This is a genomic window from Pseudomonas rhizozeae (assembly GCF_031583775.1).
Lineage (GTDB): Bacteria > Pseudomonadota > Gammaproteobacteria > Pseudomonadales > Pseudomonadaceae > Aquipseudomonas.
Map to the genome: position 1 here is coordinate 57,672 of NZ_JAVLSB010000029.1, position 49,842 is coordinate 107,513.

The following is a 49,842-nucleotide window of genomic DNA, read 5'->3' on the forward strand; positions in this document are numbered from 1 at the left end:
GACCCAACTGTTGAAACCAAACGCAGTGCCGGTTGCGGTGACAGTCAGAGGATAAATCCTTTCAAACCGCAATCTGTCTTCAAATTTTCGAATTTCAGATCGTACGTCTTCATCTGGCACGATCGGCGCTGGCTTTCCTAAAGAATTAACAAAATTTCGAAAGCTTAGGCTAACCGCCTGCAACAACGAAGTCTTGCCACTTCCATTGATCCCCACCACCAGGTTAAACCCCGGCTGAAAGTCAAAAGTGGCGTTTTCGTAGCAACGAAAATTCTGAATCTGGAGACGGTCCAGGCGCATTCTGGCTTCCCTTTACCAAGACTGACGATGCCGTCAGTGTACCTTGGCTCGCGATTACCGCTAGGGCGCAGTGGCTAAACCTGCGCCGAGCCACGCAACGGCGGCAACTTCGCCAATCGCAACGCCACCAGCAGTGCAATCACCAACAAGCTGCCGATGAACAGGCCGATGCCGTTCCAGCCGCCCAGGTGCCAGAACACGCCGCCGGCGGTGCCGGCGATGCTGGAGCCGGCGTAGTAGCTGAACAGGTAAAGCGACGAGGCCTGGCCCTTGGCTTTGAGGGCGCGGCGGCCGATCCAACTGCTGGCCACCGAGTGCGCGCCGAAGAAGCCGAAAGTAAAGATCAGCATGCCGATGATCACCACCGGCAGCGGCGTGACCATGGTCAGCGCCAGGCCCGCGAGCATCAGTACGATGGTCGCCCAGAGCACCTTGCGGCGGCCAAGTTTGTCGGCCAGGGCGCCGATTTTCGCCGAGCTGTAGATCCCCGACAGGTACACCACCGACAGCAACCCGACGAATGCCTGGTCCAGCAAGTACGGCGCGGCCAGCAGGCGATAGCCGATGTAGTTGAACATCGTCACGAACGCGCCCATCAGCACGAAAGCTTCGAGGAACAACAGCGGCAGACCGGCGTCGCGAAAGTGCATGGTGAAGCCGTCCAGCAGGCTGCGCGGGTGCAGCGAGCGGGCGCGGAAGTTGCGTGATTCGGGGAGGATTTTCCAAAACACCGCCGCAGCGATCAGCGCCAAGCCACCGATCACCAACATCGCTGTGTGCCAGTTCACGAAGTCGATCAGCACGCCGACGATCAGCCGTCCGCTCATGCCGCCGATGGCGTTGCCGCCGATGTACAAACCCATGGCCAGGCCGATGTGTTGTGGATGGATCTCTTCGCTCAAGTAAGTCATGGCGACTGCCGCCAGGCCGCTCAGCGACAGCCCGACCAGCGCGCGCATCACCAGCACCCCTTGCCAGCTCGGCATCATCGCACTGGCGATGGTGCACAACGCCGCAGCGAACAGCGCCGCAACCATCACCGGTTTACGCCCGATACGATCGGAGATCGGCCCGGTAATCAAAAGGCCAATGGCAAGCATGCCGGTGGCCACCGAAAGGATCAGGCTGCTCTGTGCCGCGTTGATCGAAAACTCCTGGGAAAACAACGGCATCATCGGTTGCACGCAATACAGCAGCGCGAACGTGGCAAAACCGCCGCAGAACAGCGCCAGTACCGTGCGCATGAACGCCGGGGTGCCTTTCTCGATGTAGATCTCTTTCAATTCGGCCACCGCGTCGTCCAGCGCGGCGGGCGGAACTTCATGGGCGAGTGGCGCAGCAGCAGATTTCACTTCAGACCTCGGAAAGAGTGTGGCCGGTCGGGCAATGAAAAAAGCATATAGCTGGCTAATGATTCAATCCAATATATTATTCGACCTGTTTGATAGGTTTGACGACTCAATGAGGTTTTCATGGAATTACGCCACCTGCGCTACTTCATCGCCGTTGCCGAAGAACTGCATTTCGGCCGCGCCGCACAGGTGTTGGGCATCTCCCAGCCGCCGCTGAGCCAGCAGATTCAGGCGCTGGAGCAAGAGGTCGGCGCGCGGCTGTTCGAGCGCACCAATCGTCGGGTTGAACTCAGCGAGGCCGGCCGATTATTCCTCGAGGAAGCGCGGCTGGTGCTGGCGCAGGTCGATAAAGCGGCGGATGTCGCCCGGCGTGCACAACTCGGAGAATTGGGCGAGCTGAAAATCGGCTTCACTTCTTCGGCGCCGTTCAACTCGACCATCCCCCAGGCCATCTTCGCTTTTCGCCAGCGCTTCCCGGCCGTGCACCTCAACTTGCGGGAAATGAGCAGCACGCAAGTCGCTGACGCCTTGGTCGATCAGTCAATCGAAGTCGGCATCATGCGGCCGCTCGGTTTACCCGATTCGCTCAGCGTGGTGGAACTGATGCGCGAGCCGCTGGTGGCGGTGCTCAGCTCGAAACATCCACTGGCCGGCGGCAGCGAAGAGGGCCTGTTCCTCTCGGCATTGGCCTTGGAACCGTTCGTGTTCTTCCCGCGCAGCTATGGCAGCGGCCTCTACGCGCAACTGCTCAGCCTGTCTCGCGACGCCGGCTTCAGCCCGCACTTCGCCCAGGAGGCCGGCGAAGCCATGACCATCATCGGCCTGGTCGCCGCCGGCCTCGGCGTCTCGGTGTTGCCTGCGTCGTACCAGCGGATGCGCATCGACGGCGTAGTCTACCGCCCACTGCTCGACCCGGCGGCGGTGTCGGCCGTGTGGCTGGTGCAGCGCAAGGATCAAGGGTCGCCGATGGCCAGGGCGTTTGTGGAGTTGTTGACGCGCAAAATCGTTGCGTGAACCAGCGGTAAAAAAACAGTGCTGGCATCTGGCGTTTTCCTGATGGCGGCCGACAACCTGTCGCTGGAATCAATTTTTATGGAGAGACAGGATGTTCAAGCAGTTCACCCTCACCGCTTTGCTCGCAGTGACCGCCCTGACCGCAGGCTGCGCGTCGGTAGACATGGCCAGTGACACCCAGGATGCACAGGCCAAAACCTTCCAGGTCAGCCCAGATAAGGCGCACATCTACGTGTACCGCAACGAGTCCATGGGCGCCGGGGTAAAAATGCCGGTCGCGCTTAACGGCAAACCGGTTGGCGCCACCGTCGCCAAATCGTACCTGATGCTGTCCGTCCCGGCGGGCGAGCAGACATTGGTGTCCTCGGCCGAAAACGATTCGGAACTGAAACTCTCCGCGCAAGCCGGCAAAAACTACTTCGTTTGGCAGGAAGTGAAAATGGGCTTCATCAAAGCCCGCAACAGCCTGCAAGTGGTTGACGACCAAACCGGTCGTGCTGGCGTGGCCGAGAGCAAACTGATTCAGGCTCAGTAAGCGCCCCGTTGGCCCCTGCGTTCGGCGCGGGGGCCACTTCAGTCATTGCACTCGCACCAAATCCCCCCGCAACGCCACCCGCGCCACAAACACCCCGGCCCGACACTCGTAAGTATTCAAATCCTTGCGCACATGCTGGTCGTAATAACTGGTGATATTCGTCACCGCATTCGCGCCCACACGCTTGGCCCTGGCTTGCAGTTCGATCAGCACCGACTGCAGCACCCATTCACAGGCATCGTTATCGCTTTTGTTGGACGCGTTGGTGCCCAAGTCACTGACCACGTGCGGCTGGATCAATCGCTGCGTGCCACCTGCCTGATTCCCCACCAGATAAAACTTCACACTGCCATCCAGCCGCCCTGCGCGAATCGCGTCCGACACGACTTTTTCAAATGGCATGTACATGAGATTGGTCGCTTGACTGGTGCCAGGCAGCAGACTGAACAGAAGAGCGGCGAGCAGGGCTTTGATGGGCATGGTGTCTCCTTGACGGGAATGAGGGCCGATGAGCGCTACCCCACGCTTGCAGTTCACGCAGACTTCACGGAGCAGGCCGCACGGAGGAGTGTAGATGCTGATTTGAAGGCCCTGTGACTACGAGAGCAAGTAGCCACTGGTTGTCTGAGACGTGCTTTCAGGCAATACCGCACCCGTTCCCGCAAGGGGCTTGTGAGACTCTGAGGATCCTGGGCAACCAGCCATCGCCGAGCCAGGCAGGTGAGGGCGATGACAAGCCGACCTGTTTGTGAAAGGGCGCCGAATGGCGCCCTTTGTCGTTTTCGGGATTCTGAAATGCTGTGGCATTGGTTTACCGCTGATGCATTACAGCCCGCACTATCAAGTTGTGAACTGCGACTCCCCGGTCAGTCTTCGCACCAACTCAACGCCTTGCGGCCAACTCCCATAGCCTGTCTGCCCATTGATGTGCCCTGCTTTCTGCAGCCAGACCAGTTCACTGCCCCACGCCTTCGCGAACGCTTCGGCCCGCGCCGGGGTGACGTATGGATCGTCGTTGCTCGCGACCACGATGGAGGGAAAGGGCAGACGTTCGGTGGACATCGGGGTGAAGCCTTGGGTGCCTGGAGGGTAGCTTGCGGCTTCGGTGTCGCTCGGCGCCACTAGCAAGGCGCCGCGGACTTGTCGCGAGTTCGAATAGTGCTGTGCCCATCGTGTGATCAGGGTGCACGCCAGGCTATGGGCGACCAATACGACCTCGGATTCATCTGCGGCAATGACGTCATTCAGACGCTCAACCCAATCCGCCGCGATGGGCGTTTCCCAATCCTGCTGTTCCACTCGGAGCAGTCCGGAGAACTGCCGCTCCCAGTGGGACTGCCAATGGGTTTCACCGGAGTTGTACAGGCCCGGCAAGATCAACACTCTGACGGTCATCATCCTTCTCCCTGAATACCCCGAAAAAATCGTTTCAACTCACCGCCACCGCCGAAAAACCAACGACGTATTAACCCCGCCAAACGCAAAGTTGTTGTTCATCACGTACTCATTGCTCATCTGCCGGAATTCGCCGCGCAGGTAGTCGAGTTCGCCGCAATTGGGGTCGATGTGGTCGAGGTTGAAAGTGTGGACGTACAGGTCGCGGTTCATCATTTCGATACTGAACCATGACTCCAGCGCACCGCAGGCACCGAGGGTGTGGCCGAGGAAGCTTTTCTGTGAGCTGATCGGCATGCGGCTGCCGAACAGGCTGCTGGTGGCCAGGGTTTCGGCGATGTCGCCCTGTTCGGTGGCGGTGCCGTGGCCGTTGACGTAGCCGATGGCGGAGGGTTCGAGGCCGGCGTCTTCGAGGGCCAGTTCCATGGCGCGGCGCATGGTGGTTTGTTCGGGGCGAGTGGTGTGCTGGCCGTCGGCGTTGCTGCCGAAGCCGACGATTTCGGCGTGGATGTGCGCGCCACGGGCGAGGGCGTGCTCGAGCTCTTCGAGCACCAGCATGCCGCCGCCTTCACCGATCACCAGGCCGTCGCGGCCGCTGTCGTAGGGGCGCGGGCTGGTTTGCGGGGCGTCGTTTTTCAGGCTGGTGGCGTACAGCGCGTCGAACACCATGGCTTCGGTGGGGCACAGTTCTTCGGCGCCGCCGGCGAGCATCAACGGCAAGCGGCCGAATTTGATGGCTTCATAGGCGTAGCCAATGCCCTGGCTGCCGCTGGTGCAGGCGCTGGACGTGGGGATCAGGCGCCCGGTGAGGCCAAAGAAAATGCTGATATTGGCGGCGGTGGTGTGCGGCATCATCCGCACGTAGGAGTTGGCGTTGAGGCCTTCGGCCACGGAGTTCAGCAGCATGTTGCCGAACGCCTTGATCTCGTCGGTGCTGCCGGTGGACGAGCCACACGCCACGCCCATGCGTCCGTCCTTGATCGATTCATCGCCCAGCAGCCCGGCGTCGGCCAGCGCTTGCTCGGCGGCCCCCACCGCCAGTCGCGAGACCCGGCCCATGCTGCGCAGTTGTTTGCGGGTCCAGTGCGCCGGCACTTTAAAGTCGTCGATGGGCCCGGCCAGGCGCGTGTTGAGTTCGGTGAAGCGATCCCACTCGTCCATCCGGCGGATGCCGCTGTGGTTGGCGGCGAAGTGCCCGGCGATGGTCGCCCAGTCGCTGCCCAGTGAGGTGATGCCGGCCATGCCGGTGACGACCACGCGTTTCATCAGCACAGGCCTCCGTTGACGGCCAATACCTGGCGAGTGATGTACGACGCTTCGGCGGACATCAGGAAATTCACCGCGCCAGCCACTTCTTCAGGAGTGCCCATGCGCTGGGCCGGGATCATTTTCATCAGCTCTTCCACCGGCACGTTGTCGTCGAGCATGGCCGTGTCGATCAGCCCTGGCGCGACGCAGTTGACGGTGATTTTGCGCTTGCCCAGCTCGATCGCCAAGGCTTTCGCGGCGCCGATCAAACCGGCCTTGGAGGCGCTGTAGTTGACCTGGCCACGGTTGCCAATCAACCCCGACACCGAGGTAATGCACACGATACGCCCCGGCGCCCGACGGCGGATCATCGGCATCATCACCGGGTGCAGCACGTTGTAGAAACCGTCGAGGTTGGTGCGCAACACCTGGTCCCAGTCGTCTTCGCTGAGGGCCGGGAATGCGCCGTCGCGGGTCAGGCCGGCGTTGAGCACCACGCCGTAGTAGGAACCGTGGGCTTCGACATCGGCCTCCAGAATGGCGCGGCAACTGGCGCGGTCGGAAACGTCGAATTGCAGCACCCGCGCGCGGCGGCCGAGGGCTTCGACTTCGGCTTGCACCGCGTCGGCCTCGGCGCGGCCACTGCGGCAGTGCAGCACCAGGTCATGCCCGGCCTGGGCCAGGCGCAAGGCGATGGCGCGGCCGATGCCACGGCTGGAACCGGTGACCAATACAGATTCAGTCATCACTCGACTCCTGGGGTTTCATGAAGGTATTGCGCCGCTTGCGGCGGGCGGTACACGTTGAGGCGGGCGCTGGCGTGGATGCCGGGGCCGTGGATGTGGCATTCGAATACGCCCATGCCGTTGTCGTCTTCCAGCGAGCGCATGCCGTGGATGGTCAGTTCACTGCCTACGGGAAAGTGCTCGACGTTGCATTCGAACTTGCGGGTCCCCAGCAGAAAACCCATTGCCACGGCATCACCGCGCTGGCGCGCATGGCAGCCAGCGTAGGCGGCGACACTCTGCGCCATCAGCTCAATGCCCACCCAGGCCGGCAGGCTGCCGTCGGCGCGGCTGAACACGCCGTTGGGCTGCACCGTCAGGCGGGTGTGGATGTGATCGTCATCGAAGCTCAAGACGTGATCGATCAGGATCATGTCGCCCGCGTGGGGCAGCAACTCGGCGAGCGGCCAGGCAATCATGGGGCGTCTCCGATAATCAGGCTGACGTTATTGCCACCGAAGGCAAAGGAATTGCTCATCAGGTGGCGCGGTGCAATGGACGTCAGGCGGTCGCTCGGGGTCACCCATTGTAGAGGCGGCAGTTGCGGATCAGCCTGGCCGTCCCAGATGTGCGGGGGCAAGGCGTCAGAGTGATTCTCAGCGCTGAGGCTCAGCCAGCAGAATGCTGCTTCCAGAGCACCGGCCGCGCCGAGGGTGTGGCCGGTGAGCGATTTGGTCGAGGAGCACGGCACGCCGGCGGGGAACAATGCCGCGACCGCCAGGCTTTCCATGGCGTCGTTGTGCTGGGTCGCGGTGCCATGCAGGTTCAGGTAAGCGATCTGTTCGGCGTGCAACCCGGCGCGGTTCAAGGCTTTGGCCATCGCTTGGCGAGCGCCACGGCCGCTCGGTTCCGGCGCAGAAATATGGTGTGCATCGGAACTGGCGCCGCCACCGAGCAGGGCAATCGGCCGCTCGCCGTGGGCCTGGCGGCTCATCACAAACAGCACTGCGGCTTCGCCGATATTGATCCCGTCGCGGTTGACCGAAAATGGATTGCAGCGCTGTTCGGATAACGCTTCGAGCGCCGAAAAACCGTTCAGCGTCAGTTTGCACAGGCTGTCGACGCCGCCGCACAGCACCGCATCGCACAGCCCCAGATCAAGCAGGCGCTGCGCGCTCATCAAGGCGCGGGCGCTGGAGGTGCACGCGGTGGAAATCACGTAGGCCGGGCCGCTCAGGCGCAGCCAATCGGCGAGGAAATTCGCCGGGGCGCCGAGTTCCTGTTGCTTGTAGTCGTAGCCCTCGGGAAAGTGCCCTTGGCGGTGGTAATGGGCAATCGCCAGGCTGGCCTCGTCGATGCCCGAGGTGCTGGTGCCGAGGACGACGCCGACGCGATCTCGGCCATAGGTGGCGATCACCTGATCGATGTCCTCGCGGATTTGCAACGCTGCGTCCAGCAGCAATTGATTGTTGCGGCTGCGATGGCTGGCCAAGTTATCGCCGATGGTCGGCAGTTCACCGGCCACCGCCGCCACGGGCAGCACGCGCTCGGGCACCCAACCGGCTTCAGCACGCAGGCCTGAAGCATCGCCGGCAAATAATCCGGCGGCCACTTGCTGTTTGTTGCGGCCCAGGGCGCAGGTCACGCCTAGGGCGTTCAGGTAAGCGGTCATGGCGCGCTCCCGCTTAACGGTGTGATGTGGTAAGTCGGGCCTTGTGGCAATTGCAGTTCAAAGTTCAGCGGTGCGACGTAGCGAATGATCCAGCGTCCTGGCAGCGTGCGTTGCGGTCCCTGCTGTTGCGCGTCCGGATAGTTAGCGCGCAATTCATCCTGTGACGTCAGGCCAAACAGCAACGCGGCGAACAACTCTCGCGCTTCGGGATTGGGCGGCAGCAAGCCGTCGGCCTGCCACTGCCGGGCGACCAGTTTCTGCCGGGCCTGGGGAATGCCCAGCAGGTCCATCATCGACCAGCGAAGGTCGGCGCCTTCGCGCTGCATCACCAGCACCCAATCCTGCCGTTGCTCGGCCTGCACACGCACCACATGCAGTTGCAACGGCAGCGCCAGGCTCGGCGTGTGTTCGGGCAATGGCGCCTGACTGGTGCAGGCGCTGAGCAACAGCAGGCAACCGAGCAGCAACGCACCGCGCATCACAGACCACCCTCTAACGGTTTGCGCGCCACCACGTTGACCAGGGTTTCCTCGCGCTGGCCGAAGGGTTTTGGCTGGCGCAAACCGCAGCGTTCGAGCAAGCCGAAATCCTTGGCGCGGCTCCACCACAAGTAAGGGTAGGACACATTCTGCGTGGTGAACTCGAAACCCTGGCCGCGCAGTAGGTCGAGATACTGCGCCGCGCTCTTTTGAACGTGCATCGGGTGGCGGAACAACCAGCGAATGACCCAGGTGTCGATGTAAGCCTCGGTGGATTCAGCAAAGAGCAGATAGCCGCCCGGTTTCAGCACGCGATAAAACTCCGCAAGTGCTTTCTCTTGTTCAACCAAGTGATGGAAGGTCTGGTGGCAGAACAGCAGATCGACGCTGGCGTCCGGCACCTGGATGCTCGCGCAATCGCTGCCGATCAGCTCGACGTGCATGCTTTGGCGTGCGGCTTCTTCAGCGCTGAGGTTCAAGCTGTGGGGATCGGCATCGAGGCCGATCAACCGCTGCGGCGCGAACACCTGGCGCAGGTATTGAAAGGATTTGCCCTGGCCGCAGCCGGCATCCAGCAGCACCGGGTTGAGCGGCAACGGCTCGCTGAACAGGCTGCGCAAATCGTTGATCGCCACCCGCAGCACATGGTGCTGCCAGGTGTGGCTGCGCAGGAACCAGAAGCCAAAACGGGTTTCTTCGACGTAGTTGTCGCTCAGGTAACTCATCCTTGATCTCCGGCGCAGATTTCCGACAGCACCCGCAGCCGCCGCTTGGCTTCGCTGACAAACGGGTTGCGCGGGTCCCAGGCATAACCGGCGAGGATCGAACTAATCATGCGGCGAATATCCGGCGAGCTGTCGGCATGGAAAATCACATCCTGGAACGTGCCGGCGTACCAGCCCTCGACGTAGGCGCGAAAGGTGTCGACACCGCGTTTGAGTGGCGCCGCGAATTCGTCCTGCCAGTCCACGGCCTCGCCGTTGAGTTGGCGGCTCAACAACCCGGCGGCCATGCTCGCCGAGCGCATGGCGATGGTCACGCCGGAGGAGAACACCGGGTCGAGAAATTCCGCCGCGTTGCCGAGCAGGGCGAAGCCCGGACCGTGCAAGGTTTTGACGTTGGCCGAGTAGCCGCCAATAGTCCGCGCCGGGGTGTCCCACACCGCATCTTTCAACACGCCGCTGAGGCTCGGGGTTTCAGCGATAAAGCCGCGCAGGCAATCGTCGAGATTGCCCAGGCGCCCGGCGAAATGGGTCTGGTCGGCGACCACCCCCACCGAGCAGCGCCCGTTGCTGAACGGGATGGTCCAGAACCAGATATCGCGGTGCTCGGGGTGGGTAGTGACGAGGATTTTCTGCCGGTCGAAGCCCGGGTGAACGATACGGTCCTCGACGTGGGTGAATACCGCTTGGCGCACCGGGAAATTCGACGGTGCTTCCAGGTCCAGCAGACGCGGCAGCACGCGGCCGTAGCCGCTGGCGTCGAGCACGAAATCCGCTTCGACCCGATACTGGCTGCCGTCTTCACGCTGTGCGGTGAGCTGCGGCAAGGCGCGCTCGAAGTCCGCGCTGACAATCGCCTCGCCATAACGGATCTCTACCCCTTGCAGCGCCGCTTGATCGGCCAGCAATTTGTCGAAATCGGCGCGCTGCACCTGGAAAGTGGTCGGCTTGCCCTGGCTGAAGGTATCGCCGAAATCGAAAGCGCTGTAGCGCTCGCCCCAGGCAAACGCGGCACCGTTTTTCATCTGGAAACCGGCGGCGTTCACCGCCTCGAGCATGCCGGCTTCTTCGACGAAATCCAGGCAATGGGCGAGCAGGCTTTCACCGATGGAAAACCGTGGGAAATGCTGACGCTCGATGATCAGCACATCGTGGCCCTGGCGTTTTAGCAGCGCGGCGGCGATGGCTCCCGATGGGCCGGCGCCAATGACGACGACCTGACGACGTTCCATTTCAACTGTTGGCACGAGGCCTCCTTGCCGGGACGGCGATGGTCGTGGGCGAACGATGAAACCCGGCCAGCGCCGGCAGCAGCGTCGCGATAAGGCCCATCAGCATCAGCGCGAAATACAGCGCCGGGGTGATGAGCTGTAGTTGCAGCAGCAGATTGAGGAAGACAATTTCGCTCAAGCCGCGAATATTCAACAGCAGGCTTTCTTTCCAACGGCTGGCGCCGATAAACGACGCGCCGGCCCAGCCAAGGCCTAGCCAATTGCCCAGCAGTTTGCTGAGGATTGGCAGCAGCAACAGCGCGGCCATTTGCAGCGCGCCGAGGCTGACCAGCGCGGCGTGAACATCGATCTGCACAATGCCGAATGTCAGCAACAGCGGGATTGCCACGTAACTCTGCAAGCCGTTCATCCAGCGTGCGGGCAACGGCAATACCAGCGGCACTTTGAGCAGCGCCATCCACAGCAGATAGCCAATGCCGAAAATCAGCGCATTGAGCTTGAAGTGCTCGGCCAGCACCAGCAAGGCAAAGAACAGCACGCTGTGCAGCAACGGCTGACGCAAGCGCAGCGCTCGCAACAACAAGGGCACGCAGGCAGCGGCCAACGGCAGCAACAGGCTGCTCAGGTGCAGGCTGCCCTGAGCGAGGCCGAACAGGCTCCAGCAGGTCAGGTCGATCAGGATCGCCGTTTGCACCAGACGTCGGGTGGCGTCGGTCGGGTAGCCGATGTGGCGCAGGTACAGGTACAGCACCGGGATGGCGGTGATGGCGAACACCAGACCAATGGCCAGCGAGCTGATCCAGGGTTGCGTCGGCAGCAGCCAGATCGCAGTGGCCAGGCCGGCGGCAAACGGAATGGCGAAGCTTGGCAGAGCGATCTTCACACTCTGACGGTCGAGGCGCAGGTCGATCACGTCACTGAGGATGTGCCCCAGCACCAGGGCAAACCCCAGGCTGTAGAGGTTTTTCAGCCATGCCGGGGCAATCAGTTGCGCGCCGCTCAAGTGCCACTGCGGCTCGATCCAGAAATACATCAGCAGCGGCAGGCAGAAGGTCGCCAGCAGCAATTGGCTGACGATCGGGATCAGCCCCAGGCGTTGGCCGAGTCGCGTGGCCACGGCGAACAGCGCCAGGGCCATGAGCCAGAACAGGAGGACCATCATGCCGTGGGCTCCGCAGTTTTATGATGTCGGGCCTGGCGCCCGGCCCACGGGGCGAGGATAAAGCTGAAGGCCAGGCCGAGGCTTACCGACAGGCCGAAATTGCTCACCGCCGGCGTGCTCGACACCGCCAACAACCCGAACGACAGCCAGGTGGTCAGCGCCGCCAGCAAGGTGCCAAGCAGGCTCACCGCCGCGCCACCGATCTGCTCGCGCATGAGGATCGCGTAATCGACACTGATCGCCGTCACGAGCAGCAGGCCGAACAGGCTGAACAGGGTCAGCGGTTGCCCCAGCCAGCCGAGGCTCGCCAGGCTGCACAGCGCCGCCAGCAACGGCAGGGCCACCACTCGCAAGGCGCCGCCGAAACCGAATGGCAGGATCAGCACCAGTACAATCAGCACGCAGGAGGCGAGTTTCAGCTCCGCCGCGCTGATTTGCGTGGCGGCGAACACTTTGTTCAACTCACCGAGGCGGTCCACCAGATCCACACCGGGCAAATCCAGTGCTTGCACCCGCAGCAGCGACGGGTTGTTCAGGCCTTGCAGGCTGATCATTGCGGCGACTCCGCCATCCTCGGTGCGGCCCAGCCACAGTGGCCGGTAAGGTTCGGCCAAGGGCCCGACGAGGGCGGCGTCGATATCTTGGGTCGGCAGCGCTTGCAACTGTGCCACTTCTTTTTGCAACGCCGCCACGGGTACGCCGAGGTCCAGCAACGGCTGCCAGAACGCCGGCAGTTTGCCCACGGCTTCGCGCAATCGTTGCTGTTCGGCCGGCGCGCTGACCAGTTGATTGAGCGAGAGATAACCTTGCAGCCGCTCGAGGTTGACCAACTGATCGAGGCGTTCGTTGAGTGCGTTTTGCCGTTCGAGCAATTGCTGCTGATCAGCGCCGCGAATCAGGAAGAACTGACTGGTGGGCTGATAGCCGGTGATCCGCGCGATGGTTTGCGCGTCCTCGGTCAACTGCGCCGGTGCGCCGATCCATTGGCGGAGGTCATTCTTGCTTTGCAGTTGCAGCAGACCGCCGACGCAAAAGGCGATCAGCAGCGCGAACAGTGCCGGGGTGCTGATGCGTTGCAGCAGGGTCGCACGCAGGTCGAGCAGCCATTGCGCCAGACTCAGCGGCCATTGCGCCGGGCGCAGGTCGGCGCCCTTGAGCAGCGCCGGCAACAGGCACACCGCCGACAGGTACGCGCCGAGCAAACCGGCGGCGGAGAACACGGCAATCTGCGTCAGTGCCGGAAACGGCGTCCAGGCCAGCGCCAGGTAGCCGATGCAACTGGTGGCCAGGCTCAGCGTCAGCCCCGGCAACGTCAGGCGCAACGCCGGCCAACTGTGCCAGGGTTTCAGGTTCCAGCTCTTGGACAGGTAGTGCAGCGGGTAGTCCACCGCCACGCCGATCAGGCTCGAACCGAGCACCAGGGTCATCACGTGCATGTGGCCAAACAGCGCCACGCATGCCACCGCACCAAACAGCATGCCCACCAGCACCGGGACAAATGCCAGCAACACGCGCCAGCGCCGGAACGCCAGCAACAGCAGCAACAGAATGCCGACCGTGGCACCGCCGCCGACCCAGGTGATTTCGCGGGTGGCCTGGCGCTGACCGTCAGCGGCGTACAGCAAACCGCTGGCGGCCAGCAGTTGCACGCCGTGGGGGCTGGCCTGTTCGCGGCTGTGTTGCAGCAGGTCGGCGACTTGCAGCGGCAGGTTCATGTCGAAGGCATTGCCGTGGGTGCGCGCGCGTAGCAGCACCCAACTCTTGCCGTCGGCATCGGCAATCAGCGCGCCGCTGCCGATGTCCAGTTGTACCGCGCCGTGTTGTGGCTGGCTGTTCTGGATGCGCCCGGTGAGGCCCAGCCAATCATCCTGGCTCGGCACCAGGCTGAAACCGGTGAACGGATCGAACAGGGCTTGCACCCGTTGCTGGATGAACGCTTGCGGCTGCTCGATCAGTTGCTGCCGATCATCCGCCGAGAGCATCGCCAGGCGACCGTTGAGCAATTGCGTGCGCAGTGCCGGCAGGTCGGCTTGCAGGTTCCACTGCACCTTGTCGAACAGGCCGCTGGCCTGCCACTGCTCGCCCAGGGTCTCGGCCATGGCGATCGCTTGCTGGCGATCGGCGTGGCCGACCAGCACCAGCATTTCCCGGTTCAGCGGTTCCTGCATGCGTTGCTCGGCGCGCAGTTCCAGTGCGTCCGGCGCGGTGCCCGGCACCAGTTCCATGAGGTTGGCCGACAACGGCGCACCGTCGCGCCACTGCCAACCGGCGAGCGCCAGCACCGCCAGCAGCAGGATCAGAAACAGCCGGGGCAGCGCGCGTTCACTCGGCAAAGTCATGTTGCTCCGCTTCGCTCAAGGGTTGCGAGCTGATGCTGTCCTGCATGCGTAACACGGTGCTGTCGCCCTGGGTTTCCAGTAGTTCGATGCGCTGCACCAGTTCACCGCCGTCGATGTTGATCCGGTTGAACACTTGCTTGAGCAACAGCGAGCGCGGGGTCAGGGTCAGTTGCCACTTTTGTGCATCCCCGCTCAGCGCCAGTTCGAAGTCCCGTTGCAGGCCACTGCTGTCGCCTTGCAGCACAGCGAGGAACAAGCGGTTCTGCTCGGCCCCGGCACTCTTGCTCGGCAACAGTTGCCAGCCTTGGCCCTCGCGCCGGGCGATGCCTTGGGCGGTGATTCGATAGTCCTGTTGCACCGGAGTCTTGAGCAACCACAGCAAACCATGGTTTTTCGCCAGGACGAAGGTGCCTTGACTGGTCAGCGGTTGTGGAAGGGCACGCAGGTGTTTTTCCTGCACGAAGCGGCCGTGGATCACCTCAGGTTTGGTCAGTTGCGCGCTGAGTTGCGACAAGTCGAATGCCTGCGCCAGCGATGACAGTCCCAACAGGGTCAATACCGCCAGATACTTGATCGCTGAAATTGGGCAGCAAACTCGCTCGCCACGACAAAACACACTCATGCCAGGCTCCTTTCAACAGCCTCGGTGAAGACCTTGGGGGAGGCCAGTTGCATTTCGCGGCTCGCCATCTCGACCGCGACCTGTACCGAGCTGGCGCGGGTCAGGCGTTCGCCGCTGGCCAGGTCGCTGATCAGGTAATTGATCTTCAACCGGTTTTCCCACTCCACCAGACTGGCGCGCACGTTGAGTGTCTGACCGAACACCGCGGCGCGGACATAGCGCAATTGCAGGTCGATCACCGGCCAGGCGTAACCCGACTCGCGCATCGCGGTGTAGTTGTGGCCGATTTGGTCGAGCAAGGCACAGCGCGCCACTTCGAGGTATTTCACGTAATGGCCGTGCCACACCACGTCCATCGAGTCGACGTCGAAAAACGGTACCACCACTTGCGTATCACAATGCAGCACGCCCTGACTACGCATGCAGCCTCCAGTGTTGATCGGCGATCCGTTGCAGGCACAGGCGCAGTTCGCCTTCGAGTGCGCGGTCTTCGATGACCGGCGGGAAGTCGCTCGCCAAAGCCTCGTGCATGGCCGCCAGCGCCGGTGGCAATGGCCGTGCGTCGTCAGCCTGACCGCGCAGCCACACCCCTTGATTGGCCGCGAGCAGGGTCGCGGCGGCGACTTGTTCGGTGAGTTCCAGCACGCGGATCGCGTCGCGGGCGGCGATGGTGCCCATGCTGACTTTGTCTTGGTTGTGGCACTCGGTGGAGCGTGAGAACACGCTGGCCGGCATGGTGTTTTTCAGCGCTTCGGCGGTCCAGGCGCTGGCGCCGATTTGTACCGCTTTGAAACCGTGGTTGAGCATTGCACGCTCGGCGCTGGCGCCGGACAGGTTGCTCGGTAAACCGTGGTTGTAACGCACATCCACCAACAGGGCGAGTTGCCGGTCGAGAAGGTCAGCGACATTGGCCACCAAGGTCTTGAGGCTGTCCATGGCGAAGGCGATATGCCCGCCGTAGAAATGCCCGCCGTGCAGCACGCGCTCGGCTTCGGCGTCGATGATCGGGTTGTCGTTGGCGCTGTTGAGTTCGGTTTCGATGAACGACCGCAGCCAGTTCAGGCTGTCGGCCAACACGCCGAGCACATGCGGGGCGCAGCGCAGGGAATAGCGGTCTTGCAGGCGATGCAGCGGCGCGGTTGGCGCGTCGATCGCCAGGTCCTGACGCAACCAGGCGGCGACTTGCATCTGCCCAGGATGCGGCTTGGTGGCGAACAAGCGTTCATCGAAGTGTTCCGGATTACCCTGCAGCGCCACGACATTGAGCGCGGTGATGCGCGTGGCCAGTTGCAGCAGGTAATCGGCGCGGGAGAATGCCAGGCAGGCAAGGCCCGTCATCACCGCAGTGCCATTCATCAACGCCAGCGCTTCCTTGGGCCGCAGCACCAAGGGCTGCCAGTCGAGTTCGCGGTGCACATCGGCGGCGTCGCGGCGCTCGCCACGGAACATCACTTCACGTTCGCCGGAAAGCGTTGCGGCCACATAAGACAGCGGCGTCAGGTCACCGCTGGCGCCTACCGAGCCTTCTTCCGGAATCAGCGGCAGCACGTCGTGTTCGAGGAAACCGTGCAAGCGCTCGAGCAATTCCACGCGCACCCCGGAGACGCCATGGCACAACGACTGCAATCGCGCCGCCAACACCGCGCGGGTAGCCTGAGCATCGAGGTGTTTGCCCAGGCCGCAGCCGTGGAACGTATAGAGATGACGCGGCAGTGCCTCGACGTGTTCCAGCGGCACCGCAACCACGCAGGAATCGCCGTAACCGGTAGTCACGCCGTAGATCACGCCTTCCTTGTCCAGCAGCGAATCGAGGAACTGCGCGCCCTTGGCAATGCGCCGACGAAAATCGGCATCATCCTGCAACTGCGTCGGCGCCTGGCGGCTGGCCAGGGCGCGGACGTCTTCGATGCGCAAAGGGAGTTCGCCGAAGGTTACCGGCTCATGCGTTGGCGTCATCATCGGTCTTCCAGAAAGGGTAAAAGTTGAACCATTGTTGGGGCGCTTCCAGGCAATAGTGGCCCAGGCGTTCGGCGTAGCGGGTGGCCCACTGATGAATGACCTGCTCGCGGTCGCTGCGTTTCCAGGTCACGGCCTCAGCGAACGGCTCCAGAGTCAGTCGATAATCGCCATCGGGCTTCTTCAGGCACAGCAACAGATTGACCGGACATTTCAGCAGCCCGGCCAGCAACCACGGGCCTTGCGGGAAGGGCGCCGGGTGGCCGAGAAAGTCCACGGTGACGCTGCGCCCGCCATGCAACGGCACGCGATCGCCGGCAATTGCCAGCCATTCGCCACGCTCCAGGCGTTCGTGCAATTGCAGCATGATCAGCGGGTCGAGTTCGCTGACCTGAATCAGACGCAGGTTGGTCGCCCCGGCTTCACCGAGCAAGCGGTTGAACTGCTCGGCGTGCTTGGTGTGCACCAGCACGTTCATGGTGACTTTTTCGCCGATCTCGGCCAGCGCGCGGCAGACCTCGAGGTTGCCCAGGTGCGCACCCACCAGCAGTTGCCCGCGCGTGCCGCGCAACTGATTGCGCAGCAGTGCCGGGTCGATAATTTCGATGTGTTCGATGCTCAGTTTGCCGTTCCACACATCGAGCTTGTCGAGCATCGAGTCGGCGAACGCCATGAACTGGCCGAACACCCGCCAATGGCTGGGCCGCAGCTGCGGACGTCCGCTCCAGTCGGCGAGGCGTTGCTGGTATTGCCAGGCACTGTGGCGGGCGCCGCGACCGAACAGGAAAAAGTACAGCACGATGCCGTACAGCAGTGGGCTCAACAGCCGCCGCCCGAGCACCTTGGCGCCGAACGCAGTGAGCTTCATCAACCAGAAACTGCCGCGCTCCTGATGATCCGCCCAATGCTGTTTGTCGGAGGACTGGCTCATGCGCGCCACCGTCGCCAGAGGATCACCGGCAGCCGCAGCAGCATGCCGAAGAACAGTCGGGTGTGCATGCTGGAAATCAGCAGGTTGTCGTGCAGCATGCGGAAGTGCGACACGCCGTCGGTGGGGTAATGCACTTTGGTCGGACGCCAGCGCATCGGCTGGTTGCGCCACGCTAGGCGCACCAGGATGTCGGAGTCGAAATCCATGCGTTTACCGATGTTCGCCGAGTTGATCAGCGCCAGGGTCGGCGCCAAGGGGTAGACCCGGAAGCCGCACATGGAATCGCGAATCTGCAGCGACAGGGTGTTGATCCACACCATCACATGGGTCAGGTAACGCGCATACAAGCGGCCCTTCGGCACGCTGGCGTCGTATTGCGGATAACCGCAGATCAGCGCCTCGGGATGTCGCCGCGATTCTTCGAGAAAGGTCTGCAGGTCGGCGAGGTCGTGCTGGCCGTCGGCGTCCACTTGCAGCGCGTGACTGAAGCCCAGTCGCGCCGCTTCGCGCAGACCGGTCATTACCGCGCCGCCCTTGCCTTGATTGACCGCCAGTTTGACCAGCGACACCTGATCCTGCTCCGCCAATTGCGTGAGCAGCGTGGCGCAGGCCGGGCAACTGGCGTCGTCCACCAACAATACTGGCAAACCTTCGGCGCGCACCGCCGCGACCACTGCGGCGACGGCGTGTTCGTGGTTGTAGACCGGAATCACCACGCACGGTTTATGCATTGGCGACCTCGAATCCTTTCAGGCAATCGCGCCCCCTGTGGCGAGGGAGCTTGCTCCCGCTGGGCTGCGCAGCGGCCCCAATTGTGAGCGCTGCGCGCTCAAGCGGGAGCAAGCTCCCTCGCCACAAAAGCAAAGGCAAAGGCAAAGGCAAAAGCCACAAAGGGGATTGAAGCCGCCGACAGAGGTTACGCATCGGCCGGCTCCAACAGGATGCGGCCGCTGGAGCAAGTAGCGCTGTCGTTGCGGTAGGCGAAGTACAACTTGCCGCGGTCCGGATCGAAGCGCAGGTGCAACTGGATTTCATCGCCGGGGCGCACCAGTTGCTGGAACTTCAGCACTTCCATGCCGGCGAATTTGCCTGGCAGGTCGAGCAGTTGCTGGCCGAGGCTCAGGGCCCAATCCACTTGCACCACGCCCGGCAGCACCGGGGCATCGGGGAAGTGGCCGCTGAAATAGACAAGGTCCGGCGGCACCGCCAGTTGCAGGCTCCATTCGCCATTGTCGGCCAGTCGCTCCAACACTTGCGGCCCGTGCGGACGCGGCGCCAGCAGCAGCGCATCGACCTCGGCCTGGGGCAGTTTACCTTGGGCGTTCAACGGCATCTGCCGCAGCAGCCGCCAGCGCCGGGGCAGGGCCAGGGCTTCGCAATGACCGCTCAAGTGCTGGCGCAGGGCCTCGGTGAGGTAGCGCCGGCCTTGGTTGCGCAAGGCATGCAGACCGGCGTCGCTCAGAACCAGTAGCGCGCCGAGCGAAGCGCGGTTTTCCTGGACTACCCCGAGCCGTGCTTCGGCCACCCAATCGTGGCTCTCGAGTGCCTGTTCGAGCATCGGCAGGGAGATGCGTTTCTCTTCCAGTTTGACGATCCGGTCGAGCCGCCCTAGCAGTTCGAAGCGGCCGTCGGCGGCGATGCGCGCAGCGTCGGCGCTGTGTTCGACATGACCGGCGGGCAGGTAGGGCGAAGCAATCAACAAAGCGCCGTCGCTGTCCTGGCTCAGTTGCACGTCGGCGAAGGGCTGCCACAGGGTCGGGCCCTGGCGCCAGGCGATGCCGCCAGTTTCGGAACTGCCGAAAATCTCCGTCGGCCATTGCTGCAAGCGCTCGGACAGGCGCTGCGCAGCGTCGGCCGGCAACGCACCGCCGGAGGAAAACACCCGGCGCACGGCGCTCAGGGCTGGCCAGTCGAGGTTATCGCCCATGCGCTTGAGCAGCGCCGGGCTGGCGACCCAGGCGAAGCTCGGGTGTTCGCGGCTGGCCCGTTGCAAGTCTTCCGGGAAGGCCAGTTGCCGACGGCTGAAACCGCGCCCGGCGCACAGCGGCCACAGCACCCGGAACAACAAACCGTAGATGTGTTGGGTCGAGACGCTGCCAATCAGCCAGGCCGGGCCCAGTTCGGCGCCCCACAACTGCTCAAGGGCCTGTACTTCATTGGCCAGTTGCCGCAGGGTTTTGTCGATGCGCTTGGGCTCGCCGCTGGAGCCCGATGTGCACAGGCTCAGCGCGCAGCAATCGAGGTCGAGCACCGCTGCGGGCAGCGCGGGGTGTCGGGTCGGTGCCAGATCGGCAGCGTCGGTCAACCACAGGTCGACGTCCGCCGACCAGCGCTGCCGGGTCTGGGCTTGCAAATCGGCCGGCAGCAACACGCTGACGCCTGCGCGCCAGGCGCCGAGCAACGCGACGGCGAGGTCGGCGGCATCGTCGAAGTGCGCGGCGACGCGGTGCACACCCTCGGCTTGCAGGCGCGCCGCCAGGCCCAGGGCTCGCTGGCTCAGTTCGGCGTGGTACAGCGCCGGTTCGGCGGTGACTGCGCGCTGCGGGTGTGGCTTGAGCAGCAGTTGCTCAAGGTTTATCCAATTCATGGGTGGCCTCGTACCCGTTGTCGTATCAGCCATTCAATGGCGAACATCAGGCCGATCAATCCATAGGAGATCAGGCCGGTGTACAACATCCACCAACTCAGCGGCGCCCATAGGGTCAGGGCTGCGGCGAGCAGGCCGTTACAGAGAAAAAACAGGCTCCAGGCGATCGTCACCTGACGGGTGTAGCGAATCGCTTTGGCGGGCAGGTGCGGCTCGCGCAACCGCGCCAGGCGCTCGACCATCGGCGGGCCGTATTTCAGGCTGACCCCGAACAGCACCAGCATGAACGCGCTGATTAGCACTGGGTACCAGCGCAGCAACAACGGGCTGTCGAACCACGCCAGCAACAGGCAGAAAACGATGGCCACCGCGGCCATCCACAGACTGCCCGGCCGCCGTTGGCCGGTCAGCGCCCGCGCCAGCCACAAGCTGCCGAGCAGCAGCCCGAACTGCCACGGTGCAAAGTGCTCCATGCCGAAATACACCGCGAAAGGGTACAGCAAGCCGGCCAGCAGCAAGCCCAGGCCGATCAGTTTGCTCATGCGGCCGGTTGGACCAGGCGATACACGGCCTCGACCACGTCATTGACGGTGCGCACCGACTTGAATTCTTCGGCGGCGATTTTCTTGCCGGTCTGGCGCTTGATGTGATCGATCAGGTCGACCGCGTCAATGCTGTCGATTTCCAGGTCCTGATACAGGTTGGAATCCAGGCAAATGCGCGCCGGATCCAGTTCGAACAGTTCGACCAAGGCCTCACGCAGGGTGTTGAAAATGTCGTCACGAGTTTGCATGGTCCGGTCTCAAGCTGCCTGTTTTGCAATGACGAACGCCGCGAGGCTCGCCACGTTGCTGAAGTGATTGCGGGTGTCCTTGGCGTCGGCGTCGATCTTGATGCCGTACTTTTTCTGGATCGCCAGGCCCAGTTCCAGGGCGTCCACCGAGTCCAGGCCCAGGCCTTCGCCGAACAATGTCTGCTCATCGCCTATGTCAGTGACGCTGATGTCCTCGAGGCCCAGGGCGTCGATGATCAGCTGTTTTATCTCACGATGCAGATCGCTCATCTTCGGCGAGCTCCTTAATAAAAAAGTGGTGCAAATAGTCGTTGAGCTTGCGCGAGGCCTGAGGTGCGGGTCCCAGTGCAGCGAAGGCCTGTGGGTCTATATCGGCACCGACGCGGAAACTGAAGTGTACGCGGCGGTTCGGGATGCGATACCAGGGCTCGGCTTTGGTCAGCGTGGTCGGGCTGACCTTGATGATGACCGGGGTGAGGATTCTCGCACCCCGCAGGGCGATTGCCGCGCCGCCCCGATGAAAGGCCGGTGCCTGGCCGGGCCGGGTGCGCGTGCCTTCCGGGAACAGAATCAGGCTTTGGCCGTCCTGCAAGGCGTGCGCGGCAGCGTCGAGCATGTCCATGCTGCCGTCGTTGCTGATGTAATCGGTGGAGCGCAGGGGGCCGCGGGTGAACGGGTTTTCGAACAGGCTTTGCTTGACCACGCAGTTGGCGTCGCGCACCAGGCCGATCAAAAACACCACATCGATCAGCGACGGGTGGTTGGCGATGATCATCTGCCCGGGGCGACCGAGTTTGTCCGCGCCTTCGATGCTGTAGGTCAGCACGCCGGTGCGCGCCATGAAACGGATAAAAAACCAAAACAGCCGACCGACCATGCGTCGCGCCCGTTGCCGGTGGACGCGGGCGTCGCCGGGCAGGCAACCGAGCAACGGGAACACCACCAGGCGCAGGCACAGGCCGCCGAGGCCGAACAGGGCAAAGCTGCTCGCCGTGGCCAGCAGGCGCCAGTAGTAGGCGTCTTGGTGTTTTTCGCTCATGGGCTGCGTTGCCAGGTCCATACACGATTCTTCCAGGCATGTTGGCAGGTGGTCTGCCGGGTCAGCAGGGTACGCAACAGGTTCAGGGCATGGGGCCAGTCGGTGGCGGGCAATTTGGCCGGCGCATGGCCGAGGGTCAGTTGCCAGTCATGGCCGGCGGTCAGCAACAGCCCCACGGCATACGGAAACGGCACGTCGTCGACCCAGGGTGAATAGACCGCCGGTGGTTGTTCTTCGGTCACCACCAGCAATACCGCTGGCGCGCCTTCTTTGAGGAGAGCGGCCGCTTCGAGCATGCCGTGTTCGAGGCCATCACCGGCTGCGGCCAGGGCGGTCATTTCGCTGGTCTCGCCGCGCAGGATCGACCACAAGCCAATCACCGCGTTGTGCACCGAGAGGCTGAACTGCGTCGGTGACAACGGTTGTTCCGCCGCCAGATCCGTGAGGATGTCGAAGGTACGCGGGGTTTCGCCATGCCGGGAGACAAACACCAGCGGTAGCTCCTGCAGGCCGTCAGCCAGTGGCCAGGCCACGCTGAAAGCCATGCGGGCCAGTCGGCTGAGACGCCGGCGCTGCATCGCGGGCAGGAAAGATACGTCCGGGGCGCCATCGCTGCGGTCGACGATGACCGGTTGTCGGCTCCACGTCTGCCAATCGTCCACGCTTTCGAGCCCAGGGGCCCATGCGCGCCATTGGGCGATGTTGAATGTGATCACAGAATCATCCCGCCCCTGCGGGCTTCCTTGACACGGCCAATCGCCGCAAACCAGCGGCCCACCTTACATAGCGCGATGCGCCGAGTGGCGCGCATTATCCCGGTGCAACTGGCTTGTAGCAAATATTGGTTACATTTTGTTCAACAAAATGGACTGGTCGGTCCATGCGGTAGCTATCGTTTGGCCATTATCCACAAATCACCGTGCGTGTCTGTCGGGCCTTTCATCAGTCCGTGCAGGTCATCGGCATTGCGGCTGAAGAAATCGCCGCTGAGTCTGTAGTCCTCTTCCCGGCACGGTAGCTAAGCGGCACCTCCCGCTACTACACTCGGTCATTCTTTGATACACGGAGGTTTTGACATGCGGCGCGTGGTATTCAATCAGAAAGGCGGCGTAGGCAAATCCAGTATTGCCTGCAATCTGGCGGCGGTCAGCGCCAGCGAGGGTTATCGCACCTTATTGGTAGATCTGGATGCCCAGGCCAACTCGACGCAGTACCTCACGGGCCTGACCGGGGACGATATTCCCATGGGCATCGCCGAGTTCTTCAAGCAAACCCTGTCGTCCGGGCCGTTTTCGAAGAAAAACCAGGTTGATATCTACGAAACGCCATTCGACAACTTGCATGTCATCACGGCCACCGCCGAGCTGGCCGATCTGCAGCCCAAGCTCGAAGCCAAACACAAGATCAACAAGTTGCGTAAATTGCTGGATGAATTGTCCGAAGACTACGATCGGATCTACCTGGATACCCCGCCGGCGCTGAATTTCTACGCGGTTTCGGCGCTGATTGCCGCTGATCGCGTGTTGATTCCTTTCGACTGCGACAGCTTCTCCCGTCAAGCGCTTTACGGTCTGCTGGCGGAAATTGAGGAGTTGAAGGAGGACCACAACGAAGGCCTTGAGGTTGAGGGCATCGTGGTCAACCAGTTCCAGGCCCGGGCCAGCCTGCCGCAGCAGATCCTCGACGAATTGATCGCCGAAGGCTTGCCGGTGCTGCCGGTTTACCTCGCCAGCTCAGTGCGGATGCGCGAATCACACCAGTCGAACATGCCGCTTATCCACCTCGACCCCCGGCACAAGCTGACCCAGCAATTCGTTGAGCTGCATACGCTGCTGGATAAGTAACCGAACAAAACAGGGTGGGAGCGAGCCTGCTCGCGTAGTCGTCAGCTCTGCCGCTACGAATGGCGACTGATACACCGCTTTCGCGAGCAGGCTCGCTCCCACACTGGGCCGACTGCGCATTAAACCCCTTCGCTGCGCAGCCATTCCGTCAATTGTGTTAATGACATTGCCCCGGCTTGCCGCGCCACTTCCCGGCCGTTCTTGAACAGGATCAGGCTGGGAATCGAACGAACCACCAGTTGTGCCGACAACTGCTGGTTCGCCTCGCTGTCGAGCTTGGCCAAGCGGCACTTGCCCGCCAGTTGCTTCGCCGCCTGCTCGAACACCGGCGCAAACGACTTGCACGGCCCGCACCAGTCCGCCCACACGTCCACCAGCAGCGGCAGATCGCCCTTGATCTGGCTGGCGTAATCGCCCTGTTTCAACTCGAACGGTTTACTCAACAGCACGTCTGCCTTACAGCGCCCGCACTTGGGCTCGTCGCCCAGGCGTTCAGCGGGGATGCGGTTGAGGCCGTTGCAGTGGGGGCAGGGGATCAGGAGTGGGTTGGTCATGGACGTGTTCCGCAAAAATGGACAGGTGATGACGCTGACTCTGGAGTCTGGCATCGCAATTATCAAGTGTCTGATAAGCATGAAATCTCAGTGGCAAGATGTCTCAAATGCTCACATTTTCGAGCCGTCCCGTAGGCGGACCTTGACTACGCTGCTAGCAGTTTCATTTTTCTCTACGAGGACTTCAGATTGCTGTCATCCGCGTGCTACTTTTGTTGCACTTGTCGAGTCGTCGACATTGATCATCTGCTGGATCGGAGTTATCCCATGTCCGTTACCTCCAAAATCCGCCGCCAAGGTGGAGCTGCCATCATCACGCTGCCGCCGACTTTGCTCAAGTTGTTGCACCTGGAAGTCGGGGCTCAGTTAGAGCTTGATGTTGTGGACGGTCAGCTCATCGCTCGGCCCGTCGTTCCGTCCACCCGAAAGCGCTATAGCCTCGCGGAACTGCTGGAGGGCGCTGAGGAAATAGAAGCACTGAATGCCGAGACCGCTTGGGCTCGAGAGGGTGACCCTGTCGGCCGGGAGTTGGGTTAATGGTTCGTCGGCAAGCGCCTCAGAGGGGCGATGTTTTCTGGATTGACCCAAATCCAGTGTCAGGAAGGGAGATGATGAACCGCCATCGCTACGTGGTTATCACGCCCAGGGCAATCAATGCTTTGGGCGTTTGTATGGCGGTACCGATCACCAGCGGTGGCAACTTCAGTCGAAATTCAGGCTTGGCGGTGGTGATCTCCGGTCATGAAACGAGTGGCGTCGCGGTGTGCAATCAAGTTCGAAGCTTCGATATTGAACAGCGTGTCCACGACGGATCAGCCAAATTCATTGAGCGCCTCGACGATGTGACGATGACCGACATCGTAGCCAGGGTCGTGAGCGTGATTGATCCATCGGACTGATACGCCTCAAGACGAACAACTAATCTCCAAATGCTTGCCCCACTCCGGTGGCCGTTCGGCGTAACTGGCCATGCCTGGCTGTTCCTCGAAAGGGTTGCTCAGCACGGCGTGCAGGCGCCGGACTTCGGAGTAGTCGCCGCTTTCCGCCGCATCGATGGCTTTTTGTGCCAGGTAGTTGCGCAGAATGTAGAGCGGGTTGACGGCGTGCATGCGGGTGCGGCGCTGGTCTTGGTCGAGGTCGCCTTCGCGGGCGACGCGGGCCAGGTACAGCGCGGCCCAGGCGTCGAAACCCTTGATGTCGACGAAGTCGTCCCGCAGTTGCGCGACGGCCTGGTCCGGGGCCTGGTCGCCGAGGCGGCGGAAGAACAGCGTGTAGTCGACGCCGCTGTTTTGCATCAGTTGCAGCAGCTGTTCCACGAGTTTCTGGTCATCGTCTTCGGCGCTGGTCAGGCCGAGGCGGCGGCGCATCAGGTCGAGGTAGTGCGCCTGAAACAGGGGCAGGTAGAGGCCCAGCGTTTCTTGCAGATCTTCGACGCTGATGTAGGGCGTCAAAGCCTGGGCGAGGGCGCTGAGGTTCCACTGGCCGATTGGCACCTGGTTGCTGAACGAGTAGCGGCCCTGGTCGTCGGAGTGGTTGCAGATGAAGTTAGCGTCGAAATCATCGAGAAAGGCGAACGGCCCGAAGTCGAAGGTGATGCCGAGGATCGACATGTTGTCGGTGTTCATCACCCCGTGGCAAAACCCGTAGGCCTGCCATTTGGCGATCAGTTCGGCGTTGCGCTCGACGATCTGGCGGAACATCGCCAGGTACGGCTGCGGCTGTTCGCGGCATTCGGGGAAGTGCATGGCCAGCACGTGCTCGGCCAGCGCCTGGTGCTGTTCCGGTTTCTTGGTGTAGTAGAAATATTCGAAATGGCCAAAGCGCACGTGGCTGGGGGCCAGGCGCAGGACCATCGCCGCGCGCTCCTGTTTCTCGCGCCATACCGTCGTGCTTGAGCCGATCACGCACAAGGCGCGTGTGCTGGGGATGTGCAGCGCATGCAGGGCTTCGGAGGCGAGAAATTCACGAATCGACGAACGCAGCACCGCGCGGCCATCGCCCATGCGCGAGAACGGCGTTTGCCCGGCGCCCTTGAGGTGCAGGTCCCAGTGGTCGCCGGCCTGGTTGTAGACCTCGCCGAGCAACAGCCCGCGTCCGTCACCGAGCTGCGGGTTGTAGGAACCGAACTGATGCCCGGAATAGACCATCGCCCGCGGCACTGCGTCGGCCCACAGCTTGTGGCCGCTGAACAGCTCGGCAAACTCGGGGCTGTCGGCCACCGCCGGGTCGAGGTCGAGCAACGCCATGGCGGCGAGGCTGGCGACCACCAGCCGCGGGTCGTCGATCGGTTCAGGCAGGATATGCGCGGAAAACGCGTCGCCGAGGCGGGCGAAGCGGTTGTCGAAGGTCAGTTCGTCGAGGGCTTTCAAGGGCCATTCTCCAGCAGAATGTCCGAGCATTCTGCTGGGGATAGACCCGTTAGTCGAGCTTGGCCGGTGGTTGCTCCGGCGGCGGCTCTTGCACGGGCTTGCCATCGACCAGCGGGGCGATGGTTTTGTGCTCGGGATCGATCGGCACCATTTTGTATTCCTGGCCCTGCAGGTTCTTCAGGTAAACCTCCATCTGCCGGAATGAAATGTTGATGTGCTGCTTCTTGAATTCACGGTTGATGAAGCGGTTGACCTCGTCCAGCACCGGGTTGCGGTCGCCGAGGTCGCGCACGTGCATGCGCAGTTCGTGGTCGAGGGTGCTTTCGCCGAAATTCAGGAAATACACATGCGGCTCCGGCTCCTTGAGCACCCGCGGATTTTCCCGGGCGGCCTTGAGCAGCAGTTCTTTCACCAGGTCGAGGTCAGAGCCGTAATCGACGCCGAGCTTAAGGGTCACTCGGGTGATGGTGTCGGTCAGCGACCAGTTGATCAGTTGCCCGGTGATGAAGGTCTTGTTCGGGACAATGATGTCCTTTCGATCGAAGTCGGTAATGGTGGTGGCGCGGATGCGGATTTTGCTCACCGTACCTGACAGGTTGCCGATGGTGATGGTGTCGCCAATCCGCACCGGGCGCTCGAACAGGATCATGATCCCGGAGATGAAGTTGGCAAAGATCTCCTGCATGCCGAAGCCCAGGCCGACCGAGAGCGCCGCCACCAGCCACTGCAACTTGTCCCAACTCACGCCAAGGGTCGACAGGGTCGAGACAAACCCGACCCCGGCAATCACGTACGACAGCAGGGTGGTGGTGGCGTAGGCGCTGCCCTGGGCCAGGTTGAGCTTGGACAACACGAAGACTTCCAGCAAACCCGGCAGGTTGCGCGCCAGGGCGAACGTGATGCCGATGATGATCAGCGCGCCGAGCATGTCGCCGATGCTGATCGGCACCATGCTCATGTTGGCGCCGGTGCCGCTGGTGTATTCGTAGAGGGTGATGTTGTCGAGGTACGAGAATACCGAAATCAAGTCTGACCAGACCCAGTACAACGCGGCGATAAACCCACCCAGCAGCGCCAGGCGAATCAGTCGCAGGGATTGCTCGTTGACCTTTTCGATGTCGAGGGTCGGCTCCTCGATTACCGCTTCGCCCTCGCCGGCCTCTTTCGCCGCCTGACGTTTGGCCAGGGCGCGCTGGTAGGCCAAGCGTCGCGCCGCGACCGACAGGCCGCGGACGAAGGTGGCCTCGATCACCAGCCAGAACATCAGCAGGTACAGGGTGTTGATCAAGCGGTCGCTGAGTTTCAACGCGGTGTAGTAATAGCCGAAGCACACCGCGACAAACAACGCGATGGGCAGGGCAGTGAACGCCACGCCGACCACTTTGCGGAACAGCGAGGCGTTTTGGTGGGTCGGGCTGGTCAGCATCAAGCGGCTGAGCAACCAGGCCATCAACGCGTAGCAGATCAACACCACCGGCATGCCCAGCACATCGTCAGCCAGTGCCGCCGGTTGCAATTCAGCCACCGCCACCACGGCCACCAGCGCCAGCACCACCAGGCCCAGGCGACGGACCCAGCCCTGGAGGAATTCCACCTGGGGTTTTTCCCAGCGGAAGTGCAACTCGGCCACGCCACCCGGCGCGAGAATCCGATACGCGGTATAGAACACCAGCCAGGCCTGGGCCATCTGCAGCAGCGCCGCACCCATGTTGGTGTTTTGCCCGCGGGCGTCGATCTGCAAAGCGTAGCCGCACAGGGCCAGGCCCAGAGACAGCGGCATGGCCAGCAGAATGTTGATCAGGATCGCCTGCGGCGTGTGCCACTGGCTGTCGCGTTTGAAATGGCCGATGTCCTGGTGAACATTGTTCAGCCGCGCGTAGAGGTTTTTACGCCGCCACAGCAGCGCGCCGATCAGCAACAGCAAAGGCAGGAACAGCAGCGGACGCTGGGTCAGGCCGTCGGTCAGCTCACTCAGGCTCGACGCCCAAGGCAGCGTCGTGACTTGCCGTTCCAGGCGATCCGGCACGCCGCGCATCCATTCCAGGTCGAGGGGCTTGTTGCTGGGAATCCAGAACATCTGCTCGTCGAGAGTCGAGCGCAGGTTTTGCGCGGTGCTCAGCAGTTGCTTCTGGTTCAGTTGCAGGGTAATGGATTCGTTGAGCACCGCGCTCAGTTCGCGGTTCAGCCGCTCCAGCAGGTCGGCGCGGGTCAGCGCCAGTTCCAGCAGGCTCTTGCGCAACTGCGGGGTGACCTGCTCCGGCGGCTGGGTCGCCAACAGGTTATCGACGTAAGTGCCGGGGTTGCTGAGCAATTCGCGCTGCTGGCTGACCTCGAACTGGTAAAGGCGAATATCGGCGATCTGATCGGCCAGGTCGCGGTCGACCTTCAGGCGCGGCAAGGCCTGCTTCTGCTTGTAGAGGATTTTCGACAGCAGCAGGCTGCCCTTGAGCACGTTGATCTGTTCATCGAGCGCTGCATCGCTTTGGGTCACGCTGTCCAGTTGCTGCTTGGTTTGCAGGTTTTTCTGGGTAACTTCGTTGAGCCGGTCAGTGCTTTTGAGCAGGTAGTCAGAGAGTTTGAGGTTGGCCGTGCTCTCGGTCGCCAGCAGGCTGCTGCCGCCGGCCTTCTGCGCTTCGATCGATTGCTGGGTGACGGTTTCCTGGGATTGGGCCAGGCGCTTCTGGTTGATCAGGGTCTGCAGGTCTTGAATCTCCTGCTCCATGCGCGTGGTTTTTTCCACCAGCAAGTCATGCTGACCGTTACCCAGATCTTGCAACTGGCTGTTGCCGGCCAGTTCCTGGCGGCGCAACGGGATCAGTGCATTGAGCGCCGCCAATTCGGCATTGAGCAGGTCGCGCTGTTCGCCGCTCAAGGCCTTTCCGTTGTCTTTGCCGGCCTTGAGGATGTTGTTGATCTGCTGGATGCGCGTCTGGCTGGTGGAAATTTCGGCCTGGGCGCGCTCGGGGCGGGTTTGTGCGGTGATGATCAGGCTGTTGGCGTCGGCCAGGGCTTTCTGCAGATCGCTCTGTTGGGTCGAGCGGTCGCTGAGCATTTGTTCGAGTTGCTGGATCGGCAGCGTGCCATAGCGCTGGGCCACCGGCATGATCCGTGTGCCCTTGAGGCGGGTCAGCTCGCGCTGGTTTTCGATGTTTTCCCGGGGGGCGCTGGCCAGTTGCTGTTTGAGGTCGATCAGCTTCTGGTCGTAATCCCGTTTGTTACCGAGTTGGGTCAGGGTGTTCTGCAGCAGGGCCTGCAGGGCTTTCTGGTCGGCTTCCGGCAGTTTGCGATCGGCGACTTTATCCAGGTTCGCCTGCACGGCTTCGCTGGTGGGCGGCTCGGCGGCGTGCAACGAACCGACAGAGAGACTCAGGCCCAGCAGGGCAATGGCGAATAGGGAGCGCAGGGTAGGCATAGAGACCGGTCAAGCAAGTGAGGGTGGACGCAGTTTAGAGGAACAACCCGGGACCCGGGCGACTTCCTTCGGGGAATCTGACGCCCACTTTGCCGATCTTGTTCCCGTCCATAACCGCCACCGTCCAGATGGTGTTGTTCCATTCCACCTGGTCGCCGACCACCGGCGCACCGCCAACTTTCTGGGTGATGAAGCGACCCAGCGGCATGTCCGGATCGACCCCTTCGAGTTTGAGCCCGTACAGTGCGGAAACCGCGCCCAGCTGGGCGTCGCCTTCGAGCACGAAGTCGCCGAAGAAGCGCAAATCGAGCCCCCGTTGCGGGGCCTGGCTGAACAGTTTTCCGAGGGCTGGCAAGTTGTGTTCATGGCCGATAACGCACAGCAAATCATCGACTTCCAGCACCGTACTACCCGACGGATGGAGCAGTTGCTGGCCGCGAAACAGCGCCGCGATGCGTGTGCCCTCAGGCATTTTCAGCTCGCGCAGCGCCGCGCCGATGCACCATTTTTCGGCGCCGAGGCGGTAGACGAACAACTCCCACTCGCTGGTGACGTGGACCTCCAGCGCCGCGCGGCTGATCGGCGCCGGCTCCGGCGGTACCGTGACCTTGAGCAACTTGGCAACCCACGGCAGGCTCGTGCCCTGCACCAGCAGCGACACCAGCACGATAAAGAACGCCAGGTTGAAATACAGCTGCGCGTGCGGCAGCCCCGCCATCAAAGGGAACACCGCGAGAATGATCGGTACGGCGCCGCGCAGGCCGACCCAGGAAATGAACACCTTTTCCCGGCCATGGAACGCCTTGAACGGCAGCAGGCCGACCATCACCGAGAGCGGACGGGCGAACAGAATCATCCACAGCGCCAGGCCCAGTGCCGGCAGGGCGATGGGCAGCAAGTCGTGCGGAGTGACCAGCAATCCCAGCACCAGGAACATGCCGATCTGCGCCAGCCACGCCATGCCGTCGAGCATGTGCAGGATGCCGTGGCGGCTGCGCACTGGGCGGTTGCCGATCACCAGGCCACACAGGTACACCGCGAGGAAGCCGCTGCCGTGCAGGGCGTTGGTCAGGGCGAAGATCACCAGTCCGCCGGCGATCACCAGGATCGGGTAGAGGCCGGTGGCCAGGTTAATCCGGTTCACCAGTTGCAACATCACCCAGCCGCCGCCGAGACCGATGACGCCGCCGATGCCGAATTCACGCAGCAGGTGGGTCAACAGGCTCCAGTGCAGGCCGGTCTGGCCGCTGGCGAGCATGTCGATCAGGGTGACGGTGAGGAACACCGCCATGGGATCGTTGCTGCCGGATTCGATTTCCAGGCTGGCGGTCACCCGTTCGTTGAGGCCCTTGCCGCCCAGCAGTGAGAACACCGCCGCGGCATCGGTGGAGCCGACGATGGCGCCGATCAGCAGGCCCTGGATCAGGTTCAGGTCGAACAACCACGCAGCGGCGAGGCCGGTCAGCCCGGTGGTGATCAGTACCCCCACCGTCGCCAGTGACAATGCCGGCCACAGCGCTACGCGGAAACTCGACACCCGCGTGCGCAAGCCGCCGTCAAGCAGGATCACCGCGAGGGCGAGGTTGCCCACCAAGTAGGCGGTCGGGTAGTTGTCGAAGATGATGCCGCCGCCATCAACGCCGGCGGACATGCCCACAGCCAGAATGATCACCAGAATCGGGATGCCGAGGCGGGACGACAGGGAGCTCACCAGAATGCTTGCACCTACCAGCAACGCGCCGATCAAGAAGAGGCTGTTGATGGTCGTTGCATTCAAAAGGCAGTACTCCAGAAAAGCTGAAAGGCGGGCGAGGCTGACCATGCAGTCTGCGTGCCAGCGATTCTAACCTGTTGAAATGTGATGCTGTCAAAAAGCTTTTGGTGTCAGGGCGTCGAGCTTGATGGCAAATCTTGCTGCTGTGATGACCAACATGGCTGCAGTGGACATTATTTTTTGTTGCGGTGAAGACCCTGTGGCGAGGGAGCTTGCTGCCGCTGGGCGCGAAGCGACCCCAAAATCGGCACTGCGGTCGTGCAGACAAACCGCATCAGCCGGTTTGCGACTGCTTCGCAGGCGAACGGGGGCAAGCCCCCTCACCACAAGGGAAGTTGCCACGCCACAAGGGAAGTTGCCTCAGCTCAACTGGACTCGCTCACCACTGGGTTCGGCTCAGCCGTTTACAAGCTGAACCGCCCAACCATGCTGTTCAGGTCTATCGCCAGGCGCGACAGTTCGTTGCTGGCGGCGCTGGTCTGGCTGGCGCCGGTGGCCGATTGCACCGACAAATCACGGATGTTCACCAGGTTGCGGTCCACTTCGCGGGCCACCTGCGCCTGTTCTTCGGCGGCGCTGGCGATCACCAGGTTGCGCTCGTTGATTTCGACGATGGCGCTGTTGATCGTGTCCAGCGACAACCCGGCACCACGGGCGATGTTCAGGGTCGACTCGGCGCGTTCGGTGCTGTTGCGCATCGAGTCCACCGCATGCTCGGTCCCGGTCTGAATGCTGCCGATCATCCGTTCGATTTCGCTGGTCGATTGCTGAGTACGATGGGCCAGGGCCCGCACTTCGTCGGCCACCACGGCAAAACCACGGCCCGCCTCACCGGCCCGCGCGGCTTCAATCGCGGCGTTCAGCGCCAGCAGGTTGGTCTGGTCGGCCAGGCCACGGATCACATCCAGCACTTTGCCGATGTCGCGAGATTCGTTGGCCAGGTCGCCGATCAGCGTCGCGGTACTTTGCACGTCGGTGCTCATGCGTTCGATGGCGCTGACGGTTTCCTGCACCAGGTCGCGCCCGTCACCGGCCGAGGTGGTGGCGTTCTTCGAGGCTTCGGAGGTGCTGACGGCATTGCGCGCCACTTCTTCCACAGCGCTGGTCATTTCGTTGACGGCGGTGGCGGCTTGTTCGATTTCGTTGTTCTGCTGGGTCAGGCCACGGGCGCTTTCGTCGGTGACGCTGTTAAGTTCTTCGGCGGCCGAAGCCAACTGTGTGGCCGAACCGGAAATCCGCTGCAAGGTGTCGCGCAGTTTGTCCTGCATCTTCGCCATGGCTGCCAGCAAGCGGCCCGCTTCGTCGCTGCCGTCGGCGCTGATCGGCCGGGTCAGGTTGCCCTCAGCAATGGTTTCGGCGGCGTCCAGAGCATTGGCGATCGGCCGGGTGATGCTGTTGGTCAGCAGCCAGGCGAACAGCAACGTCAGCGCGGTAGCGACCGCCAGCAGCGCCACCACCAGATTGAACGCCGATGAATATTGATCGGCTGCAGCCTGGTTAGTGTCTTCAGTTTGCTGGGTGTTGATCTCCAGAAGGCGACCCAGCACCGCGTTTATCGCTTCCGAGTTGCTCAGCAGATCACTGTTGAGCAAGGCGCGTAACTCATCGACCTGATTGTTGCGCGACAGCGTTTTCATGCGGTCTTCAATCTGCCGGTACTGGCTGAGCAACTGCACGTATTGATCGTAGGCGGCGCGTTCGTCAGGGGCGGTGATCAGCTTCTCGTAGGCGGCCTGGGCCGTGCGGATTTGCTGGTTGCGGCTGTCGAGCAGGTCCATGGTCTTTTGCTGTACGTCCGGCTCGCGGTTGACCAGCAAGCGGTACGACAACACCCGCAGGCGCAGGGTCAACTGGGTGAATTCGTCCAGCGCCTTGATGCTGGGCACGCTGGTGCTGGTGATGTCTTCGGCGGCGTCGCGGATCTTGCTCATCTGGTTCAGCGCAAACACGCCCAGGATCAGCATCAGGCCACCAATCAAGGCAAAGCCAAGGAAGGCGCGCGGGGCGATGTTCATATTACGTAGGGACATGGGCTTTACCGGAAAGAGCGCATCCGTGCGGGGCTAAGACGGGGTATGCCTGACTTATCGGTCATACGACTAAAGTCTTGAGGCCTTGCGCGCTTTTGTCGCAGGGGTCGCCCGGCGACGAAGTGCAGGAACCAGATCGGTCAATCACAGTCTTTTAAACTCGCGAGGAAGGTCGGCCGCCAGGAAGTTCAAGGCCTTGCGCCTGATTCCCCTGGTCACCGTGGCGACTTTTCTTTATCGTACGCGCCCTTTGAAAATGCCTGGAAAATCAAAATGTTGGAAGCATCCCTCAGCCAGCTCGAACAACTTGTCAGCGAGCTGGTGCAACAGAACCAGACCCTGCTCGAAAGCCATCAGACCCTGAGCGCCGAACTGGCCCAGACCAAGGATGAAAACGAAAGCCTGCAACTGAACCTGATGGAACAGGAAGAGAAGCACGGTGCCACCGCCGCGCGTATCCAGGCCCTGGTCGAGCGCGTCAGCGCCAAGCCGGTCAGCGCATGAACCACGGCGCCGACGGGGTGAAAGTCGTCTCCATTCTGGGCGAGGACTATTCGATCAAAGCGCCAGCCGGGGAAGAGCAGACCCTGCTGGACGCCGCCATGATGTTGAAAGCCGCGCTGGCGGAGACCAAGAAAAAGTACCCGACCCTGATCGGTGACCGGCTTCTAGTGCTGGCGGCGATGAATCTTTGCTCCCGACAGATCGAAATGCAGAAGCAACACCGGCAGGAACTCGACCGTTACCAAGAGCAAGTCAACGCCACGGTTGAAGTGATTTCCAAGACCATCCAGCAGGCCTGAAGGCTTTGCGCAGGCCTGGCGCGGCGCATAAGGGGCGCTTGAAACCCGGTTGACGTGTTGTCAGCCAGGGCTTCTTCGCGAGCAGGCTCGCTCCCACAGTGGAATGCAAATCTTCTGTGGGAGCGAGCCTGCTCGCGAATCGATTTCAGCCAAACCGTAGGCCTGGGTCAGAACCACTCATCCCGCATCCCCGAGCACACATCATCCCGCGCCTCGAGAATCGCCAGTTCATGGTGGCAACCCGGCACTTCCCAGGTCAGGAAGTACCGCGCGGCTTGCAGTTTGCCCTTATAGAAGCTGACATCCGCCGCCTCGCCTCTGGCCAGCCCTTCTTCGGCGCGAATCGCCTGCTCCAGCCAGCGCCAGCCGATCACCGTGTGACCGAACACTTTAAGGTACAGCGCCGAGTTCGCCAGGCTGCTGTTGACCTTGCCCTGGCCCAAATCCGTGAGCAAACCGATGGTCACTGTTTGCAGGTGCGCCACCAGTTTTTCCAGCGATTCGCGCAGGGGTGTCAACGACTCGTAGGTCTGGGCGCGAGCGCCGGTGTCGGCGATCAGGCGCATCAGTTGCTTGAGCCCGGCGCCGCCGTTTTGCGCCAGTTTGCGCCCCAGCAGATCCAGCGACTGAATGCCGTGGGTGCCTTCGTGGATCGGATTCAAACGGTTGTCGCGGTAATACTGTTCCACCGGGTATTCGCGGGTGTAGCCGTGGCCGCCGAGGATCTGGATCGCCAGTTCGTTGGCCTTCAGGCAAAACTCCGAGGGCCAGGATTTGACGATCGGCGTCAGCAGGTCCAAGAGTTCATGGGCCTGTTTGCGCGCGGCTTCGTCTTCCAGGGTCGTGGTGTCGTCGAACAGCCGCGCGGCGTACAGCCCCAGGTCGAACGAGCCTTCGACATAGGCTTTCTGCGTCAGCAACATGCGTTTCACATCGGCATGCTGGATGATTGCCACTGGTGCGGTGCTTGGGTCTTTGCTGTCCGGCACGCGACCTTGCGGGCGCTCGCGGGCGTACTCGAGCGAGTACAGATAACCGGCGTAGCCGAGCATCACCGCGCCCATACCGACGCCGATCCGCGCTTCGTTCATCATTTGGAACATGTAGCTCAAACCCTGGTGCGGCTTGCCCACCAGGTAGCCAACGCATTCACCGTTATCGCCAAAATTGAGCGCCGTAGATGTGGTGCCGCGCCAACCCATCTTGTGGAACAGCCCGGCCAGCAACACATCGTTGCGGGCGCCGAGGCTGCCGTCGTCGTTGACCAGAAACTTGGGCACGATAAACAGCGAAATCCCCTTCACCCCAGCCGGGGCGTCCGGCAGCTTGGCCAACACCATGTGCACGATGTTTTCCGACAGCGGATGATCGCCGCCGGAGATGAAAATCTTGTTGCCCTTGAGTCGATAGCTGCCGTCGGACGCCGGTTCGGCTCGGGTGCGAATGTCCGATAACGACGAGCCGGCATGGGGCTCGGTCAGGGCCATGGTGCCAAAGAAACGACCATCGATCATCGGTTGCAAGAAGCGCTGTTTCTGCTCCTCGGTGCCGAAGCTTTCGATCAGATTCGCCGCGCCCATGGTCAGGAACGGGTAGGAGGTCGACGCCGCGTTGGCTGACTGGAAGTGCGCAAAGCAAGCCTGCGACAGCAGGGTCGGCAACTGCATGCCGCCGGCCTCGAAACTGCGAGCGGCGTTGAGGAAACCGGCTTCCAGAAACGCATCGACGGCGGGTTTTACTTCAGGAATCAGGATCGCCTCGCCGTTCTCGTAGCGCGGCTCGTTTTCGTCATTCTTGCGGTTATGCGGGGCAAAGAATTTTTCGGCAATGCTGCGCGCCGTTCCCAGCGCCGCATCGAAGGTTTCGCGGTTGTGCTCGGCGAAACGCTCGCGCCGGGTCAGGCCTTCGGCGTCGAGGACTTCGTACAGCTCGAAAGCCAGATTGCGGGAACTGAGCAACGTCTCGGACATGGCGGCTTACCTGTTTTGGAATGGGCCGAGTCTAGGCGTGCGGGGGAGGGGTGAACAGGATGATTGATGGCGGTGATAGTGAAGCAGAGCAGCGACTTTACAGGGACGACATAACACATGTGGGACTGAGCCTGCTCGCGGAGAGACCCTGACATTCAACACTGATGTTGAGTGACAGGACGCTTTCGCGAGCAGGCTCGCTCCCACAGGTTTTGTGTTCCAGGCATCCTCGGGGTGCCTGGGATCGTAGAGTATTACCCGATAGTCATCAGGCTGGCATTACCACCCGCCGCCGCTGTATTCACGCTCAGTGCCCGCTCGATCACCAGGCGCTCCAGGGCGATGTTGGTCTCGCCTTGGGACAAGCCCTGCACCCCGACAATCGCCCCGGTGCGCTTGGCCACTTGCTGGCACACCGAGCGCAACTGATCGGAATGGCCGTGATGCAGCACCGCATCAAACAGCACTTCGTCCTTGGTCCAATCGGAAACCAGCGTAATTCGCGCCTGAATCTCCTTCGGCAGGCGTGCGAACAATGCCTGGCTCTCGTCAGTCTCCGGCCATACCGCCGAACCGCCGACGGCCAGCACTGCCGCCAGTTGCGTCAGCAGATCGCCCTCGACTTCCGCCAGGCACAACACGTGCTCACGGGGCAGGATCGCGTAGCTGTTGCGCTCGCCGGTCGGGCCGGCCAGCAGGCGAGTGATGCCGCTTTGCGATTGCGCGGCGAACTGCACGCACAAGGCGCTGAGATCGGCGAACTGTTGGGTGTCGGCCCAGGTTTTCAGGGCCGTCAGCGGCTTGCTCATGGCGTCGCGCAGGCGTACGTCTGGCGCGGTAGTCGCATCACCGCGCGCGAAGGATTGTTCGATGGCATCCGTAGGGCGAGTCGACAGCAAACGGTACAGGTACAGCGGCCCGCCGGCTTTCGGCCCGGTGCCCGACAGACCTTCGCCACCGAACGGCTGCACACCGACCACGGCGCCGACGATGTTGCGGTTGATATAGACGTTGCCGGCGTTGACGTTGTCGACGACCTTGGCGATGGTCTCATCGATCCGCGTGTGCACGCCCAGGGTCAAGCCATAACCCGACGCGTTGATCTGGCCGATCAGGTTGTCGATGTCTTTGCGCTTGTACCGCACGACGTGCAGCACCGGGCCGAAGATCTCCCGTTGCAGTTCGTCGAAGCTTTCGAGCTCGATCAGGGTCGGCATCACGAAAGTGCCGCGTTTGATTTCTTCGCCCTCGGCGATCGCCACCTGGTACACATTGCGACCTTTGTCGCGCATGGCCTGGATGTGTTTTTCAATGCCGGCCTTGGCCTCGGCGTCGATCACCGGGCCGATGTCCACGGACAGCCGCTCCGGGTTGCCGAGACGGCATTCGGCCATGGCGCCTTTGAGCATTTCAATGACACGTTCTGCGGAATCTTCCTGCAAGCACAGTACCCGCAAGGCCGAGCAGCGCTGGCCGGCGCTGTCGAAGGCCGACGCGACCACGTCGATGACCACTTGCTCCGTGAGCGCCGAGGAATCGACGATCATCGCGTTCTGCCCACCGGTTTCGGCGATCAGCGGAATCGGTCGGCCCTGAGTGTCGAGGCGACCGGCGACGCTGCGTTGCAGTAGCCGCGCGACTTCGGTGGAACCGGTAAACATCACGCCTTTGACCCGATCATCGCCAACCAGTCGCGCGCCGACGCTTTCGCCCTGGCCCGGCAGCAGTTGCAGCACGCCTTCCGGAATCCCGGCTTCAAGCAGTAAACGCACGGCTTGCGCCGCCACCAGCGGGGTTTGCTCCGCAGGCTTGGCCAGCACCGGGTTGCCGGCGGCCAAGGCCGCGGCGACCTGGCCGCTGAAAATCGCCAACGGGAAGTTCCACGGGCTGATGCACACCACCGGGCCTAGTGGGCGGTGGGCGTCGTTGCTGAAATCGTTGCGCGCCTGCACCGCGTAGTAGCGCAGGAAGTCCACCGCTTCACGGACTTCGGCGATGGCGTTGGCGAAGGTCTTGCCGGCTTCACGGGCCAGCAGGCCCATCAGTGGCTGAATCTCGCCTTCCATCAAGTCGGCGGCGCGTTCAAGGATCGCCGCGCGCTCGGCGGGTGGCGTCGCTTGCCAGATTGGCCCGGCATTGATGGCGCACTGGATCGCGTTGTCGACGTCTTCGACCGTGGCTTCCTGCACGTGGCCCACCACGTCGCGGTGATCGGACGGGTTCAACACTGGCAACGCGGCTTCGCTACTGGAGGCGCAACCGAGCATCGGCGCGGCTTTCCAGTGGTTATGCGCGGTGGCCAGCAAGGCGCAGGACAGCGACGCCAAACGGTGTTCGTTGGCCATGTCGATGCCGCTGGAGTTGGCGCGTTCGCTGCCATACAGGTCGCGAGGCAGCGGAATACGTGGGTGCGGCAGGCCGAAACCGCCTTCCAGCGTCGCCATTTGCTCGATGCTGGCCACTGGATCGGCCACCAACTCCTGGATGGAAATGGATTGGTCGGCAATCCGGTTGACGAACGAGGTGTTGGCGCCGTTTTCCAGTAGGCGTCGCACCAGGTAGGCCAGCAGGGTTTCGTGGGTGCCGACCGGGGCGTACACGCGGCACGGACGGTTCAGCTTACCTTCGGAGACTTTGCCCACAACCTGTTCGTAAAGTGGTTCGCCCATGCCGTGCAGGCACTGGAATTCGTACTGGCCGGGGTAATAGTTCTGACCGGCGATGTGGTAAATCGCCGACAAAGTGTGGGCATTGTGCGTAGCAAACTGCGGGTAGATGACTTCCGGCACCGACAACAGTTTGCGCGCGCAGGCGATGTAGGAAACGTCGGTGTACACCTTGCGGGTATACACCGGGTAGCCTTCCAGGCCTTCAACCTGGGCGCGTTTGATTTCGCTGTCCCAGTAAGCGCCCTTCACCAGGCGAATCATCAGGCGATGACGGCTGCGGCGCGCCAGGTCGATTACGTAGTCGATCACGTAAGGGCAGCGTTTCTGGTACGCCTGGATCACGAAGCCGATGCCGTTCCAGCCCGTCAGTTGCGGTTCGAAGCACAGGCGTTCGAGCAGATCCAGGGACAGCTCCAGGCGATCGGCTTCTTCGGCGTCGATGTTCAGACCGATGTCGTATTGCTTGGCCAGCAAGGTCAGGGACAGCAGGCGCGGGTACAACTCGTCCATCACCCGCTCGTACTGGGCGCGGCTGTAACGCGGGTGCAGGGCCGAGAGCTTGATGGAAATGCCTGGGCCTTCATAAATCCCACGGCCGTGGGAGGCTTTTCCGATCGAGTGAATCGCTTGTTCGTAGGACGCCAGGTACTTCTGCGCGTCCAGTTCGGTCAGCGCGGCTTCACCGAGCATGTCATAGGAATAACGGAAACCCTTGGCTTCGAACTTGCTGGCATTGGCCAGGGCTTCGGCAATGGTTTCGCCGGTGACGAACTGCTCGCCCATCAGGCGCATGGCCATGTCCACGCCCTTGCGGATCATCGGTTCGCCGCTCTTGCCAATAATCCGGCTGAGGGACGAAGTCAGCCCGGCTTCGTTATGGGTGGAGACCAGTTTGCCGGTCAGCAGCAGGCCCCAGGTCGCGGCATTGACGAACAGCGACGGGCTGTTGCCCAAGTGCGGGTGCCAGTTGCCGGTACTGATTTTGTCGCGGATCAGCGCGTCGCGGGTGCCTTTGTCCGGGATGCGCAGCAGCGCTTCGGCGAGGCACATCAGCGCAACGCCTTCCTGGGACGACAGGGAAAACTCCTGCAGCAAACCCTGAACAATCCCGGCACGGCCGCCGGCACTTTTCTGGTTACGCAGTTTTTCCGCGATGGACGCCGCCAGCTTGTTGGTGGCCTCGGCCATGGCCGCCGGCAAGCGTGCCTGCTCGATCAGCATCGGCACCACTTCCGGTTCCGGGCGACGGTATGCGGCGGTGATCGATGCGCGCAGCACCGATTGCGGCAGGATGCTTTCAGCGAATTCAAGGAAGCACTGATGGGTGTGATCCTGTGGCGCATCGACGCTTTCGTCGCTGTCCTTGGCCGAACCATTCAGTTCGGTGAGGGTGGCGCCACCTTCGAGTTTTTCCAGGTAATTGAAAATAGCCTGCTTAATCAGCCAATGCGGCGTGCGATCGATCGAATTCGCGGCGGCCTTCAGGCGTTCGCGCGTCGGGTCGTCGAGTTTGACCCCGAGGGTGGTGGTAGCCATTGTTTTATCCTCAAATTCGCCACGACCGCGTGGCATCAGCTGGTCGCCAGATTAGCCGTGTGTCGAAAGAGGTGCAACCGGGTGCAACCCTTTTTGTCGGAATAATCCGCCGGTGTTCAGGAATTAATTTCCGGTCATTGGTCACCGCCCTCGATTGGTGCCTGAAGCGCACGGATTTCGTGGGCTGCGCCCGAAATCGGCGCAAATGATTCCGAGTTGGAAGTAAGGTGCTGAAGGTGTCTTCATCGGTTGCACCGTGATTTGCGCGACGCGCTCTTTTCCCTAGTGCGTAATCCCCAGCGGGAAACTGTCAGTCTGGTTTCTGACAGAAATGTCTGTAGCCGTGCCTCCCAACTTCGGGGAGAAAAATCCGAATAAATGTAGGAGGAATCTGATTTCCCTGACCTCCACTCAACAACCAATGCCCCTCATGCAGAATCGCCCGCCTTCATTCTGCAGAGAGACATCGGATGTTCGCGCCTGCCAATCAACCGCGCTTCACGTTGACCTTCGAAGGCGTAGAGAGCGAACTCAACGTCCTCGAGTTCGTCGGCAAGGAGGCCATCAGCCAACCCTATCGCTTTGATCTGGAACTGGTGAGCGAACGGCCGGACCTCGACCTTGAAAGCCTGCTGCATCGTCAGGCTTTTTTGAGTTTTGACGGCGACGGTGCCGGCATCCACGGTCAGATTTATCGCGTGGCCCAGGGCGATTCCGGCAAGCGGCTGACCCGTTATCAAGTCAGCCTGGTGCCGCGTCTCGCTTACCTTGAGCACCGCATCAATCAGCGGATTTTTCAGCACCTGAGCGTGCCGGCGATCATCACCCAGGTGCTCAAGGATCACGGCATCCTGCGCGATGCGTTTCTGTTCCAGCTCGGGTGCACCTACCCCGAGCGCGAGTACTGCGTGCAGTACGGTGAGAGCGATCTGGCGTTTATCCAGCGCCTGTGCGCGGAGATCGGCATTCACTTCCACTTCCAGCACAGCATCGATGGCCACCTGTTGGTGTTCGGTGACGATCAAACGGTGTTCCCGACGTTGCCCAATCCGACCCCGTACCTGCCGGGCAGCGGCATGGCTGCTGATACGCCAGCAATCAAGCGGTTCAGCGTGCGCCTGGAAACCCGCACCACGGCGGTCAGTCGACGGGACTACAACTTCCATAAACCGACGCTGGCGCTGCACAGCGCTGCCGACAGCGAGCAGCGGCCGGTGCTGGAGGATTACCGTTTTCCGGGCCAGTTCATCGATCGTGACACCGGCAAGCAAGTGGCCGTGCGCACCCTGGAGCGCCACGGCGCCGATTACCGGCAGGCCGAAGGACGTAGCGACCAATCAGCCTTGGTCAGCGGACATTTCCTGCAACTCATCGAACACCCGCGTAGCGACTGGAATGACCTGTGGTTGCTGACGCACATCGAACATCGCGGGCGCCAGCCGCAAGTGCTGGAAGAATCCGCCGGCGATGAGTCAGACAGTTTCCAGGGCTATCGCAATACCTTTCTCGCTACGCCGTGGGATGTTTCTTTCCGTGCGCCGCTGGTCCACGACAAGCCGCGCATCCTTGGCTACCAACCGGCCATCGTCACCGGCCCGCAGGACAGTGAAATCCATTGTGACGAGTACGGCCGGGTCAAAGTGCAACTGGCCTGGGATCGCGATGGCGAGTTCAACGAGCACTCCAGTTGCTGGTTGCGAGTCGCCACCGGTTGGGCCCACGATCGTTACGGCAGCGCGCTCATCCCGCGAGTCGGCATGGAAGTGCTGGTGGGATTCGTCGACGCCGATGCCGACAAACCGCTGGTCATGGCCTGCCTGCCGAACGCGTCGACGCCGACACCGCTGGACCTGCCCGCCGACAAAACCCGCAGTATTTTCCGCAGCCAGAGTAGTCCCGGTGGCGGCGGTTACAACGAATTGCGCATCGAGGACCGTAAAGGCGCCGAGGAAATTTACCTGCGCGCCCAGCGAAACTGGACCCAGCACGTACTCAATGACCAAAGCGTCCAGGTCGACAACCAGCGCAGCATCGTCGTCACCGGTACCGCCCGCCACGAACTCAAGGCCGACGAACAACACATCACCCACGGCCAGCGCCACACCGAACTGAAACAGGACGACCACCTGCGGGTGGTCGGTGACCGGCACATCCGCGTCAACAACCAGGCCGTCAGCGCCAGTCAGCAATTTCATGTCTCTGCTGGACAGCAAGTGGTCATCGACGCTGGCGTCAGCGCGACCATTCAGGCCGGCGGCCAGTGGATCAGCCTCAGCCCCGGTGGGATTTTCAGCAGCGTGCCGATCCAGGTCGGCGGCGCTCCCATGGCGCCAATGGCGGCCGCCCCGGCCGCCGTCGATGGTCCGCCGGTACTCACGGCCGCCACGCCGGCCGTGTTGAGCCTTGCGCAAATCATGAGTTTGAAAAGCGATGCGCCGTTTTGTGAGGAGTGTGAGCGGTGTAAGGGAGGGCTGTGTCCAACGCCCAACTCATTGACCGGTGCGCCGAAAGCATCATCCGCCGCACCTGCTTCGACCGTGGAACCAGGTTTCCATATCGTCGAGCAGGGCATGTCTCGCTCAGCCCTTGAGTCGATGCTGTTCCCGCAGCCATCACCGGACGTGCTGACGAAGTTTCGAAGCTTGAATCCGCAGATCACCCAATACGCCAAACCCGGTCAACTGATTGTCCTGAGTGATCCGCGCAATACGCAATGCACCCGTGAAGAAGCGTTGTTGATGGAGGCGGCGCAAAAAGTGGATGCGGCGCTTGAGCCTTTGAGCGACGCGGAAGCTGAATTTATGACGCGTCATCATGATGAAATTCAATCCTTTCTCTCGCAGGGCTCCACCGGGGTTGGTATTGGTGCGGCGATGTTCGGTCAGCATTTGGCTAGTTTGAAAAACACGCTCGTCGATCTGGAAAATCTGCACAAACGTACTTTCGACAAACATGGAAAACTCCAGGGCGCGAATTTCTTCGCTGAACGTAAAAAGCTGATGGGGCGTTTGGATAACAGCCTCGGGCCATTGGTGCGCAAAGGAGTGGGTATTGCGGATCACCCAAAACTGAAAAATGCGCTGGGAATTTCAACTCGCAGTCTTGTGCATCACTGGAGCAAGGCCGGCACGGCGGGAGGGATCCCCGGTTATGCGACGCATATTGATGGGGTGAGCAAGGCTGGGAAGGTGATGAAGTTAGGGGGCTGGGTTGGGATTTCATTAGGGGCCTCCGCTTCTGGAATCAAAATCCAGGAAACCTGCAGAGTCGGAACCGAGGAAGCTTGCAGGAAAGTTAAATTTTCGGAAGTGGGGAAATTTGCTGGCGCATTTGGGGGGAGTATTGCAGGAGCAACTATGGGGGCCGCTGTTTGTGTTGGAATCGGTATTTTAACTGCGGGTGCAGGGGCGGTTGGTTGTTCTCTCGTAATGGTCGGTGTAGGGACTTTGGGAGGTTCAGTTTTCGGAGAGGCAGGAGGGGAGAAAATCGGAGAAATAATTTATGGTGAGATTTATAAATGACTAGCGACGATGAGGTTTGGTTTGTTCTTACTTTCGGCGGATTGTTTTTTGGAATGGCGTTGATATCGGTTCTTGGTAACGTCTATCTTCATTTTTTTCAAATGCAAAAAATTGGGGATTTTCTGAGTCGCTCACGGGGAATGCTGGTGTATAGTTCTTCCTCTCGTGGTGGTGTATTTGGAAGCTACTTAGTATTGACGTGTGTAGGTTCTTTTTTGGTTTTCCCATCTTGGGCAATAAAGAGTGGCTCCTTGAGTCAGGAGGATTATGTTAACTTTCCTCGTGGTTTGCTGAGGGTGATTCGATTCTTCTATATGGCTTCACTTGGAAGTGCTATGGCGCTGATTGTTTTGCTGATTGGTTGTAAATATATGGGCTGGATGTAGTGGTTTTAGTCCGGGGTTGCGCGAATATGCCTCCATCTATCGAAGGCTGCGCTATGGTTTAATGGTGTATTGATGGGGTGTTCATTTGGCTAAAACTGAGGCTCATATGGCCTATTTAATGAGCGGGCTGATTTTGATGGGTTTGATCTCGTTGCTGCTTCTTGTTTTTTTGTATGTAGCTTATTTTCGTTTAGATGAGGCCCTGGATAACCTGGGGAATTCGCGCGGTATAATGCAAACAAAAGAACATTTGGGGGCAGATCCTATTGCTCGAGTGCTGTTGGTGAATCGTGTTACGGTGTTACTGATTTTCTATCGTAGGTCAGTCAATAGTGGTCAGTTGGACCGGCAGGACTATCGAGCTTTTCCACCAAAACTCAAACTTCTGCTGGTGCTCTGTGGGTGGTCGATGCTCGTGTTGTCGATATTGTTAGTATTAGTTATCGGGGTCGGACGATACAATAACTGGATATCCTAATCCGGCTATTGCACTTTTGAGCGGCATTTGTGAGTTGACATTCGTGGAAGATAACTTTGCGATTTTTAGTTATATTGGACGCCGGTAAGAATGAGCGCAAAGGATTTATATTTTGTTTTAGTCATATTTAATATTGTCGCGGGTATAGGTGTGCTTGTTTTTCGACTGTGCATCGCGAATTTCGAACTGGCTAAGATTATTGCTGGTTTGAGAAATTCACCCGGCGTTGAGGTGTACAAGTTTTATCTTAATAGGAGTTTGTTGAGTAGATCATTTGCAGTTGTAAATGTCGCAGCCATGGTGTTCTTTTATAAAAAATCTATAAGGGATGGCCGTTTGGATGAGGGGGATTACGATAATTTTCCGTCCAGTCTGAAATTTAGGTTGAAAGCGATGTATTCGATAACGCTGCTGCTCGGATTGATGATGCTGGTGCTTTTTGCCTTGGGAAAATATTGTGGATGGCTCAAATAGTTGGTGCGCGTGAATACTTATCCCCGGGAGGGTAATTTTATGTAGGAGTATTCTGATTTTTCCGAGCTTTATTGATTGTTGAGAGGTTCATGCAAAAATAGGCGAACTCCAATAGTCGGGGATTCGCAGAGTGTCTATTCTTTGTTTCTGTGTTCATGCAGGCATCGTTAATAAGTTGGTTGTAGTTGTAAGTTTCATGCGGACTGAACTTCCCTTATCTTTAAAGGAAGGTTCGTTTTCGTGATGGTGTCTGTGGCTCCTCATATCTGGCTCCAGAGTCAACCTTTACAACCCGGCGAACAACTCTTCGCTATCTTCTGCAACGCCAGCGCCGCAGAACCCTTCAAAGCCTTTCGGTCGTGCAGCGATTCGCTGCCGAGCCCGATCTGGGCCGACACCGCGTATGCCGAGTGGGAACCGGTGATGCCTTACGTCGTGGCGGTCGAGCCGGGCAGTGCTTTTCTCGATTGGGTGGCGCAAACCCCGGCCGATGATTGGGGTTGGCTGGCGGTGTCGCGCGCACCATTGGTGGCGCTGGTTGATCAACTGCGCAGCCTTACTCAAGTGTTGTTGCCGAACGGCCAAGCGACTTTTTTTCGCTTCTGGGACGGGCGTTTTCTGCTGCCGATCTTGCAGTCTGAACAGGTCGACGCTGCGCAGCTATTGCCGCTGGTGGACCGTTGCCTGATCAATGGCCGGTCGGTACACATCGGCGGTCAGGCGTTGGCCAGTGCTCAGGCGTTTCCTTGGTGGAAGGTGCCGCCTGCGTTGCTGAACGGTTTTGCGGGAGCGGACAGTGCCGCCCGTTTGAGCAACTTGTTGAAGTGGCTCAGCGAAGAACGTCCGGACGTTTATGAGCTGTTTTCCGAGTCGGTCTTGCGCTGCAAGCTCAAGCATTTTCTGCATGACTTGAGCCTGCCGGATGCGCCGAAACATCAGTGCGTGGACTACTTGCTGGCGGAACGTCGCTGATGGAGCAGGTGACGCGCATCGAGCAGGAACTCGACAGTTTCAAGGACACCCTCAGCCTCTATCGCCAACAGCTTGGGCATTGGTTTAACCGCGGTGCAGATGTGATCAGCCACGCGGCTGATTTGCCGGCACTGCTGGACATGGAGCGTCGCCTGAAGGTCGGCAGCACCACGACCACCGTCGGCGTGAATGACGACCATTTTTCCAGCGTGGCGCAGTGCCCGGCCAGCGGCATTCTGTTGATCGAAAGCTCGTTCGAGTCGGTGTATGACATTCCGCTGGGCAATATTGACGTCGAGGTCATTGCCGTCGATGGCGGTGCAAGCACGGTCATCACCCTGGATGAAAACGGTGTAGGAAAGTTTCAAGGCGAGGCGGGGAAGTTTTACCGGGTGCTGGTCCAGCATCAGGTCACTGAAGCGCAGATTGATGACTTGTTCGCGTCCTACGACGGGCTGACGCAGGATCTGGATCAGTGGCTGCGGGCTGAGTGGCAAAGCTTCAAACCGAAGTGGTCGACGTCGGTATCGCAGTCAGTGGGCAATGGGCTCGCGGCGGGCAGTTGGGCGGCGATCCAGGGTGTATGGGACAGCGTCTGCTTGATCGGCGACATTCTTAAGGACCCCGCTGCGCACCTGGAACAACTGGGTGAAAGCGCCCTGCAACTTCAGGCACTGGCGGAAAAATCCCCACAGGCGCTGGAAAAGGCGTTGCTGCTGGCCAGTGATGAGGCGGCGCTGTGTTTGTTGATGCGCACGGCGAGTCTTTGGCTGGAGATGTTGCCGCCGAGTGAGCTGGCGGGTGTTTCGGCGGAGCTGCTGGGCAATGTTGCCGTGTCGCTGCTGATCGATATTTTGGTTGTGCTGGTGCTGAAGTTGTCGGTGGTCGGCGCGCCGGTCGCGGTTGCTTATTTGTCGATGCGCAGCGCCAAGTACGGCCAAGTGCTGGTCAGCATTGCCCTGCGTTTCATCGACGCATTGTTTGGCGTCATCGAAAGCTTTATCGGCTATGTCGACCGCTACAAAAAAGTGGCGGCCCGTGGCATCGCGGCGGGGGTCAAGAAAGGTCGCATGCAACTGCGCTGGGATGGCCGGCGCAATACCACGCTGAAAAAAGACGAATTCCACGACGACGCCCCCGACCAGGCGAAAAATCCTGCAGGCGACAGCGCCGATTCCGCTGACAAAACCGCCACCAACGGCTGCCCAGTGTCGATGGTCACCGGCGAAGAACTGCTGACCCTCGACGACGCGGTGCTCGACGGCGTGCTGCCGTTCACCTTCACCCGCGTTTACCGCAGCAGCGCGGTGGAGATCGATTGTGGCCTCGGGTTTGGCTGGAGCCATTCCCTCGCCCATCGTTTGGATGTCGACGGCGACGAGGTGCTCTGGACCGACCACGAAAACCGCCGCACGCGCTTTCCGCTGCCGTCACTGGCGCGGCCGGCAATCCACAACAGCCTGTCGCGGGCGGCGATTTTTCTCGGTGATGAGCCGGAAGAGCTGATCCTCGCCCAGGCCGGTGACACGCCAAGTTTCCTACACTTTCGCGGCGGACGTCTGACCGCCATCAGCGACGCCTACAACAATCGTCTGACCCTGGTGCGCGACAACCAGCAGCGCATCGTGCGCCTGAACAACGGCGCCGGCCGTTCCCTGCGGCTGCGCTATGAGCGCTCGCACCTGGTGGCCGTCGACTACCAGAGCTTCCATCCCGCCGACACCCTCGAAGACGCCTGGCGTACAGAACAGACGCTGTTTTCCTACCGCTACGACGCCCGCCAGCGGCTGATCGCCGCGACCAACGCGGCCGGCGACAGCGAGCGCTACGACTACGACGACCAGCACGTGATCCTGCAGCGGCAATTGGCCGGTGGGGCGAGTTTCTTTTGGGCGTGGGAAAGGTCTGGCAAAGCCGCGCGCTGTGTCCGGCATTGGGCCTCGTTTGCGCAGATGGACACCCGGTACATCTGGGATGACGCCGGCGGCGTCACGGTCAAGTACCGCGACGGCAGCGAAGAAAGCTATCAACACGACGACCGCGCGCGCCTGGTGCGGCGGGTCGAGGCCGATGGCGCCGAGCAGCGCAAGGCGTATGACGAGCAGGGCCGCTTGATCGCCGAGCAGGATGCCTTGGGTGCGGTCACCGAATACCGCTATGACGACGTCGGACGCCTGGTGGCGCTGATTCCGCCGGAAGACGAACCCACGTCCTACGAGTACCGCGACGGTTTCCTGCACGCCAAGCGTCGGGGCCGCAGCATCTGGACCTATCAGCGCAACGCCCAGGGCGATATCACCGAAGCCGTCGACCCGGAGGGTCAGGTCACCCATTACGACTACGACGGCCAGGGGCAGTTGCTGTCGATCCGCTACCCGGACAACAGCCGCCATCGGTATGTGTGGAATCGTCTCGGCCAGTTGCAGGAAGAAACCCTGCCCCATGGCGGCCAGCGGCGGTTTTCCTACGACGCACTGGGGCGGCAGACCACCCGCCAGGACGAACACGGCGCGATTGTTCGCTACCAGTGGGACGCCCTCGGCCGACTGTTGCAAACGACTTCGCCTACCGGCGCGACCCGGGGCTTTGCCTACAACGCCTACGGCAAGGTCACCGCCGAGCGCGATGAACTGGGGCGCATCACCCGCTACGACTACGCCGACGACCTGCACCTGCTGACCCGACGGATCAACCCGGACGGCACCCAGCTCCACTATCGCTACGACCATTCGCGCCTGTTGCTGACAGCGATCGAGAACGAAGCCGGCGAAACCTATCAACTGGACTACACCCCCGGCGGATTGATCCGACAGGAAACCGGCTTCGACGGTCAGCGCACGGCCTATGCCTACGACCTCAAGGGCCAGTTGTTGGAGAAGACCGAGTTTGGTTCGGACGGCTCAAGTTTAGTCACGGGCTATCAGCGGGATTCGGCGGGCCGTTTGCT

At 61.3% G+C, this 49,842-nt stretch carries 43 protein-coding genes and 2 pseudogenes (1 of these 45 cut by a window edge); 13 read left to right on the top strand and 32 right to left on the bottom strand.

Annotated elements, in window-relative coordinates; genetic code table 11:
* Both RG836_RS09210 and RG836_RS09215 read right to left on the bottom strand, forming a co-directional pair.
* A protein-coding gene (locus tag RG836_RS09210; protein WP_310844898.1) for an AAA family ATPase crosses the window boundary here: on the bottom strand, positions 1–300 show its start. 1,044 nt of this gene lie to the left of the window's left edge; only the first 300 of its 1,344 coding nucleotides appear in the window; its start codon is at positions 298–300; its stop codon lies off the left edge, out of view.
* 74 nt (positions 301–374) lie between these two features.
* Entirely contained in the window at positions 375–1,604 is a 1,230-nt protein-coding gene (locus RG836_RS09215; RefSeq protein WP_409078063.1) for an MFS transporter, read from the bottom strand.
* A gap of 168 nt (positions 1,605–1,772) precedes the next feature.
* On the opposite strand from RG836_RS09215, the gene RG836_RS09220 reads away from it, so the two are divergent.
* On the top strand, positions 1,773–2,666 hold the full coding sequence (locus RG836_RS09220; protein ID WP_310844900.1) for a LysR family transcriptional regulator: 894 nt from the start codon (positions 1,773–1,775) through the stop codon (positions 2,664–2,666).
* A gap of 91 nt (positions 2,667–2,757) precedes the next feature.
* Positions 2,758–3,201: a DUF2846 domain-containing protein gene (locus RG836_RS09225; RefSeq protein WP_310844901.1), complete on the top strand. Its 444-nt coding sequence runs from the start codon at positions 2,758–2,760 to the stop codon at positions 3,199–3,201.
* Positions 3,202–3,243: 42 nt separating this feature from the next.
* On the opposite strand, the gene RG836_RS09230 is transcribed toward RG836_RS09225, so the two are convergent.
* From RG836_RS09230 to RG836_RS09335, 22 genes are all read right to left on the bottom strand, one after another.
* Positions 3,244–3,681, bottom strand: a complete 438-nt coding sequence (locus tag RG836_RS09230) for an excinuclease (protein ID WP_310844902.1) — start codon at positions 3,679–3,681, stop codon at positions 3,244–3,246.
* 360 nt (positions 3,682–4,041) lie between these two features.
* Positions 4,042–4,596: an RBBP9/YdeN family alpha/beta hydrolase gene (locus RG836_RS09235; RefSeq protein ID WP_310844903.1), complete on the bottom strand. Its 555-nt coding sequence runs from the start codon at positions 4,594–4,596 to the stop codon at positions 4,042–4,044.
* A 39-nt stretch (positions 4,597–4,635) separates the two neighbouring features.
* Positions 4,636–5,862 carry a beta-ketoacyl-ACP synthase gene (locus tag RG836_RS09240; protein WP_310844904.1) on the bottom strand — a complete coding sequence of 409 codons (1,227 nt, stop codon included), beginning with the start codon at positions 5,860–5,862 and terminating at the stop codon, positions 4,636–4,638.
* The gene (gene fabG, locus RG836_RS09245; RefSeq protein ID WP_310844906.1) at positions 5,862–6,590 is read right to left on the bottom strand and encodes a 3-oxoacyl-ACP reductase FabG; all 729 of its coding nucleotides are present in this window, start codon (positions 6,588–6,590) and stop codon (positions 5,862–5,864) included. The genes RG836_RS09240 and fabG overlap by 1 nt, the downstream gene beginning before the upstream one ends.
* Positions 6,590–7,048, bottom strand: a complete 459-nt coding sequence (locus RG836_RS09250) for a hotdog family protein (RefSeq protein WP_310844907.1) — start codon at positions 7,046–7,048, stop codon at positions 6,590–6,592. Before RG836_RS09250 ends, fabG begins: the two co-directional genes overlap by 1 nt.
* Positions 7,045–8,241 carry a beta-ketoacyl-[acyl-carrier-protein] synthase family protein gene (locus RG836_RS09255; protein WP_310844908.1) on the bottom strand — a complete coding sequence of 399 codons (1,197 nt, stop codon included), beginning with the start codon at positions 8,239–8,241 and terminating at the stop codon, positions 7,045–7,047. Before RG836_RS09255 ends, RG836_RS09250 begins: the two co-directional genes overlap by 4 nt.
* Positions 8,238–8,720, bottom strand: coding sequence for a hypothetical protein (locus tag RG836_RS09260; protein WP_310844909.1), 483 nt, complete (start codon positions 8,718–8,720; stop codon positions 8,238–8,240). Before RG836_RS09260 ends, RG836_RS09255 begins: the two co-directional genes overlap by 4 nt.
* A complete protein-coding gene (locus RG836_RS09265; RefSeq protein ID WP_310844910.1) occupies positions 8,720–9,445 on the bottom strand; it encodes a class I SAM-dependent methyltransferase in 726 nt (241 codons plus the stop codon). Before RG836_RS09265 ends, RG836_RS09260 begins: the two co-directional genes overlap by 1 nt.
* Entirely contained in the window at positions 9,442–10,689 is a 1,248-nt protein-coding gene (locus RG836_RS09270) for an NAD(P)/FAD-dependent oxidoreductase (RefSeq protein ID WP_310844911.1), read from the bottom strand. Before RG836_RS09270 ends, RG836_RS09265 begins: the two co-directional genes overlap by 4 nt.
* Positions 10,676–11,836, bottom strand: a complete 1,161-nt coding sequence (locus RG836_RS09275; protein ID WP_310844913.1) for a sodium:proton antiporter — start codon at positions 11,834–11,836, stop codon at positions 10,676–10,678. Before RG836_RS09275 ends, RG836_RS09270 begins: the two co-directional genes overlap by 14 nt.
* On the bottom strand, positions 11,833–14,175 hold the full coding sequence (locus RG836_RS09280; protein ID WP_310844914.1) for an MMPL family transporter: 2,343 nt from the start codon (positions 14,173–14,175) through the stop codon (positions 11,833–11,835). Before RG836_RS09280 ends, RG836_RS09275 begins: the two co-directional genes overlap by 4 nt.
* Positions 14,159–14,797 (bottom strand): outer membrane lipoprotein carrier protein LolA, encoded by a 639-nt coding sequence (locus tag RG836_RS09285; RefSeq protein WP_310844915.1) that lies wholly within the window; start codon positions 14,795–14,797, stop codon positions 14,159–14,161. Before RG836_RS09285 ends, RG836_RS09280 begins: the two co-directional genes overlap by 17 nt.
* On the bottom strand, positions 14,794–15,219 hold the full coding sequence (locus RG836_RS09290; protein ID WP_310844916.1) for an acyl-CoA thioesterase: 426 nt from the start codon (positions 15,217–15,219) through the stop codon (positions 14,794–14,796). Before RG836_RS09290 ends, RG836_RS09285 begins: the two co-directional genes overlap by 4 nt.
* Positions 15,212–16,756 carry an HAL/PAL/TAL family ammonia-lyase gene (locus RG836_RS09295; RefSeq protein WP_310844918.1) on the bottom strand — a complete coding sequence of 515 codons (1,545 nt, stop codon included), beginning with the start codon at positions 16,754–16,756 and terminating at the stop codon, positions 15,212–15,214. Before RG836_RS09295 ends, RG836_RS09290 begins: the two co-directional genes overlap by 8 nt.
* Entirely contained in the window at positions 16,737–17,684 is a 948-nt protein-coding gene (locus tag RG836_RS09300) for an LpxL/LpxP family acyltransferase (protein WP_310844919.1), read from the bottom strand. Before RG836_RS09300 ends, RG836_RS09295 begins: the two co-directional genes overlap by 20 nt.
* Positions 17,681–18,415 (bottom strand): glycosyltransferase family 2 protein, encoded by a 735-nt coding sequence (locus RG836_RS09305; protein ID WP_310844920.1) that lies wholly within the window; start codon positions 18,413–18,415, stop codon positions 17,681–17,683. The genes RG836_RS09300 and RG836_RS09305 overlap by 4 nt, the downstream gene beginning before the upstream one ends.
* Before the next feature lie 185 nt (positions 18,416–18,600).
* Positions 18,601–20,271 (bottom strand): AMP-binding protein, encoded by a 1,671-nt coding sequence (locus RG836_RS09310; protein WP_310844921.1) that lies wholly within the window; start codon positions 20,269–20,271, stop codon positions 18,601–18,603.
* Positions 20,268–20,813, bottom strand: a complete 546-nt coding sequence (locus tag RG836_RS09315) for a COG4648 family protein (RefSeq protein ID WP_310844922.1) — start codon at positions 20,811–20,813, stop codon at positions 20,268–20,270. The genes RG836_RS09310 and RG836_RS09315 overlap by 4 nt, the downstream gene beginning before the upstream one ends.
* Positions 20,810–21,064, bottom strand: coding sequence for an acyl carrier protein (locus RG836_RS09320; protein WP_310844923.1), 255 nt, complete (start codon positions 21,062–21,064; stop codon positions 20,810–20,812). The genes RG836_RS09315 and RG836_RS09320 overlap by 4 nt, the downstream gene beginning before the upstream one ends.
* 9 nt (positions 21,065–21,073) lie before the next feature.
* Positions 21,074–21,334 carry a phosphopantetheine-binding protein gene (locus tag RG836_RS09325; protein WP_310844925.1) on the bottom strand — a complete coding sequence of 87 codons (261 nt, stop codon included), beginning with the start codon at positions 21,332–21,334 and terminating at the stop codon, positions 21,074–21,076.
* Positions 21,315–22,124: a lysophospholipid acyltransferase family protein gene (locus RG836_RS09330; RefSeq protein WP_310844926.1), complete on the bottom strand. Its 810-nt coding sequence runs from the start codon at positions 22,122–22,124 to the stop codon at positions 21,315–21,317. The genes RG836_RS09325 and RG836_RS09330 overlap by 20 nt, the downstream gene beginning before the upstream one ends.
* Positions 22,100–22,819: a beta-ketoacyl synthase chain length factor gene (locus tag RG836_RS09335; RefSeq protein WP_310844927.1), complete on the bottom strand. Its 720-nt coding sequence runs from the start codon at positions 22,817–22,819 to the stop codon at positions 22,100–22,102. Before RG836_RS09335 ends, RG836_RS09330 begins: the two co-directional genes overlap by 25 nt.
* A 360-nt stretch (positions 22,820–23,179) precedes the next feature.
* Between RG836_RS09335 and RG836_RS09340 the strand changes: the two genes are divergently transcribed.
* Positions 23,180–23,947, top strand: a complete 768-nt coding sequence (locus RG836_RS09340; RefSeq protein ID WP_310844928.1) for a ParA family protein — start codon at positions 23,180–23,182, stop codon at positions 23,945–23,947.
* 119 nt (positions 23,948–24,066) lie between these two features.
* Here the strand turns inward: RG836_RS09340 and trxC are convergent, their stop codons facing one another.
* The gene (trxC, locus tag RG836_RS09345; RefSeq protein WP_310844930.1) at positions 24,067–24,501 is read right to left on the bottom strand and encodes a thioredoxin TrxC; all 435 of its coding nucleotides are present in this window, start codon (positions 24,499–24,501) and stop codon (positions 24,067–24,069) included.
* A 267-nt stretch (positions 24,502–24,768) separates the two neighbouring features.
* On the opposite strand from trxC, the gene mazE reads away from it, so the two are divergent.
* Positions 24,769–25,038, top strand: a complete 270-nt coding sequence (gene mazE, locus RG836_RS09350) for a type II toxin-antitoxin system antitoxin MazE (RefSeq protein ID WP_310844931.1) — start codon at positions 24,769–24,771, stop codon at positions 25,036–25,038.
* Entirely contained in the window at positions 25,038–25,400 is a 363-nt protein-coding gene (gene mazF / locus RG836_RS09355) for a type II toxin-antitoxin system toxin MazF (RefSeq protein ID WP_310844932.1), read from the top strand. The genes mazE and mazF overlap by 1 nt, the downstream gene beginning before the upstream one ends.
* 6 nt (positions 25,401–25,406) lie before the next feature.
* Here the strand turns inward: mazF and selO are convergent, their stop codons facing one another.
* From selO to RG836_RS27300, 5 genes and pseudogenes are all read right to left on the bottom strand, one after another.
* A complete protein-coding gene (gene selO / locus RG836_RS09360; protein WP_310844933.1) occupies positions 25,407–26,870 on the bottom strand; it encodes a protein adenylyltransferase SelO in 1,464 nt (487 codons plus the stop codon).
* Between the two features lie 49 nt (positions 26,871–26,919).
* On the bottom strand, positions 26,920–30,282 hold the full coding sequence (mscK, locus tag RG836_RS09365; protein ID WP_310844934.1) for a mechanosensitive channel MscK: 3,363 nt from the start codon (positions 30,280–30,282) through the stop codon (positions 26,920–26,922).
* A gap of 34 nt (positions 30,283–30,316) precedes the next feature.
* On the bottom strand, positions 30,317–32,059 hold the full coding sequence (locus RG836_RS09370; protein WP_310844935.1) for a potassium/proton antiporter: 1,743 nt from the start codon (positions 32,057–32,059) through the stop codon (positions 30,317–30,319).
* A 401-nt stretch (positions 32,060–32,460) separates the two neighbouring features.
* On the bottom strand, positions 32,461–33,333 hold the full coding sequence (locus RG836_RS27295; protein WP_409078064.1) for a methyl-accepting chemotaxis protein: 873 nt from the start codon (positions 33,331–33,333) through the stop codon (positions 32,461–32,463).
* A 30-nt stretch (positions 33,334–33,363) separates the two neighbouring features.
* Positions 33,364–34,086: pseudogene (locus tag RG836_RS27300) on the bottom strand (MCP four helix bundle domain-containing protein); the annotation flags it as partial.
* A gap of 273 nt (positions 34,087–34,359) precedes the next feature.
* On the opposite strand from RG836_RS27300, the gene RG836_RS09380 reads away from it, so the two are divergent.
* The gene (locus tag RG836_RS09380) at positions 34,360–34,590 is read left to right on the top strand and encodes a hypothetical protein (protein ID WP_310844938.1); all 231 of its coding nucleotides are present in this window, start codon (positions 34,360–34,362) and stop codon (positions 34,588–34,590) included.
* Positions 34,587–34,889: a cell division protein ZapA gene (locus RG836_RS09385; RefSeq protein WP_310844940.1), complete on the top strand. Its 303-nt coding sequence runs from the start codon at positions 34,587–34,589 to the stop codon at positions 34,887–34,889. Before RG836_RS09380 ends, RG836_RS09385 begins: the two co-directional genes overlap by 4 nt.
* Positions 34,890–35,056: 167 nt before the next feature.
* On the opposite strand, the gene RG836_RS09390 is transcribed toward RG836_RS09385, so the two are convergent.
* Positions 35,057–36,859, bottom strand: coding sequence for an acyl-CoA dehydrogenase (locus RG836_RS09390; protein WP_310844941.1), 1,803 nt, complete (start codon positions 36,857–36,859; stop codon positions 35,057–35,059).
* Positions 36,860–37,113: 254 nt separating this feature from the next.
* The gene (gene putA / locus RG836_RS09395) at positions 37,114–41,064 is read right to left on the bottom strand and encodes a trifunctional transcriptional regulator/proline dehydrogenase/L-glutamate gamma-semialdehyde dehydrogenase (protein WP_310844942.1); all 3,951 of its coding nucleotides are present in this window, start codon (positions 41,062–41,064) and stop codon (positions 37,114–37,116) included.
* Between the two features lie 470 nt (positions 41,065–41,534).
* Here putA and RG836_RS09400 point away from each other — a divergent pair.
* The 6 genes and pseudogenes from RG836_RS09400 to RG836_RS09425 form a co-directional block, all read left to right on the top strand.
* Positions 41,535–43,541, top strand: a pseudogene (locus RG836_RS09400) (type VI secretion system Vgr family protein); the annotation flags it as partial.
* A 1,040-nt stretch (positions 43,542–44,581) separates the two neighbouring features.
* The gene (locus RG836_RS09405; protein WP_310844943.1) at positions 44,582–44,971 is read left to right on the top strand and encodes a hypothetical protein; all 390 of its coding nucleotides are present in this window, start codon (positions 44,582–44,584) and stop codon (positions 44,969–44,971) included.
* Positions 44,972–45,077: 106 nt separating this feature from the next.
* Positions 45,078–45,449 carry a hypothetical protein gene (locus tag RG836_RS09410; protein ID WP_310844945.1) on the top strand — a complete coding sequence of 124 codons (372 nt, stop codon included), beginning with the start codon at positions 45,078–45,080 and terminating at the stop codon, positions 45,447–45,449.
* A 90-nt stretch (positions 45,450–45,539) separates the two neighbouring features.
* Positions 45,540–45,923 (top strand): hypothetical protein, encoded by a 384-nt coding sequence (locus RG836_RS09415; RefSeq protein WP_310844947.1) that lies wholly within the window; start codon positions 45,540–45,542, stop codon positions 45,921–45,923.
* 243 nt (positions 45,924–46,166) lie between these two features.
* Positions 46,167–46,895: a DUF4123 domain-containing protein gene (locus tag RG836_RS09420; protein WP_310844952.1), complete on the top strand. Its 729-nt coding sequence runs from the start codon at positions 46,167–46,169 to the stop codon at positions 46,893–46,895.
* The coding region (locus tag RG836_RS09425) for a DUF6531 domain-containing protein (RefSeq protein WP_310844948.1) at positions 46,895–49,842 on the top strand (2,948 nt) is incomplete at its 3' end. The genes RG836_RS09420 and RG836_RS09425, both read left to right, overlap by 1 nt.

What these genes read in the sequence shown, in the direction of transcription:
- RG836_RS09220 (WP_310844900.1), top strand. Translation starts at nt 1,773, where the DNA reads ATGGAATTACGCCACCTGCGCTACTTCATCGCCGTTGCCGAAGAACTG.
- RG836_RS09225 (WP_310844901.1), top strand. Translation starts at nt 2,758, where the DNA reads ATGTTCAAGCAGTTCACCCTCACCGCTTTGCTCGCAGTGACCGCCCTG.
- RG836_RS09230 (WP_310844902.1), bottom strand. Translation starts at nt 3,681, where the DNA reads ATGCCCATCAAAGCCCTGCTCGCCGCTCTTCTGTTCAGTCTGCTGCCT.
- RG836_RS09235 (WP_310844903.1), bottom strand. Translation starts at nt 4,596, where the DNA reads ATGACCGTCAGAGTGTTGATCTTGCCGGGCCTGTACAACTCCGGTGAA.
- RG836_RS09240 (WP_310844904.1), bottom strand. Translation starts at nt 5,862, where the DNA reads ATGAAACGCGTGGTCGTCACCGGCATGGCCGGCATCACCTCACTGGGC.
- fabG (WP_310844906.1), bottom strand. Translation starts at nt 6,590, where the DNA reads ATGACTGAATCTGTATTGGTCACCGGTTCCAGCCGTGGCATCGGCCGC.
- RG836_RS09250 (WP_310844907.1), bottom strand. Translation starts at nt 7,048, where the DNA reads ATGATTGCCTGGCCGCTCGCCGAGTTGCTGCCCCACGCGGGCGACATG.
- RG836_RS09255 (WP_310844908.1), bottom strand. Translation starts at nt 8,241, where the DNA reads ATGACCGCTTACCTGAACGCCCTAGGCGTGACCTGCGCCCTGGGCCGC.
- RG836_RS09260 (WP_310844909.1), bottom strand. Translation starts at nt 8,720, where the DNA reads ATGCGCGGTGCGTTGCTGCTCGGTTGCCTGCTGTTGCTCAGCGCCTGC.
- RG836_RS09265 (WP_310844910.1), bottom strand. Translation starts at nt 9,445, where the DNA reads ATGAGTTACCTGAGCGACAACTACGTCGAAGAAACCCGTTTTGGCTTC.
- RG836_RS09275 (WP_310844913.1), bottom strand. Translation starts at nt 11,836, where the DNA reads ATGATGGTCCTCCTGTTCTGGCTCATGGCCCTGGCGCTGTTCGCCGTG.
- RG836_RS09280 (WP_310844914.1), bottom strand. Translation starts at nt 14,175, where the DNA reads ATGACTTTGCCGAGTGAACGCGCGCTGCCCCGGCTGTTTCTGATCCTG.
- RG836_RS09285 (WP_310844915.1), bottom strand. Translation starts at nt 14,797, where the DNA reads ATGAGTGTGTTTTGTCGTGGCGAGCGAGTTTGCTGCCCAATTTCAGCG.
- RG836_RS09290 (WP_310844916.1), bottom strand. Translation starts at nt 15,219, where the DNA reads ATGCGTAGTCAGGGCGTGCTGCATTGTGATACGCAAGTGGTGGTACCG.
- RG836_RS09295 (WP_310844918.1), bottom strand. Translation starts at nt 16,756, where the DNA reads ATGATGACGCCAACGCATGAGCCGGTAACCTTCGGCGAACTCCCTTTG.
- RG836_RS09300 (WP_310844919.1), bottom strand. Translation starts at nt 17,684, where the DNA reads ATGAGCCAGTCCTCCGACAAACAGCATTGGGCGGATCATCAGGAGCGC.
- RG836_RS09305 (WP_310844920.1), bottom strand. Translation starts at nt 18,415, where the DNA reads ATGCATAAACCGTGCGTGGTGATTCCGGTCTACAACCACGAACACGCC.
- RG836_RS09310 (WP_310844921.1), bottom strand. Translation starts at nt 20,271, where the DNA reads ATGAATTGGATAAACCTTGAGCAACTGCTGCTCAAGCCACACCCGCAG.
- RG836_RS09315 (WP_310844922.1), bottom strand. Translation starts at nt 20,813, where the DNA reads ATGAGCAAACTGATCGGCCTGGGCTTGCTGCTGGCCGGCTTGCTGTAC.
- RG836_RS09320 (WP_310844923.1), bottom strand. Translation starts at nt 21,064, where the DNA reads ATGCAAACTCGTGACGACATTTTCAACACCCTGCGTGAGGCCTTGGTC.
- RG836_RS09325 (WP_310844925.1), bottom strand. Translation starts at nt 21,334, where the DNA reads ATGAGCGATCTGCATCGTGAGATAAAACAGCTGATCATCGACGCCCTG.
- RG836_RS09330 (WP_310844926.1), bottom strand. Translation starts at nt 22,124, where the DNA reads ATGGACCTGGCAACGCAGCCCATGAGCGAAAAACACCAAGACGCCTAC.
- RG836_RS09340 (WP_310844928.1), top strand. Translation starts at nt 23,180, where the DNA reads ATGCGGCGCGTGGTATTCAATCAGAAAGGCGGCGTAGGCAAATCCAGT.
- trxC (WP_310844930.1), bottom strand. Translation starts at nt 24,501, where the DNA reads ATGACCAACCCACTCCTGATCCCCTGCCCCCACTGCAACGGCCTCAAC.
- mazE (WP_310844931.1), top strand. Translation starts at nt 24,769, where the DNA reads ATGTCCGTTACCTCCAAAATCCGCCGCCAAGGTGGAGCTGCCATCATC.
- mazF (WP_310844932.1), top strand. Translation starts at nt 25,038, where the DNA reads ATGGTTCGTCGGCAAGCGCCTCAGAGGGGCGATGTTTTCTGGATTGAC.
- mscK (WP_310844934.1), bottom strand. Translation starts at nt 30,282, where the DNA reads ATGCCTACCCTGCGCTCCCTATTCGCCATTGCCCTGCTGGGCCTGAGT.
- RG836_RS27295 (WP_409078064.1), bottom strand. Translation starts at nt 33,333, where the DNA reads ATGGCGAAGATGCAGGACAAACTGCGCGACACCTTGCAGCGGATTTCC.
- RG836_RS09380 (WP_310844938.1), top strand. Translation starts at nt 34,360, where the DNA reads ATGTTGGAAGCATCCCTCAGCCAGCTCGAACAACTTGTCAGCGAGCTG.
- RG836_RS09385 (WP_310844940.1), top strand. Translation starts at nt 34,587, where the DNA reads ATGAACCACGGCGCCGACGGGGTGAAAGTCGTCTCCATTCTGGGCGAG.
- RG836_RS09390 (WP_310844941.1), bottom strand. Translation starts at nt 36,859, where the DNA reads ATGTCCGAGACGTTGCTCAGTTCCCGCAATCTGGCTTTCGAGCTGTAC.
- putA (WP_310844942.1), bottom strand. Translation starts at nt 41,064, where the DNA reads ATGGCTACCACCACCCTCGGGGTCAAACTCGACGACCCGACGCGCGAA.
- RG836_RS09405 (WP_310844943.1), top strand. Translation starts at nt 44,582, where the DNA reads ATGACTAGCGACGATGAGGTTTGGTTTGTTCTTACTTTCGGCGGATTG.
- RG836_RS09410 (WP_310844945.1), top strand. Translation starts at nt 45,078, where the DNA reads ATGGCCTATTTAATGAGCGGGCTGATTTTGATGGGTTTGATCTCGTTG.
- RG836_RS09415 (WP_310844947.1), top strand. Translation starts at nt 45,540, where the DNA reads ATGAGCGCAAAGGATTTATATTTTGTTTTAGTCATATTTAATATTGTC.
- RG836_RS09420 (WP_310844952.1), top strand. Translation starts at nt 46,167, where the DNA reads ATGGTGTCTGTGGCTCCTCATATCTGGCTCCAGAGTCAACCTTTACAA.